At 37.7% G+C, this 57,671-nt stretch carries 49 protein-coding genes, 2 tRNA genes and 1 other annotated feature (2 of these 52 running past the window's edge); of the genes, 39 read left to right on the forward strand and 12 right to left on the reverse strand.

The window, feature by feature from the left end:
* From AC6R0T_RS03390 to AC6R0T_RS03400, 3 genes are all read right to left on the reverse strand, one after another.
* Positions 1 to 1,302, reverse strand: the 5' portion of a protein-coding gene (locus tag AC6R0T_RS03390; RefSeq protein WP_303753376.1) for a C69 family dipeptidase. The gene continues 174 nt to the left of window position 1, outside the view; only the first 1,302 of its 1,476 coding nucleotides appear in the window; its start codon is at positions 1,300 to 1,302; its stop codon lies beyond the left edge, outside the window.
* 304 nt (positions 1,303 to 1,606) lie between these two features.
* A tRNA-Thr gene (locus AC6R0T_RS03395) sits at positions 1,607 to 1,679 on the reverse strand.
* 204 nt (positions 1,680 to 1,883) lie between these two features.
* Positions 1,884 to 3,104, reverse strand: a complete 1,221-nt coding sequence (locus tag AC6R0T_RS03400; RefSeq protein ID WP_303753375.1) for a serine hydrolase domain-containing protein — start codon at positions 3,102 to 3,104, stop codon at positions 1,884 to 1,886.
* A 133-nt stretch (positions 3,105 to 3,237) separates the two neighbouring features.
* Here AC6R0T_RS03400 and AC6R0T_RS03405 point away from each other — a divergent pair.
* The 6 genes from AC6R0T_RS03405 (at position 3,238) to AC6R0T_RS03430 (ending at position 8,922) form a co-directional block, all read left to right on the forward strand.
* Positions 3,238 to 3,311 (forward strand) — tRNA-Asn (locus tag AC6R0T_RS03405).
* Positions 3,312 to 3,541: 230 nt separating this feature from the next.
* On the forward strand, positions 3,542 to 4,534 hold the full coding sequence (locus tag AC6R0T_RS03410; RefSeq protein WP_303753374.1) for an acyltransferase family protein: 993 nt from the start codon (positions 3,542 to 3,544) through the stop codon (positions 4,532 to 4,534).
* 242 nt (positions 4,535 to 4,776) lie between these two features.
* Positions 4,777 to 6,105 (forward strand): C1 family peptidase, encoded by a 1,329-nt coding sequence (locus tag AC6R0T_RS03415; RefSeq protein ID WP_230711390.1) that lies wholly within the window; start codon positions 4,777 to 4,779, stop codon positions 6,103 to 6,105.
* Positions 6,106 to 6,364: 259 nt separating this feature from the next.
* Complete coding sequence (locus tag AC6R0T_RS03420) at positions 6,365 to 7,147, forward strand: tyrosine-protein phosphatase (RefSeq protein ID WP_230711388.1); 783 nt, start codon at positions 6,365 to 6,367, stop codon at positions 7,145 to 7,147.
* 16 nt (positions 7,148 to 7,163) lie between these two features.
* On the forward strand, positions 7,164 to 7,997 hold the full coding sequence (locus AC6R0T_RS03425; RefSeq protein WP_206904329.1) for a fructosamine kinase family protein: 834 nt from the start codon (positions 7,164 to 7,166) through the stop codon (positions 7,995 to 7,997).
* A gap of 190 nt (positions 7,998 to 8,187) precedes the next feature.
* A complete protein-coding gene (locus tag AC6R0T_RS03430; RefSeq protein WP_303753373.1) occupies positions 8,188 to 8,922 on the forward strand; it encodes an acyl-ACP thioesterase domain-containing protein in 735 nt (244 codons plus the stop codon).
* Between the two features lie 128 nt (positions 8,923 to 9,050).
* Here AC6R0T_RS03430 and AC6R0T_RS03435 read toward each other — a convergent pair whose 3' ends face one another.
* Complete coding sequence (locus AC6R0T_RS03435) at positions 9,051 to 10,019, reverse strand: asparaginase (RefSeq protein ID WP_206904325.1); 969 nt, start codon at positions 10,017 to 10,019, stop codon at positions 9,051 to 9,053.
* 168 nt (positions 10,020 to 10,187) lie between these two features.
* On the opposite strand from AC6R0T_RS03435, the gene AC6R0T_RS03440 reads away from it, so the two are divergent.
* Together AC6R0T_RS03440 and AC6R0T_RS03445 are read left to right on the forward strand one after the other, a co-directional pair.
* Entirely contained in the window at positions 10,188 to 11,027 is an 840-nt protein-coding gene (locus AC6R0T_RS03440) for a Cof-type HAD-IIB family hydrolase (RefSeq protein WP_230711386.1), read from the forward strand.
* A gap of 40 nt (positions 11,028 to 11,067) precedes the next feature.
* Entirely contained in the window at positions 11,068 to 11,598 is a 531-nt protein-coding gene (locus tag AC6R0T_RS03445) for a pyrophosphohydrolase domain-containing protein (RefSeq protein ID WP_303753372.1), read from the forward strand.
* A 28-nt stretch (positions 11,599 to 11,626) separates the two neighbouring features.
* Here the strand turns inward: AC6R0T_RS03445 and AC6R0T_RS03450 are convergent, their stop codons facing one another.
* The gene (locus tag AC6R0T_RS03450) at positions 11,627 to 12,976 is read right to left on the reverse strand and encodes an aspartate kinase (protein ID WP_303753371.1); all 1,350 of its coding nucleotides are present in this window, start codon (positions 12,974 to 12,976) and stop codon (positions 11,627 to 11,629) included.
* Positions 12,977 to 13,374: 398 nt separating this feature from the next.
* Here AC6R0T_RS03450 and ezrA point away from each other — a divergent pair, with 398 nt between their 5' ends.
* Complete coding sequence (ezrA, locus tag AC6R0T_RS03455) at positions 13,375 to 15,099, forward strand: septation ring formation regulator EzrA (protein ID WP_206904317.1); 1,725 nt, start codon at positions 13,375 to 13,377, stop codon at positions 15,097 to 15,099.
* Between the two features lie 194 nt (positions 15,100 to 15,293).
* Here ezrA and AC6R0T_RS03460 read toward each other — a convergent pair whose 3' ends face one another.
* Positions 15,294 to 17,090: a glycoside hydrolase family 2 protein gene (locus AC6R0T_RS03460; protein WP_303753370.1), complete on the reverse strand. Its 1,797-nt coding sequence runs from the start codon at positions 17,088 to 17,090 to the stop codon at positions 15,294 to 15,296.
* A gap of 101 nt (positions 17,091 to 17,191) precedes the next feature.
* On the opposite strand from AC6R0T_RS03460, the gene AC6R0T_RS03465 reads away from it, so the two are divergent.
* The 11 genes from AC6R0T_RS03465 to AC6R0T_RS03515 all read left to right on the forward strand — a co-directional run bounded on the left by AC6R0T_RS03465 (position 17,192) and on the right by AC6R0T_RS03515 (position 30,497).
* Positions 17,192 to 18,001: an AraC family transcriptional regulator gene (locus tag AC6R0T_RS03465; RefSeq protein WP_303753369.1), complete on the forward strand. Its 810-nt coding sequence runs from the start codon at positions 17,192 to 17,194 to the stop codon at positions 17,999 to 18,001.
* Between the two features lie 151 nt (positions 18,002 to 18,152).
* Positions 18,153 to 19,295, forward strand: coding sequence for a cysteine desulfurase family protein (locus AC6R0T_RS03470; RefSeq protein ID WP_303753368.1), 1,143 nt, complete (start codon positions 18,153 to 18,155; stop codon positions 19,293 to 19,295).
* A gap of 18 nt (positions 19,296 to 19,313) precedes the next feature.
* Complete coding sequence (gene thiI, locus AC6R0T_RS03475) at positions 19,314 to 20,525, forward strand: tRNA uracil 4-sulfurtransferase ThiI (RefSeq protein WP_303753367.1); 1,212 nt, start codon at positions 19,314 to 19,316, stop codon at positions 20,523 to 20,525.
* A 343-nt stretch (positions 20,526 to 20,868) separates the two neighbouring features.
* Positions 20,869 to 22,461 (forward strand): SpaH/EbpB family LPXTG-anchored major pilin, encoded by a 1,593-nt coding sequence (locus AC6R0T_RS03480; protein ID WP_303753366.1) that lies wholly within the window; start codon positions 20,869 to 20,871, stop codon positions 22,459 to 22,461.
* A gap of 250 nt (positions 22,462 to 22,711) precedes the next feature.
* Positions 22,712 to 23,377, forward strand: coding sequence for a redox-sensing transcriptional repressor Rex (locus AC6R0T_RS03485; RefSeq protein ID WP_206904304.1), 666 nt, complete (start codon positions 22,712 to 22,714; stop codon positions 23,375 to 23,377).
* An 84-nt stretch (positions 23,378 to 23,461) separates the two neighbouring features.
* The gene (gene tpx, locus AC6R0T_RS03490) at positions 23,462 to 23,953 is read left to right on the forward strand and encodes a thiol peroxidase (RefSeq protein WP_282461477.1); all 492 of its coding nucleotides are present in this window, start codon (positions 23,462 to 23,464) and stop codon (positions 23,951 to 23,953) included.
* Positions 23,954 to 23,994: 41 nt separating this feature from the next.
* Positions 23,995 to 24,205: a binding site (T-box leader), on the forward strand.
* Positions 24,206 to 24,443: 238 nt separating this feature from the next.
* Complete coding sequence (locus tag AC6R0T_RS03495; protein ID WP_303753365.1) at positions 24,444 to 27,083, forward strand: valine--tRNA ligase; 2,640 nt, start codon at positions 24,444 to 24,446, stop codon at positions 27,081 to 27,083.
* 361 nt (positions 27,084 to 27,444) lie between these two features.
* The gene (locus AC6R0T_RS03500; RefSeq protein ID WP_303753364.1) at positions 27,445 to 28,764 is read left to right on the forward strand and encodes a bifunctional folylpolyglutamate synthase/dihydrofolate synthase; all 1,320 of its coding nucleotides are present in this window, start codon (positions 27,445 to 27,447) and stop codon (positions 28,762 to 28,764) included.
* Entirely contained in the window at positions 28,754 to 29,410 is a 657-nt protein-coding gene (locus tag AC6R0T_RS03505; RefSeq protein WP_303753363.1) for an HAD family hydrolase, read from the forward strand. The genes AC6R0T_RS03500 and AC6R0T_RS03505 overlap by 11 nt, the downstream gene beginning before the upstream one ends.
* A 57-nt stretch (positions 29,411 to 29,467) precedes the next feature.
* Positions 29,468 to 30,145, forward strand: a complete 678-nt coding sequence (gene radC / locus AC6R0T_RS03510) for a RadC family protein (protein WP_206904289.1) — start codon at positions 29,468 to 29,470, stop codon at positions 30,143 to 30,145.
* A gap of 151 nt (positions 30,146 to 30,296) precedes the next feature.
* Entirely contained in the window at positions 30,297 to 30,497 is a 201-nt protein-coding gene (locus AC6R0T_RS03515; RefSeq protein WP_016172708.1) for a cold-shock protein, read from the forward strand.
* 200 nt (positions 30,498 to 30,697) lie between these two features.
* Here the strand turns inward: AC6R0T_RS03515 and rnjA are convergent, their stop codons facing one another.
* The 3 genes from rnjA to AC6R0T_RS03530 are packed head-to-tail and all read right to left on the reverse strand — an operon-like array spanning position 30,698 to position 32,859.
* Positions 30,698 to 32,374, reverse strand: coding sequence for a ribonuclease J1 (rnjA, locus tag AC6R0T_RS03520; protein ID WP_206904288.1), 1,677 nt, complete (start codon positions 32,372 to 32,374; stop codon positions 30,698 to 30,700).
* Between the two features lies 1 nt (position 32,375).
* Positions 32,376 to 32,588: a DNA-directed RNA polymerase subunit epsilon gene (gene rpoY / locus AC6R0T_RS03525; RefSeq protein ID WP_206904283.1), complete on the reverse strand. Its 213-nt coding sequence runs from the start codon at positions 32,586 to 32,588 to the stop codon at positions 32,376 to 32,378.
* Positions 32,589 to 32,607: 19 nt separating this feature from the next.
* Positions 32,608 to 32,859, reverse strand: a complete 252-nt coding sequence (locus tag AC6R0T_RS03530) for a hypothetical protein (protein WP_206904280.1) — start codon at positions 32,857 to 32,859, stop codon at positions 32,608 to 32,610.
* A 268-nt stretch (positions 32,860 to 33,127) separates the two neighbouring features.
* Here AC6R0T_RS03530 and AC6R0T_RS03535 point away from each other — a divergent pair, with 268 nt between their 5' ends.
* The 4 genes from AC6R0T_RS03535 (at position 33,128) to AC6R0T_RS03550 (ending at position 38,436) form a co-directional block, all read left to right on the forward strand.
* Positions 33,128 to 34,861: an ABC transporter ATP-binding protein gene (locus tag AC6R0T_RS03535; protein WP_206904277.1), complete on the forward strand. Its 1,734-nt coding sequence runs from the start codon at positions 33,128 to 33,130 to the stop codon at positions 34,859 to 34,861.
* Positions 34,858 to 36,621: an ABC transporter ATP-binding protein gene (locus tag AC6R0T_RS03540; protein ID WP_230711369.1), complete on the forward strand. Its 1,764-nt coding sequence runs from the start codon at positions 34,858 to 34,860 to the stop codon at positions 36,619 to 36,621. Before AC6R0T_RS03535 ends, AC6R0T_RS03540 begins: the two co-directional genes overlap by 4 nt.
* Before the next feature lie 213 nt (positions 36,622 to 36,834).
* Positions 36,835 to 37,323, forward strand: a complete 489-nt coding sequence (locus AC6R0T_RS03545; RefSeq protein WP_230711367.1) for a gamma carbonic anhydrase family protein — start codon at positions 36,835 to 36,837, stop codon at positions 37,321 to 37,323.
* Between the two features lie 174 nt (positions 37,324 to 37,497).
* Positions 37,498 to 38,436 (forward strand): NADP-dependent oxidoreductase, encoded by a 939-nt coding sequence (locus AC6R0T_RS03550; protein ID WP_206904267.1) that lies wholly within the window; start codon positions 37,498 to 37,500, stop codon positions 38,434 to 38,436.
* Between the two features lie 135 nt (positions 38,437 to 38,571).
* Here the strand turns inward: AC6R0T_RS03550 and clpP are convergent, their stop codons facing one another.
* Positions 38,572 to 39,153 (reverse strand): ATP-dependent Clp endopeptidase proteolytic subunit ClpP, encoded by a 582-nt coding sequence (clpP, locus tag AC6R0T_RS03555; RefSeq protein ID WP_206904265.1) that lies wholly within the window; start codon positions 39,151 to 39,153, stop codon positions 38,572 to 38,574.
* Between the two features lie 266 nt (positions 39,154 to 39,419).
* Here clpP and AC6R0T_RS03560 point away from each other — a divergent pair, with 266 nt between their 5' ends.
* The 13 genes from AC6R0T_RS03560 to pflA all read left to right on the forward strand — a co-directional run bounded on the left by AC6R0T_RS03560 (position 39,420) and on the right by pflA (position 53,352).
* The gene (locus AC6R0T_RS03560) at positions 39,420 to 39,932 is read left to right on the forward strand and encodes a hypothetical protein (protein ID WP_396140065.1); all 513 of its coding nucleotides are present in this window, start codon (positions 39,420 to 39,422) and stop codon (positions 39,930 to 39,932) included.
* Positions 39,933 to 40,082: 150 nt separating this feature from the next.
* Positions 40,083 to 40,829: a glycerophosphodiester phosphodiesterase family protein gene (locus AC6R0T_RS03565; RefSeq protein ID WP_282461471.1), complete on the forward strand. Its 747-nt coding sequence runs from the start codon at positions 40,083 to 40,085 to the stop codon at positions 40,827 to 40,829.
* Positions 40,830 to 40,837: 8 nt separating this feature from the next.
* Positions 40,838 to 41,761, forward strand: coding sequence for a tRNA (adenosine(37)-N6)-dimethylallyltransferase MiaA (miaA, locus tag AC6R0T_RS03570; protein WP_303753362.1), 924 nt, complete (start codon positions 40,838 to 40,840; stop codon positions 41,759 to 41,761).
* A 1-nt stretch (position 41,762) separates the two neighbouring features.
* Positions 41,763 to 43,007 carry a GTPase HflX gene (gene hflX / locus AC6R0T_RS03575; protein ID WP_303753361.1) on the forward strand — a complete coding sequence of 415 codons (1,245 nt, stop codon included), beginning with the start codon at positions 41,763 to 41,765 and terminating at the stop codon, positions 43,005 to 43,007.
* On the forward strand, positions 42,991 to 44,253 hold the full coding sequence (locus AC6R0T_RS03580) for a methionine gamma-lyase family protein (protein ID WP_303753360.1): 1,263 nt from the start codon (positions 42,991 to 42,993) through the stop codon (positions 44,251 to 44,253). The genes hflX and AC6R0T_RS03580 overlap by 17 nt, the downstream gene beginning before the upstream one ends.
* A gap of 169 nt (positions 44,254 to 44,422) precedes the next feature.
* Positions 44,423 to 44,800 carry a MerR family transcriptional regulator gene (locus AC6R0T_RS03585; protein ID WP_016172695.1) on the forward strand — a complete coding sequence of 126 codons (378 nt, stop codon included), beginning with the start codon at positions 44,423 to 44,425 and terminating at the stop codon, positions 44,798 to 44,800.
* Between the two features lie 42 nt (positions 44,801 to 44,842).
* Positions 44,843 to 46,183 (forward strand): type I glutamate--ammonia ligase, encoded by a 1,341-nt coding sequence (glnA, locus tag AC6R0T_RS03590; protein WP_303753359.1) that lies wholly within the window; start codon positions 44,843 to 44,845, stop codon positions 46,181 to 46,183.
* A 164-nt stretch (positions 46,184 to 46,347) separates the two neighbouring features.
* Entirely contained in the window at positions 46,348 to 48,090 is a 1,743-nt protein-coding gene (locus tag AC6R0T_RS03595) for a sensor histidine kinase (protein ID WP_303753358.1), read from the forward strand.
* On the forward strand, positions 48,090 to 48,815 hold the full coding sequence (locus tag AC6R0T_RS03600) for a LytR/AlgR family response regulator transcription factor (protein ID WP_206904235.1): 726 nt from the start codon (positions 48,090 to 48,092) through the stop codon (positions 48,813 to 48,815). The genes AC6R0T_RS03595 and AC6R0T_RS03600 overlap by 1 nt, the downstream gene beginning before the upstream one ends.
* A 200-nt stretch (positions 48,816 to 49,015) precedes the next feature.
* Positions 49,016 to 49,435: an antiholin-like murein hydrolase modulator LrgA gene (gene lrgA, locus AC6R0T_RS03605; protein WP_206904231.1), complete on the forward strand. Its 420-nt coding sequence runs from the start codon at positions 49,016 to 49,018 to the stop codon at positions 49,433 to 49,435.
* 1 nt (position 49,436) lies between these two features.
* On the forward strand, positions 49,437 to 50,123 hold the full coding sequence (gene lrgB, locus AC6R0T_RS03610) for an antiholin-like protein LrgB (RefSeq protein ID WP_282461466.1): 687 nt from the start codon (positions 49,437 to 49,439) through the stop codon (positions 50,121 to 50,123).
* Between the two features lie 20 nt (positions 50,124 to 50,143).
* A complete protein-coding gene (gene pflB / locus AC6R0T_RS03615) occupies positions 50,144 to 52,396 on the forward strand; it encodes a formate C-acetyltransferase (protein ID WP_526159700.1) in 2,253 nt (750 codons plus the stop codon).
* Between the two features lie 185 nt (positions 52,397 to 52,581).
* A complete protein-coding gene (gene pflA, locus AC6R0T_RS03620; RefSeq protein WP_282461464.1) occupies positions 52,582 to 53,352 on the forward strand; it encodes a pyruvate formate-lyase-activating protein in 771 nt (256 codons plus the stop codon).
* A 130-nt stretch (positions 53,353 to 53,482) separates the two neighbouring features.
* Here pflA and AC6R0T_RS03625 read toward each other — a convergent pair whose 3' ends face one another.
* Entirely contained in the window at positions 53,483 to 53,800 is a 318-nt protein-coding gene (locus AC6R0T_RS03625) for a YxeA family protein (protein WP_303754518.1), read from the reverse strand.
* A 328-nt stretch (positions 53,801 to 54,128) separates the two neighbouring features.
* On the opposite strand from AC6R0T_RS03625, the gene pyrG reads away from it, so the two are divergent.
* Positions 54,129 to 55,730 carry a CTP synthase gene (pyrG, locus tag AC6R0T_RS03630; protein ID WP_206903763.1) on the forward strand — a complete coding sequence of 534 codons (1,602 nt, stop codon included), beginning with the start codon at positions 54,129 to 54,131 and terminating at the stop codon, positions 55,728 to 55,730.
* Between the two features lie 403 nt (positions 55,731 to 56,133).
* Positions 56,134 to 57,003, forward strand: a complete 870-nt coding sequence (locus AC6R0T_RS03635) for a class II fructose-bisphosphate aldolase (protein WP_016172687.1) — start codon at positions 56,134 to 56,136, stop codon at positions 57,001 to 57,003.
* 139 nt (positions 57,004 to 57,142) lie between these two features.
* Here AC6R0T_RS03635 and AC6R0T_RS03640 read toward each other — a convergent pair whose 3' ends face one another.
* Positions 57,143 to 57,671, reverse strand: the 3' portion of a protein-coding gene (locus tag AC6R0T_RS03640) for a MerR family DNA-binding transcriptional regulator (protein WP_206903765.1). The gene runs 305 nt beyond the window's last position; only the last 529 of its 834 coding nucleotides appear in the window; the start codon falls outside the window, past its right edge; its stop codon occupies positions 57,143 to 57,145.

The following is a 57,671-nucleotide window of genomic DNA, read 5'->3' on the forward strand; positions in this document are numbered from 1 at the left end:
GGTTTTTGCTACCTGTTTTGCCAAATAGTCACGTACTTCTTGGCGTAGCGGTAATGTTTCTTTTGTTTTAAATTCTTGATAGTTTGTTTTTGTTAAAATATTTGTTACGCGATAAGTCCAGTAAGCAGAATTTCCATCTGGAAGATCAGTCCCTGCTTGATAATAGGCAGGCGTTTTGGTAATACCACTATAAAATGGGACATAATTACTTGTATCTGTCACACCTAATGCCAACCAATGAATACCACTTAATTCTTCAGGAACGTCACTACGAAATTGTAAAATATGAGACTCCATCGTATTCGGTACTGAAATCGGCCGATATTTATCAGCTTTTGAGCCTGTCATGGTGTCGTATTTTGTCCCGTTGAAATGAAGGGTTAGGATATATGCAACTTTAGCAAAAGATATTGGTTCATCTGGTTTCTCAAATAGATTGAAATCTGTATCGGTGATTTTTTTCTTTTTAGATGGCGTCAGCATCCGTTGTCCGTCCCACATTCGTGGTAAATTGTACTGGGCATCTTCTTTTGTATCTGCAAAAATATCCCGGACAGAGAATTTTTCGGAATTTTTTGCGAGTTTATTCGTCTCAACAAAGTTTTTTAAGCCGGTTGAAACTTGAACGTTTCCTTGATCTGTTGTATCGATGTCTCCAATCGTCAGGGTATTGGCAATGACAGCATACTGATTATCTGGTACGCGAACGGCTACCCAATGATGTCCAGAGACAATCTCCATATACCAAATTTCTTCTTTATTTGAAAAAATTACCCCATTTACCTCAGCAGCGCCTTTTTCTTCAACGATTTTTCCTAAGCGTGCAACACCTTCTTTAGGAGAAGTAATATAAGGCAAGACAACGGTTACAATTGAATCTTCTGCAATGCCGTTTTCAACTAACGGATCTAGTTTTAATACTTTTTCTTTTGTGGTAGCAGATTCTGTACCACTCATGGCAACGTTAGCACTGTTAATTCCAGCTTCCTCGTAAAGGCCCTCACTAGTATCCCATTCTGGTGTGGCACTATATTTTAATTGTTTGCTTGGTAGTGTAAGGGCAAATTTATTTCCCTTAGAAACATAATTAGTCGGATTTGTGTTAGCTTGACGAATGACAAAGTGCTTGGCCCAAGCAGTCCCCATATCTTCATTGCGGGCGATCATTGTTGAGCCATCGTTACTGGCATCTTTTCCTACTAGCACCGTTGTACAAGCATTTGCTGTTGAAGAGATGGCTAAGGATGCGGCCGTTATTGCCAAAGTTATTCCCAATTTCTTCAACGATTTTGTTTTGAACATTTTTTTCACTCCTCTTATTCTTTTTTACGAATTGAGCATAACAATAAATGTATACGCTTACAATGGAAATCGAAGCCTTTGTGAAAGAAAAAGCAAATAGATTAGCTGACAATGATTAGGCTTTATAATTGTAATAGTATTGTGAATATAGCGACAATTTAACTTATATAAAAACTAAAAAAATTAAAAAGTTAACAGACTATATTTTTCTGCGGGATAAATTATTATTAGTTTATGTCATTTTATCTAACTTGAAGGAATTGTAAATAAAAAAAGAACCTTGATATATCAAGGTTCTTAGAAGAGCCACCTGCCGGGCTTGAACCGGCGACCCCCACCTTACCATGGTGGTGCTCTACCAGCTGAGCTAAGGCGGCAAAATTGTTATTTCTTTCAAGCACAAGAAATATTATAGCTAAGCAAAATCATAAAGTCAATAATTTTTGATGATAAATTAGTCACGCTACGTGATTGGGTATAATCGATAAAGTTTATTAAGTCATGACATGTTTCAAAATTAGAAAAGCTAACAGCAACTCATGCAGTAGAAGAGTTGCTGTTAGCTATTAAAAATAAGATTTTTAAAACTTAGCCGATACGCCGGTTAAGTCAGTGTAGAGGTTAGCGATCAAGGTTTGATAATTTGTTACATTCCCGTGATTGCTCAAAAGAAAAACGGCATCATTGCCATCTTTACTAATAAGTATCATGCAATGTTGGGAGGCAATCATGCCATTTGCTCGCAGGTACATGCCCTTATCATACTGTCCACCAGTATAAGTTGCTTTGGTTTCTCTCTGCCATGCTGCATTCAAAACATCTGGCGTTACTAAATTTCCGGATAGTAACTGATGATAGTACCAATATAAATCTCCAGCTGTCATGCCCAGATTACCTGTACCTAATTCACGGACAAATTGCCCAGTCTTTTCTGTCACGACTTGATTATAATCAGCTGCATCTTTACCGCCATAAGAAACGGTATGATTAGCATTTTGATACCAATTTGGATAGGTGACTAATTGTCTAAGGCCTAATTGACTCTTAAAAGTATTTTCAACAAGTTGTGCATAACTAGTATGGGTAATTTGGCGTAAAATACCAGCTAATAAGACATAATTGACCGGAGAATAGAAGAAACGGCCACTGTATTTTAACTGTGCATTATTGACAGCAAAATTTACAACTTCAGCTTCATTGGTCACAGTCAAAGGAATTTCTGACAATGTAAGTCCTGACGTCATATGTAGCATTTGACGAATTGTGATATTTTCACTGCCAAAAACCTGCGGGAAAAACTGACTTAAAGGTGTCTCTAGACTTAAGCGGCCCGCTTCAATTTGCTTATAAATCAGAGTAGCGGTAAAACTTTTTTGAACAGAACCAATTTGGTAAAGTGAGTGAATACTATTTCGTTTTTGTTCAGCAAAGTTTTGATAACCATATCCTTGGTGCAAGATAATCTGCCCATTTTTTACAATCAGCGCCGTCCCGACAAAGTTGCCCAGTTTTAAACTATTATCATAGTTATCGCTGCTGGCAAGTAAAACATCTTTATCTAGATTTTGATAATCATTCGCAGCAAGAGGCGTGGTGATAGTCGGATCATTTTCAGCGTCAGGCTGCTCGGTGGTGCTACTTTCAATTGTTGCTTCTTTACTAGCTTCAGTGGTACTAGCCGTAGCAAAAAAGAGATTGTGTCGATTGCCGTACAGCCAGTAGCCTAATAAAGTGAAGATTAACAAAAATAATATAGGATAAATCAATCTTTTTTTCTTATTTTTAAAATGACGTCCGCGCATAATTCAACCTCCAAAATTCAATTCATTTTACTCGTCTTTGAGCGAAAAGAAAAGTATTTAAAAAAAACTGGAGAAATTTTTTAAAATTATCTTGCGCAAATTTAAAAGTATTGCTATCATAATATTACATTATTCCGGCATAGCTCAGTTGGTAGTAGCGCATGACTGTTAATCATGATGTCGTAGGTTCGAGTCCTACTGCCGGAGTTTAACTCTCGATTTTTTAATCGAGAGTTTTTTTGTTCTTCATTGGCTAATTTCTGTCTGTTGGCACAGTTGAAAACATAGGTAAAGTATTTGTCTTTTTCGTAAAAAAGCTGTTAAGTAAATGATATTCAAATTGAAGATAACTTTAAGTTTTCTCTGCTATCCTTTTAATTGCATCACAAATCAAGTTTTGCTTACAATTAAGCTATGAAATAAAAAAGGAGAGCGTTATGAAGCAGCGTATGGCTTTTTTTGATAATGCGAAGTTTATCTTGATGGTTTTGGTGGTATTTAGCCATTTATTGGAACCTTTTATTGAAGATTGGCAAGGTTATCACAATCTGTACTATTTTATTTTTATGTTTCATATGCCTGCCTTTATTTTGATTGCGGGCTATTTTTCGAAAGGATTGCAAAAGGGAAAAGTAGGGAAAGTAATGAAAAAGACGTTACTCCCGTACCTGATTTTTCAATTGGTTTATTCCAGTTATTATGCCTTAATAGGATTAGAAAATCGTTTTTCCTGGGATGTTCTTGTCCCCAATTGGTCATTGTGGTTTTTAGTCAGCCTTTTTTGTTGGCAGTGTTCATTGGGCTTGTTTAATAAAATGCCTCCTTGGTTGGCACTCACCATTGGTACCATGCTCGCTTTAATTGTGGGATATTTACCATTTATTGATCGTAATCTTGCCATGCAGCGCACCTTTGTTTTTTTACCCTTCTTTTTAATTGGCCATTATTTCTCGTGGGAAAAACTAGTTGCAATTCGAAAACACCACCGCTATTCCATAGCTTTAATTGGTTTTGGGAGTATCTTTGCTTTTATCAATCAATTTGAAACCTTTAATAAGTATTTAGTTTTTGGTTCAAAACCTTATGAAGATTTTTTAAGTGCGCCACAACTGGGAGCTTTTGTTCGTTTATTAGTAATGATATTGGGATTTGTTGGGATTTTGTCTTTTCTCTTACTCGTGCCAAGACAAAGGACCTTTTATACGGATTTGGGGAAAAACACGTTAACTGTCTATTTATTACAAGGTTTTATCGTAAAAGGGCTGCGGGCACTAAATATTGCGGATATTAATTTAGGAATTATGGGTTTTATCGGGGTACTTCTTTTTAGTATCCTTTTAACGTTTTTACTTGCAGCTTCTAAATGGCAGCAGTTGTACCTTAAAGTTAAAGTAGGAATTCAAAAGAAGGCGTTAAAAAAATACGGCTAAAAGGTGCGAATAAAAAATAAGACAAAAGTTACCCTTCTACTTTGCAAAATACCAAAGTACTCTATGTACATGACCAAGATTGCGGGATTCAATTTGGTGTTTAATGAAGGGAGGTTGAAACTTTTGTCTTTTTTGTGTCATAAAAGGAAACTGATTTGTCAGAATTTTCACATCAGTTGTAATTTTCAATTGTCAGGGGTAGAATGAAAAAGTATGTTATTTCAATCGAGAGGATGAAGAAAATGTCAGCAATTAAAAAAGAATTGACAGCCAAATTTGCTGCTGCCTTTAAAGAAAATAATAAGCAAAACGCATTACAACGAGGTGTAGTAAAAAATGGGATCAGTGCCTCAGCAGAAAATATGAGCGCGCACGTAAATAACGTGCCAGTCTTTTCTGTTGATCTTGCCACTGGGAAAGTTGCAAATCAAATGCAATCAGGACGTTGCTGGATGTTTGCAGCACTAAACACTTTCCGCCATAAAATGTTGAATGCTTTTAATTTAAAAGATTTTGAATTATCCCAAAACTACACTTTTTTCTGGGATAAGTATGAAAAAGCAAACTATTTTTATGAAAATATTTTAGCGACTGCAACAGAAGAGTTAAATAGCCGTAAAGTGGCCTTTTTATTGCAAACACCACAACAAGATGGTGGGCAATGGGATATGATCGTTTCTATTTTTGAAAAATACGGCGTCGTTCCTAAAACAGCTATGCCTGAAAGTAGCAATTCTTCTAATTCTCGTGATTTGAACAATTATTTAAACAAAAAATTACGTAAAGATGCGGTGACGCTACGCAACTTGGTAGCCCAAGGAAAAGATGCAGCAGAAATTAAAAGTGTTAAAGAAAAAATGTTGGAAGAAGTTTATAACTTTTTGGCGATTTCTTTAGGAAATCCACCAGAAACATTTGATTTTGAATACCGTGATGAAGAAAAAAATTATCATCTGGATCAAAATTTAACGCCCCAAAGTTTTTATGAAAAATATGTTGGGGTTAACTTAAATGACTATGTCAGCATTATCAATGCACCAACTGCAGATAAACCTTACAATCAGTCGTATACGGTGGAAATGTTAGGAAACGTAGTGGCAGGCAAAGAAGTAAAATATTTAAACGTTGATATGGCTACTTTTAAAAAATTGGCAATTGCTCAATTAGAACAAGGAGAGTCTGTCTGGTTTGGCTGTGACGTAGGTCAATCTTCAACAAGAGATTCTGGAATTATGGCACTAGATGCCTATGATATGAATGATCTATTTGATATCGATTTTACTATGACAAAAGCCCAACGCCTAGATTATGGCGAAAGCTTAATGACGCATGCCATGGTTTTAACAGGTGTTGATTTAGTAGCTGGCCAATCAACAAAATGGAAAGTTGAAAATAGCTGGGGTGAAAAAGTTGGAACAAAGGGCTTTTTTGTAATGAGTGATGAATGGATGGACGAATACACGTATCAAATCGTCGTTCGTAAAGATTTATTATCACCAGAACAATTGGCCGCTTATGAAAAAGCACCAACTGTTTTGGCACCATGGGACCCAATGGGCGCTTTGGCATAAGCGTAATTTTCTTGCATAGAAGTGTTAAACAAAGACTAAGCTACGATTAGTGTAAAAGAGGACTTGTGATTGTGGACAATTGTTGGCAATCATAAGTCCTTTTTGTTATGAAAGCTAGAAGAAGGAACCTTTATTGCTTCTTTTATTGCAGAAGTTCTTTTACTGGAAAGGAAAATAAATACGCCACTTTGATTTTTCTGTTATACTTTTTATTAAATAGACGCAAGGGAAATCCCTGTCTTTAGAGGAGGCAGAAAAAATGGAACAGATTATTCAATTAGAAAAAGCAGCCAATGTCCGCGATTTAGGTGGCTATAAGGCTATTAATGGTATTGTCCGAATGAACAAGGTCATCAGAAGTGCAAGTTTATCTGAATTGTCATTCAACGATCAAGAAAAATTGCAACAATACGGCGTAAAAGATGTCGTGGATTTTCGCTCACCGAGTGAAGCCACAGAAGCACCGGATAAAACAATTCCCCAAGCAGCAGAATATTTTTTACCGGTTTTTGGTCATGATGAAACCAAAGTCTCCATTTCACCCAAAGAGTTATTAAAGCAATTGGAACAGGGAATGACCGCCAAAGCGCAAATGATTAAAGTTTATCGTCATTTTATTGAAGATGAGCATGCCCAAGCAGCATACCGCAAGTTTTTGCAAATTCTATTAGAAAACGACACAGAAAATACGAGTGTTTTGTTTCATTGTACTGCCGGTAAAGATCGGACGGGATTTGGTGCGGCATTAGTATTGGATTTATTAGAAGTAGATGCCCAGACAATTATGGCAGATTATTTAGCCACCAATCGCTATTTAAATGAGCGGATATCTGCTATGGTAAAAAAAGCCAAAGAACAAGGGGCGCCAGACTTATTAGTAGCTGGGATTAAAGACTTGATGAAAGCTGATGCTCTTTATTTAAAGGAAAGTTATACAGCTGCCAGAGAACATTACGGTAGTTTAAAAAATTACGTCAAAACAGGACTTGGTTTTACTGAAGGGGAAATAAAAGACTTACAAAAATTGTATTTAATCAAATAAAAAGGAGGCGATGAAGATGCTGCCAAAAGAAATCTTAGATTCCTTGGCTTTAGATGGTAAAGCGATTCCGATTGCCGGTGGGGATGTCAATCAATCATACCGGATTATTACTGCGGAAAATAATTACTTTTTAAAATTTCATCCTGGGGTTGACCAGTCTTTTTTTCAAGCAGAGGTCAATGGCTTAAAAGAACTCACAGACTTCATCCGTGTGCCGCAAGTGTATAATTGGGGACAGACGGCGGAAGGTTCTTATTTGGTCATGGAATGGATTGAACCAGGAGAAGGTACCCAAGAAGAATTAGCGGCCGCTTTAAGCATGATTCATCACCATACGCAAGAATTATTTGGTTTTTACGAAGATAATTATATTGGCGTCTTGCCACAAGTAAATGCCCAGACAAATAACTGGGTTGATTATTTTTTAACTTGTCGGTTAGATGTACAAGTAGAGTTGGCTAAATTGCACAATGTTTGGAATCTCAAACGAGAAGAGCACTACTTACGCTTAAAAGAACATATTTACCAGGCGTGGCAAAAACGCGAGGTTATGCCTAGTTTATTACATGGCGATTTTTGGAGTGGCAATTACTTTTTTGATACCACGGGTAAGCCGGTTTTTATTGATCCGGCAGTCTCTTATGGAGACAGGGAAATGGACATTGCTATGAGCCAGCTTTTTGGTGGTTTTCGTCAGGAGTTTATCGCGACGTATGAAGATTTATTTCCCTTAGAGGAGGGCTGGCAACAGCGGCAGCCGATTTATCAACTATATTATTTACTCGTTCATTTAAATCAGTTTGGTGAAAGTTATGGTGAGCAAGTAGATGAAATTTTACAAGCTTTTTAAAACCGGAGAAAAAGTTAATTTTGACTTAGAAGTTTCAACAATCAGTTACAAGTAATCGCATAATTGCTGAATTTATATTTTTAAAGTTAGCGCTACTTTATAGAGGGGAAAGTTTTACTCCCTTTAGAAGATAATTTGGACTAAAATTTATCGCTTTTAAGGCTAGGTTTCAATTTAGGAGGAATTTTTTGTGGCAGTAAAATATACGCGCACTCATGAAGTCGCTTATTACGAGTGTGATGTAAATCAAACAATGACATTTCCCGCAATGATTGGGGTTGCGATTAAGACATCAGAAGAACAAAGTGATACATTGAATCGTAGTGCAGAATTTGTTCATCAATTTGGACTGACTTGGGTGATTACCAATTATCATTTTAAGATCAATCGGTTACCAAAGGTTGGAGAAGTTATTCAAATTGCGACACAAGCAATGGAGTATAACAAGTATTTTTGTTATCGAAATTTTTGGTTTTACGATGAAAAAGGCAACGAATTGTTAATGATTGAATCGGTATTTGTCTTAATGGATATAAAAAACCGTAAAATGGCTAGCGTGCCAGAGGAAATTATTGCCCCTTTTGAAAGTGAAAAAATTAAACGTATTAAACGATTCCCAGCTATTACAAAAGTAACGAATGGCCAGAGCCTGCCTTATCGAGTCAGATTTTACGACATCGATAGTAATCAACACGTGAATAACGCGATGTATTTTAACTGGATGATTGATGTATTGGGCTTTGATTTTTTGACTACCCATGTCCCACAAGTAGTAAATATCCGCTTTGACAAAGAAGTAGAATACGGCAATGAAGTCATGAGTCATTATGAAATTCTTGCAGAAGACACAATTGAAAGTCGTCACGAAATTAAAATTGGTACACAACTTTATTGTGAAGCCAATATCAGTTGGATAGAAAAATAAAAGTAAAAAAAGACCTGTGGCAATAATTTTGTCACAGGTCTTATGTGTCTGTAAAAGTTAGGATTAGTAAAATTTTATTTAAATGTACTGCTAGAATAAGTTTGACGTATTTTATTGCCTAAAGAGGATTAGTTTTCAATAAAATCTTTTAACTCGGCAGTGGTAAGCTGCCGGTTTTTGGCAATAAGTAATTTTAAGCGGGCTTTTTGCGAGTTGATACTATTAGCAAAAATAATGCCCATTTTTTGCAACTGAACGCCACCACCTTCATAATCATAAACTGCTTCGGCGATACCATTAAAGCAGCGGGAGACTAAAATAATTGGGATTGATTGCGCCAATAATTTTTTGAGGGGGGGAATCGTGTCGGGAGGCAAATTTCCTGCACCAAGAGCTTCAATAACTAAACCATCAATATTACTATGGGCCAATGCTTCAAATAAGTCACCGTGCATGCCGGCGTAAGCTTTAACAATTGGAATCATCCCCGTGACGCTGTCCACATCAATATGGGTGGCAGGTAAAACCTCTTGCATAAAAATAATCCGACTTTTTGTTACTAAACCGACAGGACCTAATGTTGGGGTTCGAAAAGTAGCGACATTGGTTGTATGTGTTTTTGTAACATAGCGAGCAGAATGAATTTCATCGTTCATCACCACTAGGACACCTTTTTCTTTAGCTTCTTTGCATGCGGCTACGCGAATAGCCGAAAAAAAATTATATAGGCCGTCGCTACCAAGTTCGTTACTAGAACGCATGGCACCCGTGATGACAATAGGTAGTAAATTTCCAATTGTGGTATCTAAGAAAAATGCCGTTTCCTCCAATGTATCTGTCCCATGGGTAATAACAACACCATCAAAACCGCTAAGTTTGGCATCTTGGATCCTTTCTTTTAGTTGCAACATCTCATTTGGTGTTACATGAGGGCTAGGTAAATTAAAGATATCTTCTACTACTAACTCTACGTCAGCAGGAATTTCTAAATTAGCATCCATTAAAGGATTCGCCACATCAGGACTAACGCCGCCCGTTAAATGGTCTTCTTTCATGGCAATGGTGCCACCTGTATGCAAAACAAGTAATTTCTTCATGATTTTTCCTTCCTTACTTTAAATAGTAATAAAAGATTTACAGTGTTTATTGTAGCTGATTGTTTTGAGATAAACTAGTCAGAAATTAGATTTTCCTCTTCTAAGAATTGGTGCAATTTTGAAGCAGTATGGTAAACTAAAACATAGTAAAATGAAAAGGAAAAAAAGATGATTAAAGCAATTTTTTTTGATATTGACGGAACACTATTAGCAGATAATGGAAAGGTTTTGGCTAGTAGTAAAGATGCGATAAAAAAAGCGCAAGAAAAAAATATATATGTTGGCGTAGCAACGGGACGTGATCCCGTAAAAGTCAAAGAATTATTAGGTGATGTTGGATTAGACATGTTTGTCACCTATAATGGCCAATTAGTTTATACGCCGAAACAAACCATTTATGCCCAGTCTTTTAAACCAGAAGTTTTAGAACAAGTGACGCGTTTTGCTGACACTCATAATCGTTCGATTAATTTTGGGACCCGCAATGTTGTATCTGGCAGTCGTCTTATGCGCTTGGGGCAGTCAGCTGTTGTTCAGCGCTTGGCGCGTTTTATTCCCAGCAAATTCCCCGTTAAAGCGATGCAAAATGTTATGCAGGTTTTAAGCTTTTATAAAAAAGATGATCACTATGAAAAAATGACAATCTTAAATCAGCCAATCTATCAATGTATGATGTTGAGTCCAGAATCTGAAACCGAACTTTTAAAAACAGAATTACCTGACTGTGGTTTTCACCGTTCCAATTCTTTTTCGGTTGATATTGTACCAAAGGGTGGTTCAAAATTAAAAGGGATTGAAGTTTTCTTGCAGCATAAAGGCATCGCGCTTTCTGAAGCGATGGTTTTTGGTGATCATTACAACGATATTTCTATGATCAAAGGCGCAGGAGTCGGAGTTGCGATGGGCAATGCCAAGCGAATTACTAAAGAAGCTGCTAATTATGTGACTGATACGAATAATCACAATGGCATTGCGCAAGCATTGCGCTATTATCATATTATTTCGTAAGAAGATTTTTAATAGATAGCTAAAGTGAGGCAGACAAATTATGAAAAACCCCTATGAAATGGCAACGGAATTTCACCAAATTTTTGATCCCCGCATACCCGCAAAACCGACGGCATTCACAGCGACGGAAGCAATTTTTCGCTCTGGTTTTAAAATAGAAGAATTAGTTGAATTTCTCTATGAAAGTACAAAGAATAATTCCAGTGACTTTGTAAGTAGTATTGAGAAATTACATGAAGCCATTGATGCGGCACAAGAAAAAGTATTGCAAAAACGAGCTACTAAAACCCAAGCTGATTCAGATCCATTAGTAGGCCAGGTGGATGCATTGGTTGATTTACTTTATTTAACTTACGGCTCATTTGCTTTAATGAAAGTTGACCCGCAACCGATGATGGAAATTGTGCACGACGCCAATATGAATAAACTTTTTCCAGATGGCAAACCCCATTATGATCCCATCACCAACAAGGTATTAAAACCAGCAAGTTGGCAAGAAAATTATGCTCCAGAAGAAAAAATAAAAGCAGAACTGAAACGACAAAAAAACGTAACCCAAAGAGGAAGTTAATTCCTGTTGGGTTACGTTTTTTTATTTACTAATCAAAGAATGTGTAATAAAGGGTACGAATCGCTAATTTTTCTTGTTCTTTATGAATCCCAAACATAATGCTGACCTCAGAAGAACCTTGGTTAATCATTTCCAAGTTGATTTTTTTACGGGCTAAAGCAGCAGTGCTTTCTGCGGTACAACCAACTCGTTGACGCATGCCTTCACCAACTACCATAATCATCGAAAGATCATGGGTGATGCGCAGTTCATCGGGATCAATCTCATAGGCAAGTGTCCGTAAAAGTTCTTCTTCTAATGTTTTGTCTAGCTGATTGGCCCGTAGAACAATTGAAATATCGTCAATTCCAGAAGGCATATGTTCATAACTCAAGCCAAAGTCTTCCAAAATACTCAAGACGCGACGTGTAAAACCTATTTCTCTATTCATAAGGTACTTACTAATGTAAATCATAGTGAAACCTTCATCACTAGCAATTCCCACTACTGGTTCATCAACTGCATCCCGAGTAGTCGTAATTTTTGTTCCTTGGCAGAGAGGATTATTTGTATTTTTAATCACCACCGGAATTTTGGCGCGGTAAGAAGGCATTAAGGCTTCATCATGGAAAACGGTAAAACCAGCATAGGCAAGTTCACGCATTTCACGATAAGTTAGCTCCTTGATAATTTCTGGTTTGTGAATATAACCTGGGTGAGCGGCATAAATACCATCGACGTCGGTGAAGTTTTCATATAACTCAGCTTTCACCCCAGCGGCAACGATGGAACCTGTAATGTCTGAACCGCCACGGGAAAAAGTACAAACTTGACCGCCTTCGGTATAACCAAAGAAACCAGGGATAATTAAAACTTCTTTTGTGTCAGCCCATTTTTTCATTTTTTGATAAGCCTTAAATAAAATTCGGGCATTGCCAGGTTCACTTGAGACAATGATGCCAAAGTCTTTGGGATTTACATAGCGCGCGTTTACACCTTGTGCTTGTAAAATACCAGCGACTAGTCTGGCGTTGTTATCTTCACCACTTGCCAAAATTTCATCTTTTAAAAAGTCGTTGCCCTCAACAGGAAGTACTGCTAGTTTTTGTAAGCGGGCGGTAATGTCTTCAATAATTTTGGCATCCACATTAAAGACTTTGGCAATAGCTGCATAACGTGCCGCAATGGTTGCAATTAACTCGCTGACATCTTGATCTTTTATTTTTGCTTCATAAAATGCAATCAGGTGATCAGTAACCTTTGTATCTTCTTTATCCCGTTTACCTGGGGCAGATACTACCACGAATTTTCTTTTCGGATCATCGGTAATGATATCGATGACTTTTTGAACTTGGGTTGCTGAAGCAAGAGAGCTTCCGCCAAACTTCACTACTTTCATAATAGTATCTCCTTTTTGCAATTTTCAGGCTGAAAAACCTACTTTTATTTTGTTACGCCGAGATTATTTCCTATAAGGGTACAAAAAACTGTAAAAAAAAGCAAGGGTTATTATTAAAAAAATCACAAAGTCAAAGCTGGTAAAAAGCTTTTTAAGAGTTTATAAAGAGTTTTTTTGATAGAGGCTTGTGAAAATAAGCTTCTGAAAAAAATTGTAAAGATTTTGCTATTCTTTAGTGCCAGTCTTTTTTCTTTGTGTTATAATCTAGCGTAGACGTCTTGTGGACCGATGGATAAATTTTTAAATACTATAGAAGAAAAATAGTATTCAATGGATAAAAAAAGCTGCTAGACAGCATATTATACGGATATTTATTTTTGAAAGTGGAGGAACCATCAATGGGAAGTAGTAATGTAATCATTGGAATAGTCATCGCCATCATCGTTGTGGCAGCGATCTTGTATCTGATTAGTTATTTCATGAGAAAGAAAAATCAGGAAAGATTGCAAGCACTGGAAGACCGCAGGGAGCACTTGTTTGATTTGCCGGTCTTAGAAGAAGTTGATGATGTTAAGAAGATGCATTTGGTTGGTCAAAGCCAAAATACTTTCCGTGAGTGGAGCCAGAAATGGAATGACATCTCTACTTCTTCATTTGCCGAACTTGAAAGTCAAATTTTTGAAGTTGAAAGTTTAAATGAAACTTTCCGCTTTTTCAAAGCAAAAAATGCCATTGTTGATGCAGAACAAACTATGGATACGATGGAAAAAGAAGTTGAAGAAATTCGCGCTGGTCTAAAAGAATTACGTGAAAGTGAAGAACGTAATTCACTCGAAGTTCAAAAGGCTTTAGATATCTATGAAGACTTGAAGAAAAAATTGCGGGAGCAAGGGGAAGAGTTTGGTCCAGCATATTCTGAGTTACAAAAGCAAATTAAAAACATTGAAATTGAATTTACTCAATTTGTTACCTTAAATACATCTGGTGATCCAGTTGAAGCCAGAGAAGTGCTAGAAAGTGCTGAACAACACACGTATGAATTAGATGACCGCATGAAACGTATTCCAGCGGCTTACGAAGAATTAAACAAAACTTTCCCAGATCAGTTAAAAGAAATTCAAGATGGCTATAAAAAACTTTTAGAAGACCATTACGTTTTCCCTGAAGAAAACTTCCAAGCTGAAATTGATCGTGTGAAAAAACGCGTTGAAACTTCAATGGGTGATTTGGAAAAAACAGAAGTGGATACAGTTGAAGTTGCCAATCGCGATACAGCTAGTGGAATTGATTCTTTATATGCAGTAATGGAAAGAGAAATCAATGCCCGTCGTTATGTCGTGAAAAACAAACCAGTGATTGCAGATTATATTACCCATGCTCATCGTAACAATCATCAATTGATGATTGAAATTGATCATACCGCACAAACGTATACTTTAAATCATAATGAATTAGGACGTGTCCGTGGCTTCCAAACTGAAATCGACGAATTGATCCGTCGTAACAAAGATTTGGAACCTAAAATGGAAGCTCATGAAATGCCATTTTCTGAAATTCAAGCCTTCTACAAAGATGCTTATAAAATTTTGGATGATTTGGAAAATCAACAAGTTGAAATTGACCATGAATTACGTGAATTGCGCAAAGGTGAGAAAGTTGCCCAAGAAAAAGTGGAACAATTTGAATTCCAATTACGCAATTTAAAACGCTTCGTGGAAAAACAACGCTTACCAGGTTTACCTAATGATTACTTGGAAGCTTTCTTCATGGCAACTGATCGGGTCGAAGATTTAGGCAAAGCGTTAAATAAAATCCGGGTGAACATGGAAGAAGTTAATAAAATCATGAAAAACTGTGAAGCCGATATTAAAGATTTGGATAGCTACACTCATGATTTAGTGGATGCAGCTGCTTTAACAGAACAAATGATGCAATACGCAAACAGATATCGTCATTCACATGCAGAAATTAAAGCTGCAATTGAAGGTGCCTTGGAATTGTTCAATAAAGAATATCGTTATCAAGATGCTTTAGATGAAATCGGGGCAGCCTTAGAACGAGTTGAGCCTGGTGCTTTTAAACGAATCGAAAACTTCTATTTTAAAAATCGTGATTTAGTCTAATAAAAATGCGAGTCTAAAAGTGACTCGCATTTTTTCTATTTAAAGAGCCAAGGAACTTTTCATTGTTCCTCGGCTCTTTTTGACAAATAAAATTAAATTCAAATCACCTGTCGCTTGTTTTTAGTCACTTTCAAATCTATTAGTAAAGAGTCTTTTAGTAAAATAGGAGAAAGCTACTGGTGTCATATAACAGCTCAGTCTTCAATTCTGGCGTGTTGGGAATTGATTTCTTTGAATTTTTGTACATCAAATTTTGGCTTTCGGTCGTAATAATAAAGTCCGTTACGTTCTTGTTCAACGTCGTAAAGTTGGGTATAACAAAAACCAAATATTTTTTCATGTTGCAACAAAACATCGGTTAATCCGCGATAGCGTGCAAAAAATTCTTCTTCAGTTTGGGGAGCATCGCCATATCCCCAAGCGTTTTCTGGCTTATTATCTGGGTCCCATTTGATACCACCGTATTCACTTACGCAATAAGGTAGACCTTTTTGATAACTTTGACGCAGGTGATGCTCATCCCAAAACTCGCCATTTTCTTGTAGTGAACCAGTGAAATGTTCCTTAAATACTGTCGGGTCTTGGCAATAATCATGAAGGTCATAAATGTCGGTTACAACATGATAATTTCCACTGGTGTCAACGATTGGACGGGTAGAATCAAATTGTTTGGTCGTATAATAAATGAGTTCAACGATCTCGTCCCGTTGTTTGCGCCCATTGACATCCCAAGTCTCATTCATAGGACACCAAGTTACAATAGCTGGATGATTAAAATCGCGCTGGAGTAATTCTTGCCATTCTGGTAAAAAGTGGAAAACAGCTTCAGACTCGGATAAATCTAATCCCCAATTGGCCATCTCACCCCAGACGAGATAACCGGCGCGATCACAATGATATAAAAAGCGCGATTCAAAAGCTTTCTCATGCAGACGTGCGCCGTTGAAACCACAAGCAAGCGAAAGTTCAATGTCCTTTTTTAAATCCTCATCACTAGGAGCAGTATAAATTCCGGCTGGATAAAATCCTTGATCTAAGACAGTCCGCTGGAAAACAGAGCGCCCGTTTAACAAAAAGCGATAACCAGACATAGCAACTTCTCGCAGTCCAAAATAACTTTGTAAAATATCTTCTTCAAAAGTAAAAGTAATGTCATATAACCGACCAGCTCCTAGTTCCCACAAGTGGGTTTTTGCTAAGGAAATTTCAAGCATGGTCTGGTTACCTGTTAAAACGCTAGTAGCTTCTCCCATCTTTTCACCTTGATAAAAAGCAGTTGCGTTTAACTTGCCGCTGCCATTGGTAATGACTTCAATTGCAATTTTACCTTCAGCAATATTAGGAAAGTAGCGCAATGTTTTAATATGTTTTGGTGGCAAAAATTCGAGCCAGACCGTTTGCCAAATGCCAGTTGTACGGGTGTAATCACAGCCGCGGGAGTAAAAAAAGCGACTTTGTTTCCCAACCGGTTGACGATTTTCCTTCATGTTGTCTTCAGCATAAACAATGATAGTATTTTTCCCAGCGTGCATCACTTTTGAAATATCAAAATAAAAAGAAGCGTAGCCGCCTTGATGGGTTCCAACTGAGTGTCCGTTAACGAATACTTCGCAAAAATAATCGACAGCACCAAAATGTAAATGACAGCATTTTGTGACTTCTTCTTTCGTTAAAATAATTTCTCGTTGGTACCAGCAAGCAGGAATAAAATCTTGGTAGCCAATGCCAGAAAGGCTACTTTCAGGGCAAAATGGAACGGTAATCTGCTGCGTAAAAGGATTTTCATTTGGCGCACTTTGCCAATTCTCAAAAATATTTTCATTTGTATTTAAGACGGTATTTTTCGTATCATTAGTGACTTTATGCCAATTACGATCGCGGCCACTGCGGCCAAAATCAAAGGCAAAATTCCAAGTCCCGTTTAGATTGCGCCAATTTCCCCGCATTTTTTGTGGATTGGGATGTTCTGGTCTAGGGATTGTTGTAGTCATTTTTTTCCTCCATTGACGATTTATTGTGTTATGTATAGTATACAATCATAAGGATTTAAAAAAATGCAGAATAGAGCTAATTAAGTGAGGAATACACGCAAATGAAAGAATATATTTTGAGCTTTTTACCCAGTCAGTTTTCCAACCCTGATCAATTTCGAGTTGAACTGGCTGGCATTACTTTTCCTTTTAAAGGCTATTTTGTGAATCGCGTTGATTCAAAACTCTATAGCTTGGAATATGTTATCGCCGGCAAGGGAATGATCGAAGTAGATGGGCTTTTACACGAAGTCAAAGCCGGGGATAGCTTTTTATTACCACTGGGGCACCAACATCGCTATTGGTCTGATGATAAGGAACCTTTTCATAAAATCTGGGTGAATGTTTCTGGAGCGTTGTGCCAGCAATTGATGCAAACCTATCAATTACAAAGACAATATGTTTTCTTTCAAACGGATACTTTTAATGTTTTGCAAAGAATGCTCACTGCCTGCGAAAAAAAAGGCACGACACAAGAACGCAGTGCTACATGCGCACTACTATTTCATGAAATTCTACTTATTTTAGCTGAAGGGCAACCACACCAACACCATTTGGTACCAAGCAACATACAAGCAGTCAAAGAATATTTAGATAATCATCTGCAAGAAAATGTTACCTTAGACAAGTTAGCAAATGTAGCCAGTTTATCGCCATCACAGCTTACACGACAATTTAAGCGCTACTTTCAGCAGACGCCGTATGCCTATTATCTAAGTAAAAAAATTGAGTCTGCGCAATTATTGCTAAAAGAAACACTATTAAGTGTCCAAGAAATTGCTGCGCGGTTAAATTTTTCTGATGAGCATTATTTTTCCAATGTATTCCGACAAAAAACGGGCATGACACCAACGGCTTGGCGCAAAAAGTAAGTTTTATCAGATATTTATAAAAAAGTAACGATTAAAAATGGCAACATGCACAGCGAAACTACTTTATTAGGAAAAGATAAAGTACGTTACCTTGAAACCAGACGAATGTCCGTTTATAATAGGAAAGAATTTGAGAAGGGAAGTTTTTTTCATGATATATTTTGACAACAGTGCGACGACAGCCATCGCACCACTTGCGCTGGATGCCTATCTGAAGACGAGTCAACGGATTATTGGAAATCCTTCTAGTCTTCACGATTTAGGCAATCAGGCAAATCGTTTACTGCAACAAGCTCGTAAGCAAATCGCTGAGCTACTAGCAGTGCAGGCTAATGAAATATATTTCACTTCTGGGGGAACAGAAGGAGATAACTGGGTTTTAAAAGGTACCGCTTTGGATAAAAAGGACTTTGGCCGCCACATTATTATTTCCAGTGTTGAACATCCGGCTGTTAGTGAAACGGCCGCTCAATTAGCAGAAAATGGGTTTGAAGTTAGTGTAGCTCCTGTAGGAAAAGATGGACTAGTCGATGTTACAAAATTAAAAGATTTAATCCGCAAAGATACAATTTTAGTTTCTGTTATGGCGGTTAATAATGAAGTTGGTGCCATACAGCCAATTCAAGCAATTAGTGAAGTTTTAAAAGATTATCCGAAAATTCACTTTCATGTAGATGCCGTGCAGGCTATTGGAAAAGTTTCTCAAGAAGAGTGGTTAACACCAAGAGTAGATTTCGCCACTTTTTCGGCACATAAATTTCACGGTCCTCGTGGCGTAGGCTTTATCTTTTGGCGCAAAGGTCGCAGAATCGCTCCGCTATTAACAGGAGGCGGCCAAGAAAATAATCAACGGAGTGGTACAGAAAACGTGCCAGGAATTGTTGCGGCTTCAAAAGCATTGCGCTTAACATTGGAGCAAAAAGCTAAGCGGCCTGATCATGTGCCAACATTACGTAAATACTTATATGAAGCTTTAGTAAAATATGAGAAGGTAACGATTTTTAGTGGGGAAGAAAATTACGCACCGCATATCTTATGTTTTGGAATTAAAGACATTCGTGGCGAAGTTTTAGTTCATGCTTTAGAAGAAAAACAAATTTTTGTTTCTACTACAAGTGCCTGCTCAAGTCGTAAACATGTTGAAAGCAGTACCTTACACGCGATGAATGTACCTGCTAATTTGGCAACTACTGCGATTCGCGTTAGTCTAGATGAAAGCAACACAATGGCTGAAGTGGAACAATTTTTAATTGTTTTCCATCAGCTTTATCAAAAATTCAGTAAAATCAATTAATAGAACAGGAGTTTTAAGGTGAACTACACAGAAATCATGGTGCGGTACGGGGAACTTTCCACAAAAGGAAAAAACCGCCGCAGCTTTATTCGGCAATTAGCAGACAATGTAAAAAGCGCACTGGCTGCTTATCCCAATTTAAAAATTGATGCCCAACGAGACCGGATGCACATTTTATTAAATGGCGAAGATAGTCAACCTGTAATTGAGCGGTTGCAAAAAGTTTTTGGCATTCAAAATTTTTCACCGAGCTTGCGGGTTGAAAAAAATATCGCTGCAATTAAAGCAGGTATCGCGCAAATTATGGCTTATGCTTACACTGGCAGTGAAACTTTTAAAATTAACGCCAAACGTTCAGACCATGATTTTGAATTGACAAGTAATGAGTTAAATCAAACATTAGGTAGCTATGTTTTTTCATTATATCCGGATATTAAAGTCCAAATGAAAATGCCAGATATTAATTTGCGGGTGGAAATTCGCTTAGATGGTGTCTACTTGTCTTATGAAACCATTAAAGGTGCTGGCGGCTTACCGGTTGGAACCAGTGGCAAAGGAATGTTGATGCTTTCTGGCGGAATTGATTCACCAGTGGCGGGTTATCTAGCTATGAAACGCGGCGTTGAAATCGAAGCAGTACATTTTGCTAGTCCGCCTTATACAAGTGAGCAGGCATTACAAAAAGCCAAAGACTTAACCGAAAAATTGACACCTTATGTCGGCAATATTCAATTTATCGAAGTACCATTTACTGAAATTCAAGAAGAAATCAAGAAAAAAGTGCCACAAGGCTACTGGATGACTTTAACGCGGCGAATGATGTTACGCCTAACCGATGCAATTCGTGAGGCGCGTAAAGGGTTAGTCATTATAAATGGTGAATCACTGGGACAAGTTGCTTCTCAAACATTACAAAGTATGGTGGCTATTAATGAAGTCTCCACAACGCCGATTATTCGTCCAGTTGTTACAATGGATAAATTAGAGATCATTGAAATCGCACAAGCAATCGACACCTTTGAATTGGCGATTCAACCTTTTGAAGACTGCTGTACAATTTTTGCCCCACCCCAACCGAAAACACGCCCGAATTTAGATAAAGTTCATCATTATGAGAAAGCATTAGATATTGATGGTATGATTCTACGCGCATTAAACGGTCTTAAAATTGAAGAAATCACCCCTAATGCCACCAGTGAAAAAGAAGCAGAATTTGCTGATCTATTATAGGTAAAAAGTACGAAAAAGTGCGTTAGTGCGTGATTTTTATTTAAACAATAAAAAAATATGTCAGCCAAAATGACGTTGTTTTCAATCAAAGTTAGAAATATTTTTCCTTGATTTTGCTTGAAATGATATTTATCTAAAATTAAATAACAATTAGAAAATGATGAAAGAGGCGCCCCGCCTCTTTTTTTCTTTGTAAAAAAACACGCAAGCGCTTAAAACAGTTGATGAATCACCATTTGGCTAAACTTTGCCCCCTATAAAATCCTCTGATATGATTAATTTAGGTTAGAAATCCAAAAAAAAATGATGAAGTCTAGCTAAAAGAAAGAGGGAGGGAAACAAAATGAAACACAAATCGAAGTTGTTTGGACTGTTGGCAATTATTACGATGTTAGTACCATTGTTTGTTGGCGGAATTGTTGGAGGGGCTGCAGAGGCGACCGGGACTGCTGATAATGAACCTGGTACAATTAATATGGTTCTCCACAAAAAAGAATTTGATACAATGCCAGATTCAAAGGCAAATACTGGTGAATTAATGAATAATTTTGGCGGTAAGGGTTTAAATGGCGCTGGTTTTACGGCATTTAATATCACCGATTTTGTTTATGGCTTAATTAAAGATGGTGAAGTTTCTGATGCAGCTGCAGCTATCGCAAAAGCACAAGCAGTTGCTGCAGGAATCGAAAAAGGTTCTAGCACAACAATTGGTGCAAAAGACTATAAAAAATATACTGACATGGGAGCGGAAGCTAAGGCTGAAGTTACTACTGCCGAAGTCGACGGTGAAGATGGAATTGCGAAATTTAATGACTTAGCATACAAAACTAATGACAAGCATAGCGTGTATATGTTTATTGAAACAACAATTCCAGATAATGTGGGCACACATGCAGCTCCATTAATTGTTTCACTACCATTGACAAATAGTGCTGGTAAATATTTAACAACTGCACATTTGTATCCAAAAGATGTAACATTTACAGATGGCAAGCACTTAGATACAGATGGATTGACTGAAGTTGATCTTACAGATGCTGACAAAACAAACCATATCTATGGGACTGAAGTAGGAAAAGTTCACGACTTTACTATTAACTTCACTATTCCAGCTAAAATCAAAGATAAAACTTCATATGGTTTTACTGATACACCAAGTAAAGGGTTAGAATTAGTTGTACCAGAGGGTGACAGCGACATTAATGGCGCAGTGACGATTACCCCGTCAGAAGGTGGTCCTGGACTAGTTGCAGGCACTCACTATACAATTACTGCAAATACTAACGATGGTGGCTTTACCGTTGACTTTAAAGTTGATCAAGCTGTTGTACAAGCATTAGCAGGCAAATCCTTTACTGCTTCTTACCAAATGGTAGTAACAGACGAAGCAGAAGAATATCAAAAGTTTGGAAATAAAGCAACTGTGACAGTTGGGGACAAAAATTATTCTTATGAGACACCAAAATTAATTTATGGTGGCCATACATTTGTTAAGCAAGATAAAAACACAAAAGCAAAATTAGCTGGTGCTAAATTTGTTATTACTAAACATGGAGAGGATACAACTAAAGCTTTAAAATTCACAAAAAAAGATGGCAAATATGTATTAGCTGCAAATGGCGCTACTGAATTAGAAACAGATGCAAATGGTGTGATTAATGTAGAAGGTTTAGATTATGGCGAGTATGACTTGCACGAAACAGCTGCGCCTAATGAGTATATTAAATTAGATGCTCCTGTACAATTTACAATCGCTCCTAATACAGCTGAAGGTGCAACAACGTTAATTCCATCAAAAACTGTAGATAACGTTAAAAAAGGTCTTTTACCTTCAACTGGTGGCACTGGTATCATCGCATTCCTAGCAGTAGGTGTGGCATTGATGGCAGGTGCATTCATCTGGTACCGCAAATCTAAAGTGAACGAAGAAGTATAAAATTTAATACTTGAAAAAGGAAAGCTGCGGCTTTCCTTTTTTTTCGTAAAAAGCCTTGCTGCGAGATTCTGGCAAAAATATGAGGCAAATTGAATTGATATTTTTTTTTAATTTTGTGACTAACAGATAGATCTATCATTTTTTGTTATTAAAAAAACTTTGTGAATTTGTTTTGCTATCAAAATAACTTGCGAGGATGTCTGTGGCATGATACACTGACTATGTGAAAAAACGAACAAAGGAGCCAATCATGGTCGAAGATAGTAAGTTAAAACAGATTCCTAAGGCAACAGCGAAACGTTTGCCTTTATATTTACGCTATTTAAATATGTTACAAGACTCCGGTATTAAACGAATTAAATCAAAAGAATTTGCAGAGATCACACAAGTTCCTTCTGCTACTATTCGACGCGATTTTTCCCATTTAGGGGAATTGGGTCGAAGTGGTTATGGCTATGATGTTAGTTATTTGATTGAGGTTTTTAATAGTATTTTAGATACCAATGAAGAAAAAAGAATTGCTTTAGTTGGCTTTGGGAATCTAGGGAAAGCATTAGCAAACAACAATTTTCGGCGTAATAGTAATTTGAATATTGTTGCCGTTTTTGATAATAATCCAGATTTAGTCGGAAAAGTGATTGATGGTCATGAAATTTACAGTATGGCCGAATTTGATACAATTGCAAAGGAAAAGTGTGTGACGGTTGCAATTTCGACTGTGCCAAGTCAGTTCTCGCAAGAAGCAGTAAATGTGATTGTAAAAGCGGGGATTACGGCGATTTTAAATTTTGCACCAGACCGCGTGGACGTACCAGGAAATGTGCATGTGCAATACATCGACTTAACGACAGAATTACAGACGTTGATTTTCTTTGACCAAACGTATCAAGATAAAACAGCGGTGGCAAATAGTTAAGCAGTATCTTTGGTTTTTTACCGATCCTTATCTATACTGAATGTAGCAAGATATTTAACAACATCAGTAAAAGGAGAAGATAAAATGGAATTAACAAAAAAAGGCCAACCCGTAACATTACCCGGTGAACAACCAGCCGTTGGTGAAAAAGCGCCAGCTTTTACTTTAGCAGACTTGCAAGATGTTAAACATACGGTTACCGATTTTTTAGATAAACCAACAATTTTAAGTGTTGTGCCAGATATTGATACCCGTGTTTGCGCTATTCAAACCAAACGTTTTAATATGGAAGCAAGCCAAATAAAAGAGCTTAATTTTGCCACTATTTCAAATAATACCAAAGTAGAACAAGCTGCTTGGTGTGGGCAAGAAGGTGTAGATATGTTAATGCTTCATGATCCGGATAATACGATGGATGAAAACTATCATTTATTAATTCCAGCAACCAATCACTATGCCCGCGTTATTTTTGTTTTGGATAAAGAAGGCGTGATTCAATATCGGGAAATTGTACCAGAAATTAGTCAAGAGCCAGATTATGAAAAAGCGCTAGCAGCGGCGAAAAGTTTAATTTAAAAATTCTGATTTGACACTTGGTATGCTTCATTGTAGAATAAGCCCAGACGTTGAACAAGAGGAGTAGTAGAAGACTGCGTTTGAGAGAGGAAATCACAGCTGAGAGATTTCCACGTAAGTTTTGCGAAGGTAGCTTGGGAGTCTTTGATTGGAAATTTTAGTAAAATCAAACGTTTCGTGACCGTTAACTCACGCTTAAGAGGTAGAGTGATCTACAAATTAGGTGGTACCGCGTAAATTTACGTCCTAAGATGCTTGGCATCTTAGGACTTTTTTTATTGTTAAACAGATTTAAGTTTTAAGAATAATTTTTATTGGTTTATTAAAGTAGCAAGGATTCATTTTATAGCGAAGATGTTTTAGCATGAAAAATTATTTTTCATGCGAGAAATCAAGCGCGGAATTTTTATTGTTTAGTTTACAGGCGGTTGAGATTAAAGTTTTGATTTGCAAAGGCTAGTTAATTTTTAAAATTTAAGGGGGCAAAAAAATGTCTGATAATTTATCAACAAAGTATAATCCACAAGAAGTGGAAGCAGGCCGTTATCAAAAATGGTTGGACGAAGATTTATTTAAACCAAGTGGGGATAAAAAAGCAAAACCTTATTCTATTGTGATCCCACCACCAAATGTTACCGGAAAATTACACTTAGGTCATGCTTGGGATACAACCTTGCAAGATATGATTATTCGCCAAAAACGGATGCAAGGTTTTGATACGTTATGGCTACCAGGAATGGATCATGCCGGTATTGCAACGCAGGCCAAAGTAGAAGAAAAATTGCGGGAACAAGGAATCTCTCGTTATGATTTAGGTCGGGAAAAATTTATTGATAACGTTTGGGAATGGAAAGATGAATATGCCGATCATATTCGTGAGCAATGGGCTAAAATGGGTCTTTCTTTAGATTATTCTCGGGAACGTTTTACTTTAGATGAAGGGTTGTCAGAAGCAGTCCGCAAAGTTTTTGTTACCTTATACGAAAAAGATCTGATTTATCGTGGTGAATATATTATCAACTGGGACCCGCAAGCCCGCACTGCCTTATCAGATATTGAAGTGATTCATAAAGATATTGAAGGTGCTTTTTATCATATGACGTATCCTTTAAGTGATGGAACAGGTGAATTGGAAATTGCGACAACCCGTCCTGAAACTATGTTAGGAGACACTGCGGTTGCGGTTCACCCAGAAGATGAGCGGTACCAACAATATATTGGCAAAACCGTTATTTTGCCATTAGTGAATAAAGAAATTCCAATTATCGCCGATGAATATGTTGACCGTGAATTTGGAACTGGGGTTGTAAAAATTACGCCAGCTCATGATCCCAATGACTTTGAAGTAGGAAATCGTCACGACTTGCCACGGGTAAATGTCATGAACGATGACGGGACGATGAATGATTTAGCAGGAAAATATGCTGGTATGGATCGTTTTGCTGCTCGAAAATTAATCGTTTCAGATTTAGAAGAAATCGGTCGCTTGGTTAAAATTGAAAAAATGAACCATAATGTTGGGCATTCAGAACGGACCGGCGTAGTGGTGGAACCCCGCTTATCAACACAATGGTTTGTGAAGATGGCACCTCTTGCCAAAGAAGCAATTGAAAACCAAACAACAGAAGATGCCGTTGAATTTTACCCACCACGCTTTAATCAAACATTCTTGCGTTGGATGGATAATGTTCATGACTGGGTAATTTCGCGCCAATTGTGGTGGGGACATCAAATCCCAGCCTGGTATCACAAAGAAACCGGAGAAATGTATGTCGGTATGCAAGAACCTAGCGATAGTGAAAACTGGGTTCAAGATCCAGATGTATTGGACACGTGGTTCTCTTCTGCTTTGTGGCCATTTTCAACTATGGGTTGGCCTAATACAGATAGTGAAGATTACAAGCGCTATTTCCCAACCAATACATTAGTTACCGGATATGATATTATCTTTTTCTGGGTTAGCCGGATGATTTTCCAAAGTTTGGAATTTACTGGTGAACGTCCATTTAACAACGTTTTAATTCATGGGCTAATTCGGGATGAACAAGGGCGGAAGATGAGTAAGTCGCTTGGTAACGGGATTGATCCAATGGATGTCATTGACAAATATGGGGCAGATGCCTTGCGTTGGTTCTTATCCAATGGTTCTGCTCCTGGTCAAGATGTGCGTTTTAGTTATGAAAAAATGGATGCTGCCTGGAATTTTATCAATAAAATTTGGAATGCTGCTCGTTTTGTTTTGATGAATGTCGAAGGTATGACCGCTGCAGATATTAATCTAAATGGGGAAAAAACAGTGGCAGACCGCTGGATTTTAACCCGTTTAAATGAGACAGTTGAAAAAGTAACCGACTTGTTTGATCGCTTTGAATTTGGTGAAGCTGGTCGTCAATTATACAATTTCATTTGGGATGATTTCTGTGATTGGTATATTGAAATGAGTAAAGAAGTTTTATACGGAGAAGATGAAAGTTCTAAACAAATGAACAAGAGTATTTTGGTCTACACACTAGATCAAATCTTGCGTTTGTTGCACCCAATCATGCCATTTGTAACAGAAGAGATTTGGAGCAAATTGCCTCATGAAGGAACGTCACTAGTAACAGCAGCTTATCCAGTTGTTCAACCAGAATTTAACGATGCAGCAGCTGTAAAAGGCATGGAATTCTTAATTGAATTGATTCGTGCGGTACGAAATATTCGTGCCGAGGTGAATACACCATTATCTAAACCAATTACTTTGTTAATTCATACCACAGATGCTGAAATTGATGAATTTCTAGTTGCTAATAAAAACTATATTGAACGCTTCTGCAACCCAGAAGAGTTGGTGATCTCAGGAGAAGTTGACGCACCAGAACTTGCGATGTCTGCTGTTTTAACGGGTGCAAAAATCTACTTGCCACTAACAGGTCTAATCAATATTGATGAAGAATTGCAACGTTTAGAAAAAGAATTGTCAAAATGGAACAATGAAGTAAAACGCGTCCAAGGTAAACTTGCTAACGAACGTTTTGTTTCAAATGCTCCTGAGGCTGTCGTAGCAGAAGAGCGGGCCAAAGAAGCCGATTATTTAGATAAACAAAAGGCAGTTAGTGAACGAATTGAACAATTGCGGACGATTAAGTAAAGCACTTGGTATTATCAAGCTAAATTAGAAATGAGTGTTTTGTTTTAGCAATAAAAAAGCTAAGGTGATTTTTATACCTATTTGAATAAATCGCTTATTTTTAAAAGAACGAAAAATATGGCGTCAAATAAATAAGAGAGTAAGGGCACAGGTCCTTACTCTCTTTTTATCGAGATTAAAAAAGGAATAGCACTATGGTTAATGAAAGTTCAGTGATGAAATTAGACAAAATAAGTGTCTGGTGATGCAATGGTTTAGTTGTAAAAATGTGAGATGAAACTAAGCTGTATTTTCTAATGGCAACGATTTGTTTTTTTCTTTACCTAGGAGTTTGTTATAATGAAGCGGTGAGGTGGGAAAAATGGTAGAAACGGGAAGTAAAGCAATTGAATGGATTCACAGTCGCAGACCCTTTGGCCAAAGACCAGGGTTAGAGCGCGTTAAAGCATTATTAGCTTTAGTTGATCATCCTGAAAAAAAAGTACCAACAATTCATATTGCCGGTACCAATGGGAAAGGTTCAACTGTTAGCTATTTAAAAGAAATGTTACAAGAAGCAGGGATTGTCGTTGGCACTTTCACGTCACCTTATATTGAAAGTTTCCACGAAAGAATTGCCATTAATGGCAAATTTATCACGGATGAAGAATTGGTCACATTGGTAAATAAGTACCAACCATTAGTTGAAAAATTAGATCAGCAAGAAGCGGTTAGCGGCATTACGGAATTTGAAGTATTAACAGCGCTGGCTTTGGATTACTTTGTCGGTAAAGTCGATGTTGCAATTATTGAAGTAGGTCTAGGCGGATTGTTAGATTCTACCAATATCGTGGAGCCGATGTTGACTGGGATAACGACGATTGGTTATGACCATACCGAAATTCTAGGAGACACCTTAGAGGAGATTGCAGCGCAAAAAGCCGGGATTATTAAACCAAACATTCCAGTTGTAACGGGGAATATTGCAGATAATGCATTAGGTGTCATTATAGATACCGCCACAAAAAATAATGCCGAAATTTATCGCTTTGGTAAAGAATACGAGGTCACTTATTTGCATCCAGATGATAATTGGGGCGAATGGTTTGATTTTCGTAATCAAAACGGAAAATTAAAAAATTTAAAAACAGCGCTAATTGGACGTCATCAGCCGGAAAATGCGGGGGTTGCAATTCAGTTATTTGAATTGTATTGTGCATTAAACAAGATTAATTGGCAGGAAAAAGAAATTAAAAAAGCTTTGCAACAGACGTTTTGGCCAGCTCGCATGGAGCGACTTAGCTCAGAACCATTAATTATTTTAGATGGTGCACATAATACCCATGCTATGAAGCGCTTAGTTGAATCCATGCAAGATGAATTCAAAGGTCGCAAATTGCATATTTTGTTTTCAGCTTTAGAGACAAAAAATGTCACTGAAATGCTACAAGAATTACTAAAACTAAAAAATGGTCATATTTATTTAACGACATTTGATTACCCCAGAGCAATCAAATTAGATGATGATTTTGTCAATATTGATGATAAGCGGGTGTCGATTGTTTCTTTATGGCAATTTGGTTTGGCCGAGATTTTAGAAAAAATGGATGATGAATCGTTGTTACTTGTAACTGGCTCATTGTATTTTGTTTCAGAGGTAAGAAGCTTATTGCTAGAAATGGGAGGCGCACATGCAAGTTAAAGGTGTTATCTTTGATATGGACGGATTAATTTTTGATACGGAGCAACTTTATTATGCCGGTGCCCAAAAAGCGGCAGATAAATTTGGCATTCCCTATGATAAAGACTTGTATCTAGATTTACTCGGCATTTCAGATGAAGAGGTAATAAAACGTTATCACGAAATGTTTGATCACAAATTCGGTAAAACACAAGTGTCAGATTTTATTGCAGCTTCCTATGAGAATACGAAAATGATGTTTGCTAGTGGTCAGGCGGTTTTAAAACCGGGGGTCATGGAGCTGTTAGCTTATCTGCAAGCGGCAAAAATAGACTGGATCATCGCTTCTAGTAATCAACGTAAAGTAATCGATGAATTATTGTTTCGAGCCGATTTAAGCAAGCATTTTCCTAAGATTGTCTCGTGTGAAGATGTACTGCGGGCTAAACCTGATCCGGCAATTTTTTTAGCAGCACAAGCTATTCTAGGGACCAAAAAGGCAGAAACGCTAGTTTTAGAAGATTCACAAAATGGCGTTTTAGCCGCATTTCAAGCGAATATTCCGGTAATTATGATCCCGGATTTACTTCCTCCAGATGAAGTGTTAGCAGCAAAGACACGCGCTGTTTTACCTTCTTTACATGAAGTAAAAAACTATCTAAGTTAAAAATGAATGACAACTCCTTTGCGTATCTTATTTAAAAGAGTGCAAAGGAGTTTTTTGATGGGGAAAAAAGTATTACCACTTAGTATGCGTCCACGAGAACGTTTAAAGGAAAAAGGAGCAAAAGTGCTTTCAGAACAAGAATTATTAGCTATTATTTTGCGAACAGGTTATAAAGGAGCTACTGCAGGTGAGCTCGCTGCAGAAATATTGCATTACTTTGGTGATTTATATCAATTTAAAAGAGCAGAACTACAGGAATTAACTAAAATTTCAGGAATTGGAGAAGCAAAGGCAGCAGAATTACTGGCTGCAATTGAATTGGGACAGCGAATAGGAAAAGCGTCATGTCCTAAAATCGGACATGTTTCTTCAAGTTATGAATTGGGTTGTATGTTAGCCGAGGAGATGAAAGATTACGAGCAGGAACATTTATTGTGTATTTATTTAAATACAAAAAATCAAATTTTACAAAAAAAGACAATTTTTATTGGCTCGTTAAATCAATCGATTGCCCATCCCCGTGAGATTTTTAAAATAGCAGTGAAAATTGCTGCTGCCCGGATAGTGATTTGCCACAATCATCCTTCTGGTAGTCCAACCCCTTCTCATAATGATATCGTTTTTACTAAAAGACTAAAGGAATGTGGTGAAATGATGGGAATTGAATTATTGGATCATTTGGTGATTGGTGGTAGCGAATACATTAGCTTGCGGGAAGAAGGTTTATGGAATTAGCAGGCTTGCAAAAAAAATCGGGCAAGTGTAAAATATTAGTGTAATTTTGTTTAGCGGTTTAGCGATAGAAGTTGAAACATTTGGGTCACCTCTATTCTTTGCCAACAACGTTACACATCAATTCGTGCAAAGCACAAGGAGGTTTTCACCCATGGAACATGGTACAGTAAAATGGTTTAACGCAGAAAAAGGTTTTGGCTTCATTTCACGTGAAGATGGCAGCGATGTATTCGTACATTTCTCTGCAATCCAAGGCGACGGTTTCAAAACTTTAGAAGAAGGTCAAGCAGTGACTTTCGACGTTGAAGAATCAGACCGCGGTCCTCAAGCTACTAACGTAGAAAAAGCCTAAACTATTTTTAAATAGGCATTTTATCCTCAGAATTTATTCTGAGGATTTTTTTATTTAATAATGGTGAGTTGGAGCGCTTATTTTAAGGCTAAATAAAAATACCCCAGTACTAAAAGAAGAATAAGCTGTGTTAAGCTTTGCTCTTTCTTTTGTACTGGGATATTTTAAATATTAAACTGTGCCGTAGTCGTTACTTTAAATTAATTTTCCGGTGTCATAATCATGGATAAAATCATCGGATGACGCTCGGTTTTTTCAAATAAATAAGGTTGCAAAGCATTCGACATTGCTTCTCTTAATTTGAACTCATTACAATCAGGCTGATTCATGGCTTCTCTTAAGGCTTTGAAAAGCAGTGTTTGACCTTCGTTAATCATTTCACCGGATTCCCGCATATAAACAAAACCGCGGGATAAAATATCTGGACCAGCTAAAATTTCTTTTTTAGCAAGATCAACCGTTGCAACGGCTAAAACTAATCCTTCTTCTGATAAGATATGGCGATCGCGCAAGACAACATTTCCGATATCACCGATACCACTACCGTCAACATAGACATCTCCAGCGTTGAAATGACCACAAATTCGGGCACTGTCTGCAGTTAAAGCTAGCATATCACCATTTTCCATTAAGAAACAATTTTCTTTTGGTACGCCAGTATCTTGAGCCAATTGCGTATGGATTTTTAACATCCGATATTCCCCATGAATAGGCATGAAGTATTTTGGCTTCATTAAACGTAACATTAATTTTTGTTCTTCTTGGCCGCCATGACCAGAAGTATGAATGTTGTTGATTTTACCATGAATTACTTCTGCGCCAGCTTCCATCAACAAGTTGATTAAGTGGTTAACACTCGTTGTATTTCCTGGAATTGGTGAACTTGAAAAAATCACGGTATCCTCTGGCTGAATTTGAATTTGTCGGTGAGTACCATTGGCAATGCGACTTAAAGCTGCCATGGGTTCACCTTGGGAGCCGGTACATAAAATTAAAACTTCATTTGCTGGCAAGCGATTAACTTCATGGGCATCAATAAAAGTGCCATCGGGAACTTTTATATAGCCTAATTTCTGACCGTTAATCATGGCATTTTCCATACTCCGACCAAAGACTGCAATTTTGCGTCCGGTTGCAACGGCAGCATCAGCAGCTTGTTGCAGTCGAAAAATGTTGGAAGCAAAAGAGGCAAAAATGATTCGTCCTTCAATTTTTTCAAAGATTTTTAAAATTGACGTACCAATAATTTTCTCTGATTTGGTAAAAGTTGGAATTTCCGCATTGGTACTATCAGATAAAAGGCATAAAACGCCTTCTTCCCCAATTCGTGCCATTTTGTGCAAGTTTGCAGGTTCTCCTACGGGTGTAAAGTCAAACTTAAAATCACCCGTTTGAACGATATTACCAGATGGTGTTTTCACCACAATCCCTAAAGCATCTGGAATGCTATGTGTCGTGCGGAAAAAACTAACGGAAGTTTTACGGAAACGAATGATCGTATCTTCATTAATTTCATGAAGTTTGGCATCACGCAGTAGTCCGTGTTCATCCAATTTGTTGGTAATTAAAGCTAAAGCAAGTGGGCCAGCGTATATTGGAATATTGGCTTGGCGCAATAAGTAGGGGATTCCCCCAATATGGTCTTCGTGACCGTGAGTAATTACAAGGGCTTTAACTTTTGGCAAGTTTTGCACGATGTAACTATAATCGGAAATGACATAGTCAATTCCAAGTAATTCATCTTCTGGAAATTTGATCCCAGCGTCAATGATGATGATTTCATCTTGGAATTGTACCCCATAACAGTTTTTTCCAATCTCACCGAGACCACCGATTCCGAAGACGCCGGTTTCGTTGTTCTTCAAAGAGACTTTCATTTTAAAACTCCGTCAATTTGAAGTCGGCATTTTCTTTTTCATAAGCTAAATGATTTTCGTCTAGCCCTTGAATAAATTCGATGTTGTATGGGGTATGTTCTTCAACTAATGCGCGGGCAGTGACTTCATCGGCTGCCTCTACGTAAATCGATAGGGTTTGTTCTCTTTTTGGATTGCGTACTTTTGTTTCTTGATAATAAATTTTGTAGATCATCTGTTTGACTCCTTTATTATTAATTAAACGGTATAAAAATGGCATCTAAATGATGGCAAATACGAGAATTATGGCAATCAAAAAATAAGGGAGCAACTTTTGAAAAAAATTTTTGCATAGATAAAGCAAATAACTTTTTATTGTCAGCAAATTCTCCGCTAAATTTTGGATGCTTTTTGAAAATCAGCTGATTTTCAAAAAGAGAAAGTCTCGTCTTTACTTTCCGCTTATTTTTTAATTCAACCGTTCCTTTGGCGTTTTTTGCGCCCAATTACTGATATTTTAGCATAGATTTTTCAATAAGTATAGAAAAGGCAAAGGGCATAAAGGGGTTACATTCAGTAAATTTCTGCTGATTTTATCTACAATTAAAAATTTCACTGTGGTATAGTGAAGGTAATGCGAAAATTTATTCATGCTCAGGTACACCCTTTGAGGTTTTTAAAAGGGGTGTCCATTTTTCTTTCATTAGCTATCTGTTTTAATTTTACGCGTTTACAGGCAGTGCCTGTCTTCATTTTAATAAAGGGGGAAAAGAAATGAAATTGATGTGGCATTATACAATGCGCTACAAAAAACTATTACTTTTTGATTTCATCTGTGTCTTTGGTTTTATTATCATTGAGCTGGGTTTACCAACTATTTTAGCGCGGATGATTGATGCAGCTATTCCAGCCAAAAGTTTTAGTCAAGTACAGCAGTTGGGGCTGTTAATGGTTATTATTACTGTGTTGGGAGTGGTGATGAATATTCTCTTGGGCTACTTCACGACCCGTATTACAACCAACATTACGGCGGATATTCGCGATGATCTATTTGAAAAAACACAAGGATATTCCCATTATGAATACGAACAAATCGGGGTGTCTTCTTTAATTACCAGAGTGACTAATGACGCTTATCAAATTATGTTATTCATGCAAAATATTTTGCGAACTGGTTTTATGACCCCTATGATGTTTATTGTCAGTTTATATATGATTTTTCGAACGAGCCCATCTTTAAGCTGGTACGTGTTAGCGGCCTTACCGATTTTACTTTTAGCGGTGATTGCAATTGCCAAATTCTCTGATCCCTTATCGACAAAACAACAAGGGAATTTGGATAAAATCAACGCTATTTTACGAGAAAATTTGTCTGGTTTGCGGGTAATTCGTGCTTTTGTTAATGAAAAATTTGAAGAAAATCGATTTGAAAAAGTAAATAAGGCTTATGCATCTAGCTCAAAAAGTTTGTTTCGCTTAATGGCAGTAGCACAACCAGGATTTTTCTTCTTATTTAATATCGTGATGGTTTTAATTATTTGGAATGGGACAATCAAAATTGACCAAGGCAGTCTGCAAATTGGGGACTTAATTGCTTTTATCGAATATATTTTCCATGCCTTATTTTCTTTCATGCTGTTTGCTTCTGTCTTTATGATGTATCCAAGAGCAGCTGTCTCTGCTCGCCGTATTCAAGAAGCGTTAGATGCAACTTCTGAAATTGTTGAAAAAGAAGATGGCGTTACTACAACAGCAACAAAGGGTTATGTCGAATTTAAAAATGTTACCTTTGCTTATCCGGGTCATGCCCAAAGCCCAGTGATTCGTAATGTGAGTTTTACCGCACAACCCGGTGAAACAGTCGCCTTTATCGGCAGTACTGGTTCTGGTAAATCCACTTTAATTCAATTAATTCCGCGCTTTTACGATGTAAGTGAAGGAGAAGTGGTCATTGATGGGGTCAATGTAAAAGATTACCGCTTAAAAAGTTTACGGCAAAAAATTGGTTACATTCCCCAAAAGGCGCTCTTATTTACTGGAACGATTGCTGAAAACTTACGTTATGGAAAATTAGACGCTACCCAAGCTGATATGCAGCGGGCAGTTGATATTGCGCAAGCTGCCGATTTTATTAGCCAAACACCAAAGGGCTTTGATGCCGAATTGTCAGAAGGCGGCACTAATTTTTCCGGTGGTCAAAAGCAACGTTTAGCGATTGCCCGTGCGATTATTCGCGATCCAGAAATTTATATTTTTGACGATAGTTTCTCGGCACTGGACTATCAAACAGATGCCAAATTACGGGCTCGTTTGAAAAAAGAAACGACCCACGCGACAGTTCTAATTGTTGCGCAACGAGTTGGGACAATTATGCATGCTGACAAAATCATTGTTTTAGATGAAGGCAATGTTGTTGGAATGGGAACGCACCAAGAACTTCTGAAAAATTGCAGTATTTATTATGATATTGCAGCTTCTCAGCTATCAGAGGAGGAATTGGCACAATGAAATCATTCTCTTCTTTAAAACGTTTGGCTCGTTACTTGAGCCCTTATAAAATTACGGCTCTTTTAGTTTTATTTTTTGTCGTCTTGACGGTGGCCTTAAATGCAGCAATGCCCTATGTTGCAGGTTTGCCCACAACAGAAGTTGCTAAAAATATTGCAGAGGGACAAAAGATTAACTTTGATTATGTCTTTAAATGTTTGATTTGGATTACTGCAGTGGGGGTGGGCTATTGTATCGCCCAATTGCTGTCAGGATTGCTGATAACCAATGTGGTCCAAAGTGCAATGTATGACCTGCGGCAAGATATTGATGAAAAAATTAATCGTCTGCCAGTTTCATACTTTGATAAAAATCAACAAGGAAATATTTTATCCCGTGTAACCAATGACGTCGATGCGGTTAGTGGTGCGATGCAACAAGCCTTAATCGGAATTGTCAACGCAGTTTTGGGAATTATTATGGCACTTGCAATGATGTTTTACATCAACGTTCCAATGGCCTTGATATCGATTATTATGATTCCGGCTTCAATGTTGATTTCACGAGGAATTATTAAAATGTCCCAAAAATATTTCCAAGGAATGCAAAATGCTTTGGGAGATTTAAATGGTTACGTCCAAGAAAATATGACCGGTTTTAGTGTGCTAAAAGTCTACGGTCGGGAAAAAGAAACCTTAGACGGATTTAAAACGGTCAATCACCGATTAAAACATTTTGGGTTTAAAGCGTCCTTTATTTCGGGGCTTATGATGCCGCTTGTTTCGCTGACTGCGTATATCACGTATATTGTAATGGCGGTCTTAGGGAGCTATTACGTTATTGGCGGTGTAATTGTTGTTGGACAACTGCAAGCCTTTATTCAATATATTTGGCAAATCAGTCAGCCTTTAGGTAATATCACACAGCTTTCTTCTGTTTTACAAAGCGCATCAGCTGCTTCAACCCGCGTTTTTGAAATTTTAGATGAAGCAGAAGAAGTATTAAATGATGCTGATATTCCTTTACCAGCAGTGGTAAAAGGTGATGTGGAATTTGACCATGTTTCATTTAGTTACGCTTTAGATAAACCGTTGATTAAAGATTTGAATTTTACTGTAAAAGCAGGGCAAACGGTGGCAATTGTTGGGCCAACCGGAGCTGGGAAAACAACGCTAATTAATTTATTGATGCGTTTTTATGATGTAAATGCTGGTGCCATCAAAATTGACGGTGTCGATACGCAAAAAATGAAGCGTAGCGATGTCCGTTCGGTTTTTGGGATGGTATTGCAAGATGCTTGGCTTTATGAAGGAACTATCGGTGAAAACATTCGTTTTGGGAAATTAGATGCAACGGATTATGAAATAGTGGATGCCGCTAAGACGGCCAACGTGGATCATTTTATCCGCACGATGCCAGACGGTTATGAAATGATGATTAATGCAGAAGGAAATAATGTTTCCTTGGGGCAAAAACAATTGTTAACCATCGCGCGGGCAGTTATTTCAGATCCGAAGATTTTAATTTTGGATGAAGCGACAAGTTCTGTCGATACCCGTTTGGAAGCTTTAATTCAAAAGGCAATGGACAAAGTCATGGAAGGGCGCACAAGTTTTGTTATTGCCCACCGTCTATCTACTATTCGTGATGCTGATTTAATTTTAGTGATGAACCAAGGTTCAATTATTGAAAAAGGCACCCATGAAAGCTTATTAGCTGAAGGTGGCTTTTATAGCAAGCTCTATCAAAGTCAGTTTGCTGAAGATGGAGATTACGATTAATTAAAAAAACGAGACAAAGGTATCTAACTTTTGTCTCGTTTTTTCTTGCCTGACGGAAAGTATAAAACTTTCATCAGACAATTTGAAAAGTAAAAAAAGGTATCTGCAGGTATTTTTAGCTAAATAACCCTTTAATTATCTGTGGACTTAACAGCGTTTGTTGTTGATCCTGTGATATAATGTAGAAAAATTTTTGGAGATGACAAGAAAATTATGAAAAACTTTATCGCAAAAAATGCTGTTGTCATTGGGGATGTAACCTTGGGCAAAGACGTCACTGTTTGGTTTAACAGTGTGATTCGTGGGGATAGTAATTTTATCAAGATTGGTGATCGCACCAATATTCAAGACGGTACGATTATTCATGTTGACCATGACGCACCGACAGAAATTGCAAAGGATGTTACAGTGGGACATCAATGCATGCTTCATGGCTGCAAAATTGAGCAAGGCGCACTAATTGGCATGAGTTCGATTGTATTAAATCACGCCGTTATCGGTGAAAATAGTTTAATCGGCGCAGGTTCTTTGGTAACGCAAGGAACGGTTATCCCACCAAATGTTTTGGCTTTTGGACGACCAGCCAAAGTTATCCGCCCTTTAACACAAGCTGAAATTGCTAAAAATAAAGCCAATATCACCCACTATTGTCAATTGGGCCAAGAATTTCAAGCAGGAAAATATTCAGAGGTAAGTCAGTAAAGATAAGAGCTCTTTTAACAAAGTTTCGATATTTAAACGAAAACTGAGATCTTATTGCAAGTTTGGAGATCAAATTTGACTCATCGGTTTGTGAAAGCAGTTAAAGCGCAAATCGTTGCGCTTTTTTTCTTTCCTCGCTACACTTTAGACAAAGGTAAAAAGGAGGAATTTTTGATGAAACGTTTTGCTATAACTGGTTATGGAAAGCCCCATGATGTATTTGAGACAATTACAGACCAACCAAGAGAAATTACCCCAGGCCATATCCGGGTAGCAGTGCAGGCTTTTGCCGTTAATCCTTATGATATTTCTTTGCGAAGTGGGGCGCAGCAAGAATTTCGCAGTTTGAAATTTCCTTATGTAATGGGCAATGATGCGGCTGGAATCGTGACAGAAATTTTTCCTGGTGAAACAGATTTTGCTGTTGGCGATCGTGTAGTGATTCACCCAATTAGCGGAACCTATGGGCAAGAGGTCGTTTTGCCAAATAAAAAAGCGGCAAAAATCCCTGAGACAATGAGTTTTCCCAAAGCAGCAAGCATAGTTACAACCGGAATCACAGCGTACAATTTACTTTTTGAACTCCTACAGGTTGACAGTAGTCAAACCGTGATGGTGTTAGGTGCTTCTGGTGGAGTGGGGTCTTTACTTGTACAAATGTTGCATCAAAATAAAAATCATATTCTAGCAAGTGCGGCCCAAAAAAATGAAGCGAAAATTAAAAACTGGGGAGCAGATGAGTTTGTTGCCTATGATACAGCGAGTCCGGCAAAAACATTTTTTGAACAGGCGGATATTGTAATTGACGCGACAAAAGGGAGTAAAAGTGCAGATCTTGGTCTGAAAATTTTAAAACCTGGCGGAACATACGTTGCTTTAAATGAGCTGCCAAATCCAGCAGATCGTAAAGATGGGACGTATTTAAGTTTTGCCCCTAAAAAAGAATACCAGGACCAAACTGCTTTTGAATATTTGCTAAATGCTTATGGGGATGGCAAATTGGTTGTTAATATTGCAGAAGTTTTGCCTTTTGAATTGCGCAGCGTCATTTTGGCTCACGAAAAAATTGCGGGTCATCCAGCTGCTGGCAAAATTGTTATCGCCCAATCCTAAATGATAAAAGGGAACTCTTTTAATTAAAAAAAGAAAGCAGCACAAGTAATCTAACAAATTGAATTTTTGGTGACTATAATAAAAGGTAAACAAAAAAAGAATTGAGACAAAAGTCTCAATTCTTTTTTTTATCAATTATTTTGTCACCATAATTTCGTCAATCAAACCGTATTCTTTCGCTTGTTCAGCGGTCATAAAGTTATCACGATCAGTATCTTTTTCAATGACTTCTAGTGGTTGACCTGTGCGTTCGGCTAAGATATGGTTCAAACGATCACGGGTTTGTAAGATGTGACGCGCTGCAATTTCGATTTCAGTTGCTTGGCCTTGTGCACCACCTAATGGTTGGTGAATCATGATTTCGGCATTTGGCAAAGCAAAACGTTTGCCTTTTTCGCCAGCTGTTAATAAAAATGAGCCCATTGAAGCAGCCATGCCCATTACAATTGTTTGCACATCGGCTTTAACAAAGTTCATTGTATCGTAAATTGCCATCCCAGCTGTTACGCTACCACCGGGTGAGTTGATGTATACATAGATATCTTTTTCAGAATCTTGTGCGTCCAAGAAAAGTAATTGGGCGATGATTGAGTTTGCTAAGTCGTCAGTAACTTGACCGCTTAGCATAATAATGCGGTCTTTTAATAAACGTGAGTAGATGTCATACGCTCTTTCGCCGCGGGATGATTGTTCAATGACTGTTGGAATTAAATTCATAATGTAAAGTCCTCCTTTAATCAAATCGACGTTAATTATTGTACGTCTCAAGTTTAGCACATTTAAGCGATAACCTCTAAAAAGAAGTATAACCAATAGGTCAAAATAGGTCAAATGAAAAACTCGGAGAATGAATATTTTTTTGCTAACAAAAATAGCAGATCAAAATAGATAACAAAAGGGTGGCTAAAAACAGTTAAAAAATGCGAATCCCACAGAAGTTATGCTAAAATAAAAGACAAGAGAATTTAAGGAGGAAAAATATGATAGCAGTAGCAGCAGCCGGTTTTTTTGGTGTTTTGGTGGGTGCTTTAATCGTTACCATTGCTTTTAATTTACGTATTCGTTATGACGAGAAAAAAGAGCAAAAACGACGAACTTTGGAACACAAAGTAAAAGAAATTGAAACCTTAAACCAATTAAATAAAAAAATCAATGAAATTTTACAAAAGCGTAGCGTCTTAATGGAAGAATATGTCAGCTTTGATGCCTTTGATGATTGTTATATCACAATTGATGACTATGCTTACTTGCAATCATTTGCAGCTCAAAATAATTTTTATTTACCAAACTATATTTTAGAAGAGTTTTTCAAAAATATTGCGCAACGAAAAGTTATTTTGTCACCAGATGAAACGATTAAAGTTGGAGGTTACGCTTATAAGGGTGGTCGTGTGATTATGGAGCATTTTTCCGACGATTTAACAGAATTGATCAATGAAAGAAAAACAGAGTTAAAGCGACTTTCAGATAGTACGTTGACCTATTTTAGCGCGTAATAATTTTAAAAAAAGATGAGAAGCTGATGCAAGGTGTCTTCTCATCTTTTTTGCGGTATTTATTTCATGTTAGAGTAGCTGTCTGGTACATAAAATACAGATAGAAGTGGTACAATTACTAATGAAGAAAAAGATAAGGAGGCAACGGTGATGACACAAATCGTAGCCCATCGCGGTGCCAGTGGTAGCCGACCGGAAAATACACTACCTTCTTTTGCCGAAGCAGTGCGGGCAGATAGTGACGTGATTGAGTTAGATGTTCATTTGTCAAAAGACGGTCACCTAATTGTGATGCATGATGAAGACGTTGAGCGAACGACAAATGGAAAAGGCTTGATTCGAGAAAAAAACCTGGCTGAAATAAAAAAATTAAATGCCGGTAGTTGGTTTTCTGAAAGCTATCAAAATACTAAAGTACCAACCTTAAAAGAAGTGTTGGATTTATTAGTCATGCGCAATTTCCGAGGAGTATTGTTAATTGAACTAAAAACCGATCACTACCATTATCCTGAAATCGAAATGAAAACAGCTACTTTAATGACAAGTCGTCTTTGGCCTTTTAAACATTGGTATTGTAGTTTTAATATTGATTCCTTAGATATTATTCATAAATTAGAACCTGACACACAACTAGATTTGATTTTAAGCACCAGTGATAAAAAGGTACTTCAAGCACTGGACCGGCCATATATTGAAGGTATCCATCCTAAAATCGACTGGGTTTTGAAAAATAAAGCAACGTTACCTGATTTACCATTAGCCGTGCGTCCTTGGACGATTGATGATGAAACCCTAGTGAAAGAATGTGTTGCGTTAAATACGGCAGGAATTATTACCAATTTCCCAGAAAAAGTACAGCAATATGTAAAAAATGCACGAAATAAGCCAAATAAATGAGGATAAAAATGAAAGTATTAGTGATTGCAGGGCCAACTGGTGTGGGAAAAACAGCACTAAGTATTAAGCTAGCCCAAAAATTCAATGGTGAGATTATTAGCGGGGATTCATTACAAGTTTATCGTCAATTGGATATTGGGACAGCCAAAGTAACCAAAAAAGAAGCCGCGGACATTCCCCATCACCTGATTGATATTTGTGATTTTACAGCAGCGTATTCAGCTGCTGATTTTCAAAAACAAGCGCGAGCAAAAATTGCGGCAATCTCAGCCAAAGGTAAACTGCCCATTGTTGTTGGCGGAACAGGTCTTTATATCCAGGCACTGCTTTATGATTATAAATTAGGCGCGCCAGAAGATTTCGGGCAACAAGGGGAGCATTTGCGACAAAAATATCAGGCTTACGCCCAAAAAGAGGGGAGAGTGGCTTTGTGGCAGCTGCTTTTAAAAAAAGATCCACTAGCCGCTGAAAAAATTCATTTTAATAATGAGCGAAAAGTCATCCGTGCATTAGAAGTCTTTGATTTAACCGGTCATAGCATTACAAAACCTAAAGATGAACCGCAAAAGCTTTACGATGATTTTTTAATCGCTTTAACCACAGAGCGAAAGGTGCTTTATGAGCGTATTAATCAGCGGGTAGAGTTGATGTTTGCTGCTGGATTAGCAAAAGAAGCAACCCTTTTAGAAGATTATGAAGATGTCCAAGCGGCAAAAGGGATTGGTTACCGCGAATTTTTCCCTTATTTTAAAAGTGAAATTAGTCTTGATGAGGTGAAAGAGGCAATTAAATTAGATTCAAGACGTTACGCAAAACGACAATTAACGTGGTTTCGTAACCGAATGGAAGTGACAACTTGGGTCGATTTGATTACGCAACCAGAAGCAATTGAAGCTTTGCAGCAGAAAATACAAGCGTGGTTGGAGGAGTAGCATGGAACAAGAAAAAGTTATTTTAGTCGGGGTAGAAACCGAAGAGACTTGGAAAAATTTTGGTGAATCTATGCAAGAATTAAAAGGTTTGACCAAAACGGCTAAAGGAGAAGTTTGTTTTTCGTTAATTCAAAAACGGCCCCAAGTGGATCGTCAAACAATTATCGGAAAAGGAAAATTGACGGAATTAAAAAATTTAGTCGGAAGTTATGAAGCAGATTTGGTAATTTTCAACCATGAACTGACACCACGTCAAAGCCAAACTATTGCCGATTTTGTGGCAGTGCCAGTTATTGATCGCGTGCAGTTAATTTTAGATATTTTTGCTTTGCGGGCACGATCTAAGGCGGGGAAACTGCAAGTAGAATTAGCGCAATTAGAATATTTATTGCCCCGTTTAGTGGGCCAAGGTAAATATTTATCTCGCTTAGGTGGAGGGATTGGTACAAGAGGGCCTGGTGAAACCAAGTTAGAAACAGATCGACGCCATATTCGTAATAAGATAACAGCGATTAAGCGAGAATTAAAAGACGTGGCGGCCCATCGGGAACGTACGCGTCAAAGAAGAAAAAACAATCGCTTTCAAATTGGTTTAATTGGTTATACCAACGCTGGCAAGTCCACGATTATGAATGTATTAACAGAAGCAAAAACTTATGAACAAGATGAACTTTTTGCAACATTAGATCCTTTGACAAAACGCTGGAAATTGCCGGAAGGTTTTGAGGTTACGTTAACGGATACGGTTGGTTTTATTCAAGATTTACCAACGCAGTTGATTGATGCTTTTCACTCTACGTTAGAGGAAAGTCGCGATATGGACTTGTTGTTGCATGTTGTTGATGCCAGTTCACCTGATCGTACCCAACAAGAGCAGACGGTTTTAGAGCTGATGAAAGAATTGGATTTTGATAAAACCCCGATTTTAACGGTCTACAATAAGGCTGACAAAATTGATAAAGCACAATTTGTGCCAACCCTATTTCCCAACGTATTAATTTCAGCTAAGAGTAGCCGCAGTAAAGCTGAATTGACTTCGGCTGTGCGCTTGCAACTGATGGAAAACTTAGAACCTTACAATGTTTATTTAAAACAAAATGAAGGGAAATTACTGGCACAACTGAAAAGTGAAACGTTACTGGTGCATGAAGAGTTTTTGCCAGAATCAGAAAAATACTTGGTCAAAGGTTTTGCATTACCTGAAGCCAGTGTGATAAGGAGAATGGAAGATGAATTGGACAGATGAATTTGATCCGTCTTTGGTAGCCGCAATTGAGCGAGTTGAGCAAAAAATTGCGCCACGACAAGAAGAGTTACGGCAAATTGCTTTGAGCAATCAAAATAAAGTTTTACGCGCATTTTCAAATCAGCATATTTCAGAAACGCATTTTTTACCTTCAACAGGATATGGAAATGATGATATGGGACGGGATGCTTTAGAAGCCGTTTATGCAGAAACGTTTGGTACACAGGCAGCATTAGTACGCCCACAAATTGTTTCGGGAACCCACGCAATTGCTACGGCTTTATTTGGGGTGTTACGTCCTGGGGATGAACTACTTTATATTACGGGGACACCTTATGATACCTTGCTTGAGGTAATCGGTTTAGCCGGAAATGGAATTGGTTCAATGAAAGAGTATGACATTTCATACCGTCAAGCTGATTTGACAGACTCAGGGGAAGTCGACTTTGATGCTGTAAAAGCAAAAATTAATCAAAAAACCAAAGTGGTTGCTATTCAGCGTTCCCGTGGCTATGCTGCCAGACCTTCATTTACCATTGCAAAAATTAAGGAAATGTGTGATTTTGTTAAAACAATTGCGCCAGATGTCACTATCTTTGTTGATAATTGTTATGGCGAATTTGCTGAATTATTAGAACCAACACAAGTAGGAGCTGATTTAATGGCAGGCTCTTTGATTAAAAATCCTGGCGGTGGTATTGCCAAAACGGGTGGCTACTTAGTTGGGAAAAAAGATTTAATTGAAAAGTGTGCTTATCGTTTAACTACACCAGGTGTAGGGGCAGAAGGCGGCGCCATGTTAGGCAATGTATACGATATGCTCCAAGGGTTTTTCTTAGCCCCTCATGTCGTTAGCCAGGCTATTCAAGGTGCAGTTTTCACATCAGCGTTATTAGCAGAATATGCTATTGCGTCAACCCCTAAGTGGGACGATCCTAGAACAGATTTGATTCAATTAGTCGAACTTAAAGAAAAAGATGCGATGATTACCTTCGCACAAGCTATTCAACGTTTTTCACCAGTAGATGCCTTTGTTGCCCCGGTACCTTCTTATATGCCTGGTTATGAAGACGATATTATTATGGCAGCAGGAACTTTTGTTCAAGGTGCGAGTATTGAGTTAAGTGCAGATGGTCCTTTGCGGGAACCGTTTTCATTGTACGTTCAAGGTGGTCTAACTTATGAACATGTTAAAATTGCAGTCGCTAACGCAGTAAATGCTGTTTTTCATCAAAATAAAAAATAATTTTAGTTTTTTTAATTTCAACTGAACCTTGTTAATTCAAGGTTCTTTTTATTTGTCAGAAAAATTTTTATTATTTATGTCAGAAAAGCTAACATATAGCCTTGACTTTCAAAAATGGGATTGGTATAGTTATCCCAAGTTAAAAAACCAACCGGAAAGGAGTAGTTTCATGCGAGAAAAAGAGTTGCGCCGATCAATGTCAGTTTTTCCGATTGGGACGGTGATGAAGCTAACAGATCTTACTGCGCGACAAATTCGTTATTACGAAGAGCAAGATTTAATTCATCCCGAAAGAAGTGAAGGCAATCGTCGTATGTATTCTTTGAATGATATTGATATTTTACTTGAAATCAAGGATTACTTGTCTGAAGGTTTAAATATGGCAGGGATCAAACATGCCTATGAAATGCAAAAGCAGCAGGAAAAAATTGCAAAAAATAAAAAACCGCTGACTGACCAAGATGTTCGACAAATTTTTTATGATGAACTACTAAGCCAAGGTGGTTTAACACAACAAAATCCATTTAAGCAGGGTCCACGAATGTAGGCGTTGTTTGAAAATAAAAAAACTAATTAAGGGTGGGATTATATGCCTCGCGTAAATTACACAGCAACAGATATCAAACGTATTGTCGAAGAAGAAAATGTTCGTTTCTTACGTCTAATGTTCACAGACATTATGGGAACAATCAAAAATGTTGAAGTTCCAGTAAGTCAATTGGAAAAAGTTTTGGATAACAAAATGATGTTTGATGGTTCTTCGATTGAAGGTTTTGTCCGCATCGAAGAAAGCGATATGTATTTGTATCCAGATTTATCTACTTGGATGATCTTCCCTTGGGAAAGTGAACATGGTAAAGTCGCACGTTTGATTTGTGATATTTATAATCCTGATGGCACACCGTTTGCTGGCGATCCCCGTGGTAACTTGAAGCGCGCTATGGAAAACATGAGACAATTAGGTTTCACTTCGTTTAATTTAGGGCCAGAGCCAGAATTCTTTTTATTCAAACTAGATGAAGATGGTGAAATTACAACGGAATTAAATGATGCTGGTGGTTATTTTGATTTTGCCCCGACAGACTTAGGTGAAAATTGCCGCCGGGATATTGTGTTGGAATTAGAAAGTCTAGGCTTTGAAGTGGAAGCGTCTCACCATGAAGTGGCTCCTGGACAACATGAAATCGACTTTAAATATGCCGACGTTGTCGATGCCTGTGATAATATCCAAACCTTTAAATTAGTAGTAAAAACAATTGCCCGCAAACACGGTCTACACGCGACCTTCATGCCAAAACCATTATTTGGGATTAATGGTTCAGGGATGCACTGTAATATGTCCTTATTTAAAGGCAAAGAAAATGCTTTTTATGATGAAGCAGGAGAAATGGGCTTGAGCCAAACTGCATATCATTTCTTAGGCGGATTAATTGAACATGCCCGGGCCTATACAGCTGTCTGCAATCCAATCGTCAATTCATACAAACGCCTTGTTCCCGGCTATGAAGCTCCGGTTTACGTAGCTTGGTCTGGTCGCAATCGTTCACCGTTAATTCGTGTGCCAGAATCTCGTGGTCTATCAACACGTTTGGAGTTACGTTCAGTTGATCCTTCAGCTAATCCATATTTAGCAATGGCAGTATTATTAGAAGCCGGTCTTGACGGTATTCGTCGTGAATTGACGCCGCCACCAGCAGTTGATCGCAATATTTATGTCATGAATGAAATAGAAAGAGAAGAAGCGCAAATTAAAGATTTACCTTCAACATTACACAATGCGATTAAAGCGTTACGCAAAGATGAAGTAATGGTTGATGCTTTAGGGAATCATATCTACCAAAATTTTGTGGAAGCAAAACGTTTGGAATGGGCATCGTTCCGTCAAACTGTTTCTGAATGGGAAAGAGAACAATATTTAGAGTTGTATTAAAAACAGGAAAACAAACCGCTTTGAGCTACGGCTTAGGGCGGTTTGTTTTGTGTTTTTCTGAAATTGATGCGAGCTAATGGGCTATTTTTATTTTGTTGAAAATTGACAATCAGGGTCCTTCACCACTACTATTAGGAAAATGGAAAATAAAAGAGGGCATACATATGTTGGATTTATTTATTTTGATGATGGAGCGAGTAGGCTTAATTATTTTATTAGCCTTTTTATTAGTAAATGTCTCCTATTTTAAGCGCGTACTAGAAAATCGGGAACAGTTTTCTTCTAAAGTCATTTTGATTGTTGTTTTCGGGCTGTTTGCCATTTTAACGAATTTTACCGGAATTGAAATTGCGGGTAATAAGATTGTACCAAGCAATTTTTTAACCCATATTTCAGAGAACACCTCCATCGCCAACGCCCGTACGCTAGTGATCAGTGTTGCCGGTTTAGTGGGCGGCCCGAGTGTTGGCGCAACCGTGGGTGGGATTGCAGGGATTCATCGCTTTTTCCAAGGTAGCGGGCAAGGTAGCTTTTATATCTTTTCTTCTTTTTTGATTGGTCTTGTTTCAGGCTTAATCCGATTACTACTAATTAAAAAGCAGTGGCAAAATAAAGCTTGGGTCTATGCGCTGGTGGGTATTTTGATGGAATCCATTCAAATGGTCTTCGTGGCTTTTTTTAGCGGACCAGCATTAGCGCAAATGATTGCTGGACCAATGATTATGATTAATGGCATTGGGACGTTTATTTTCATGTCCATTATTAATATCACCCTAAAACAAGAAGAACAAGCCAAAGCGGTTCAAACGCATGATGTATTAAATTTAGCAGCTCAAACTTTACCGTATTTTCGGGCAGGGTTAAAGCGGGAGTCCAGCCAAGCAGCAGCAGAAATTATTCAACGCTATACCAAATTAGCCGCAATCAGTATTACCGATAAACATCAAATTCTAGCCCACGTGGGGGCAGGCAGCGATCACCATATTCCAGAAATTGAAGTGATTACTGAACTTTCTAAAAAAGTTTTGCAATCTGGAAGTATGCTAATTGCCCATAGTAAAGAACAAATTGGGTGTAAAAATCCTAATTGTCCTTTGGCTGCTGCGATTGTTATTCCACTTTTTGCTCATGAAAAAGTTGTGGGCACTCTGAAAATGTACTTTACCGATGAAACAAAATTGACTTATGTGGAAGAAGAGCTGGCAGAGGGTCTAGCAACGATTTTTTCTTCTCAAATCGAGCTAGGGGAAGCAGAAGAAAGAAGTCAACTGTTAAAGGATGCCGAAATTAAATCGCTGCAAGCTCAAGTAAATCCCCACTTTTTCTTTAACGCCATTAATACAATTTCCGCTTTAATGCGCCGTGATACCAATCAGGCTCGCAGTTTATTATTACAGTTAAGTACGTATTTTCGGGGGAATTTGACTGGTGCACGCCAAACAAAGCTACTTTTAAGCCAAGAATTGCAACATTTAGCAGCCTATTTACAATTAGAACAAGCTCGATTTCCTAATCGTTACCAAATCGATGTGAAAATAAAAGACGAGCTTCAATCAGCTTTGATTCCGTCATATGCTGTCCAGATTTTGGTTGAAAATGCGATTAAACATGCTTTTTCTAATCGTAAAGAAAATAATCATGTTCACGTAACCATTACCAGTAAAAAAGATGTTTTAATTTTACAAGTGGAAGACAATGGTGTGGGAATAAAAGCTGCGTTATTGTCGCAATTAGGCAAACAAGCTGTTGTTTCTGAAAAAGGAACGGGGACAGCGTTGGAAAATTTGAATCGACGTTTACACAGCTTATATGGCGATGCCGGTCAGTTAGAAGCGGAAAATAAAGCAGCTGGTGGTGCGGTCTTTACCATTAGCCTACCATTGGAGCTTGAAGGAGGAAATGAATAATGCATGTGCTTTTAGTTGATGATGAGCCCTTAGCAAGAGAAGAGTTAAATTATTTGGTCAGTCAACATCCTGCTGTGACCAGTGTGGCGCAGGCAGAAAGTGTGTTAGAGGCGATGACTAAAATGATGGAACAAAAACCAGATATTCTATTTTTAGATATTCATTTAACTGACGAAAGTGGTTTTGAATTAGCAGAAAAACTCGTCACCCTCAGTGATCCACCTTACTTGGTTTTTGCCACAGCCTATGATGATTACGCATTGCAGGCGTTTCAAGTCAACGCGAGTGACTATTTATTAAAGCCCTTTGAAGAAAAAAGAGTGATGGAAATTATTGATAAAGCAAAAAAACAGGTGAATAAAAACCAAAGAACAACAACCAAAAGCGTAGAACAATTTTCAACGTTTCCCATTCATAGCGACGATCGTATTTTTTTAATTAATCCTGAAACGGTTCAAATGGTTTCAGTGGATGAACGCAGTCTTAGCATTTTTACCGATGAAAAACAGTACGTGACAACAGGAACCTTAAGTGGGATTGAACAAAAATTACCGCCAGCCCTTTTTATTAAAACGCAGCGTAGTTTTATTATTAATGTGACAAAGGTAAAGGAAATCCAGCCTTGGTTTAATCATACACTGCAAGTTACGATGGAAAATGGGGAAAAAGTTCCCGTTAGCCGCTCCTATTTAAAAGCGTTTAAAGAGCGGTTAAATTTAGAATAAATAGGTGTGAAAAATCGCGATAAAAGGTTGTAGAAACTGATGAAACGCGGTGCATTTGTAAAGAGGACACATGACGGTGTAAGTCATGTGCCTTTTTTTGCATTTCATGATTCAAATGACGCAACTTATGAAGAAAGCGGTAACAAAGTTGGGAATTCTCGTATACTAAGCATGTAAACAAAACAAAGGAGCGAAAAAACATGGAAAAAAAAGTTTATTCATTCTTACAACAGGCTTTCGTATTTGCACTAATTATGCTCATTTCAAATGGTATTGCTAAAGTATTACCTCTTGCAATTCCACCTTCATTAATCGGGATGCTACTTTTATTTGGTGCTTTATGTACGGGCATTGTTAAATTGGAGCAAATTGAAGGATTAGCTAACAGCTTATCAAGTGTGATTACTTTCTTATTTGTGCCATCAGGTATTTCGCTTGTTAATTCATTAGGGATTATGAAAAGCTCTGGCATCCAAATTCTAGTGGTTATTCTCATTGCAACTTTAGCTTTAATGGCAGCGACAGGTTGGGGCTCAAGTTTATTATTGGGTATTAAAGATCGCCATGCACAAGCAGATGAAGAAAAATCACTTAACAAAGGTTTAAAGGAGGTTTCTTAATATGACACCATATGTTGGTATTATCATTTCTCTAGTCGTTTTTGGTATCGGTACATTTTTATTTAAAAAAAGCAAAGGCTTCTTCTTATTTACTCCGTTGTTTGTCGCGATGATATTAGGTGTTATAGTTCTAGAAATCACAGGTATCAGCTATGACGACTACAATGAAGGTGGCAAAATTATCATGTTCTTTTTAGAACCTGCCACAATCGCCTTTGCCATTCCCTTATATAAAAAACGCGATATCTTAAAAAAATACTTTATGGAAATTATGGTAGCCATTACAATTGGGTCGGTCGTTTCAGCCGGTTCTGTGGTTTTAGCTGGTTACATAATTAAGATGCATCCCCAACTCATTGCCTCTTTACTTCCCCAAGCGGCAACAACAGCAATTGCGGTTCCTGTTGCTACTTCAGTTGGTGGTATCGCTTCTATCGCAGCTTTTTCGGTTATCTTTAATGGTGTTTTAGTTTATGCATTAGGTGCTATTGCTTTGAAATGGTTTAAAGTTAAAAATCCAATCGCTAAAGGCTTAGCACTCGGCGCGGCGGGTCATGCTTTAGGGGTTGCCGTTAGTATGGAGATGGGGGAAACGGAAACAGCGATGGCAAGTATTTCCGTTGTCGTTGTCGGAATTACAACAGCCGTGGTAGTTCCAATTGTCGCAAGTGTAATGGGAATTATTTAAAAATAAAGGAGTATTGACAAATGCAAAAGACAGTAGATTTACAGACAAACGCTTGGCAAGGATTTAAAGGAAAACAATGGCAAGGAGAAATTAACGTACGTGATTTTATCCAAGCAAACTACACACAATTTGACGGCACAGATGAATTTCTAGCTGGCCCAACAGAAGCTACCACAAAACTTTGGGATCAAGTAATGGAATTAAACAAACAAGAACGCGACAACGGTGGCGTTTTAGACATTGACACAAAAGTAGTTTCAACGATTACTTCTCATGGTCCTGGTTATTTAAATAAAGATTTAGAAACAGTGGTTGGTTTCCAAACAGACAAACCTTTCAAACGTGGTTTACAACCATTTGGTGGAATCCGTATGTCTGAACAAGCCGCTGAAGAATACGGTTTTGAAATCGATCCTGAAATTTCACATATTTTCCGCGACTACCGCAAAACCCATAACCAAGGGGTCTTTGATGCGTATACACCAGAAATGCGCGCAGCACGTCGCTCAGGTGTCATTACTGGTTTACCAGATGCCTATGGCCGTGGCCGTATTATCGGCGACTACCGTCGGATTGCATTATACGGGGTAGACTTTTTAATTAAAGAAAAACAAAAAGATTTAGCCAACTGTGGGAACGGTACAATGTCAGAAGACATCATCCGTCAACGTGAAGAATTAAGCGAACAAATTCGTGCGTTAGCTGAATTAAAAGAATTAGGTAACATTTACGGTTTTGATATTTCACAACCTGCGACAAACGCAAAAGAAGCTTTCCAATGGTTATACTTAGGCTACTTAGCTGCAATCAAAGAACAAAATGGTGCAGCAATGTCATTGGGTCGGACATCGACTTTCTTAGACATTTATGTGGAACGCGACTTAGAAAACGGCGTGATTACAGAAGAAGAAGCACAAGAAATCGTGGATCATTTCGTTATGAAATTACGTCTTGTAAAATTCGCTCGGACACCTGAATACAATGCCCTATTTTCTGGGGATCCAACATGGGTAACAGAATCAATCGGTGGTGTGGGTGAAGACGGACGTCACATGGTAACAAAAAACAGCTTCCGTTTCTTACACACATTAGCAAACTTAGGTCCTGCGCCAGAACCAAACTTGACAGTTTTATGGTCAACACGTTTACCACATAACTTCAAAACTTTCTGTGCGAAAATGAGTATCCAAACATCTGCGATTCAATATGAAAACGATGATGTGATGCGTCCTCATTGGGGCGATGACTACGGAATCGCTTGTTGTGTATCGGCAATGCGTATTGGGAAACAAATGCAATTTTTCGGTGCTCGTGCAAACTTAGCGAAAACCTTGTTATACGCAATTAACGGCGGGGTTGATGAAAAATCAAAAGCACAAGTAGGACCAAAATATCAACCAATCACTTCTGAATATCTAGAATACGATGAAGTTTTAGCCAAATATGATGCCATGATGGACTGGATTACAGAATTGTACTTGAATACATTAAACATCATTCACTACATGCACGATAAATATTCTTACGAACGGATTGAAATGGCATTACAAGATACAGATATCCTACGCACAATGGCAACTGGTATTGCTGGTTTCTCTGTTGCAGTTGACTCATTATCTGCCATTAAATATGCCAAAGTGAAAACAGTTCGTGATGAAAATGGAATCGTAGAAGACTACGTAATTGAAGGCGACTATCCTAAATACGGCAATAACGATGATCGCGTGGATGAAATCGCGGTGAACTTACTGAAAACCTTCATGACGAAAGTAAAACGTAACAAAACTTACCGTGATGCAAAACACACCACATCTATTCTTACAATCACATCCAATGTGGTTTATGGGAAGAAAACAGGGAATACACCAGACGGACGTCGTGCGGGCCAACCATTTGCGCCAGGGGCTAACCCAATGCATGGACGCGACACACACGGTGCGTTAGCAAGCTTGTCTTCAGTTGCGAAAATTCCTTACGACTATTCATTAGATGGTATTTCAAATACGTTTTCTATCGTACCAAAAGCCTTAGGTCGTGACGAAGCAACCCAAGAAGAAAACTTAGCAACCATGTTAGACGGATATGCAACAAAAGGTGGTCACCACTTGAACATTAACGTCTTCAACCGGGATACCTTGTTAGATGCGCAAGCACACCCAGAAAAATACCCACAATTAACAATTCGGGTATCTGGTTATGCCGTAAACTTCATTAAGTTAACGAAAGAACAACAAGATGACGTTATTGCACGGACAATGCACGAATCTATGTAATTTCAATTTTAAACGTACTACAAGGTGGCGGATGGGAAACTATCCGTCACTTTTTATTTTTGCTTGTCCTCTTCTTCACAAAAAACGTAGTGAAAAAGAGGCTGGAATTGCGGCATAAAAAATTTCTAGCCTCTTTTTTGAGACGTTTGTTTCAAGTATTTCATATACGAAAGGAAGTCATAAGCATGACTGTGACAGGTCGTATTCATTCAACCGAAAGTTTTGGTTCCGTTGATGGACCAGGCATTCGCTTTATCGTTTTTACCCAAGGCTGTCGGATGCGGTGTGAGTTTTGCCATAATCCGGATACTTGGAAAATTGGCAGTGGTAAAGAGCGTACAGCAGATGATGTTTTAGAAGAAGCCTTAAAATATAAAGAATTTTGGGGAGAAAAAGGCGGGATCACAGTAAGTGGTGGAGAACCGTTGTTACAACTTGATTTTTTAATTGATTTGTTCAAAAAAGCCAAAGCGGCTGGGGTTCATACGACCATTGATACCTGTGGGCAACCTTTTACCAGAGAAGAACCTTTCTTTTCAAAATTCAATACTTTAATGGAGTATACGGATTTATTGTTGTTTGATATTAAACATATCGACAATGACGCCCATAAAAAACTGACCAAACAAGCCAATACCCCTATTTTGGAAATGGCCAAATATTTATCTGAAATAAATAAACCAGTCTGGATTCGTCACGTATTGGTTCCTTATCGCAGTGATTATGATGCGTATTTGATTCGCTTAGATAGCTTTATTAAGACGTTGCAAAATGTCGATAAGGTTGAGATTTTACCCTACCACACGATGGGCAAGTACAAGTGGCAAGAATTGGGTTTAAAATATCCATTAGAAGGAATTGAACCACCGACGCGCCAAAGAGTGGAAAATGCTCAAGCATTATTACATGTTGCAGATTACAGTGGCTATAAAAAAGAAACACTGCTGGTGGTTTAATGTAAAACCTCACGCTAGCACCAATTTAAAAAGTACGGTTTATTTACCAAACAAGCGTCTGTGATAAAAAATTATCACAGCCGCGTATTTAAGACGTGTATGTTTTTAGTTTAAGTGATTTTCAGCTTTTTTAGGTCGCGATTTCTTCCCAACCCATAACACCTTTTTTATGATTTACATGAACAATCAGGTAAGCATCTTTTTTCATGGGATGGTCTTTTCTCGAGTTGAAATCAATGTCTAATTCTTCGCCACAAGCATTAAAACTGGCTAATTTGTAACGATATTTATAGACCTTATGTCCAGCTCCTTCACCGATATACGTACGTGTTCCAGCTTGGTTAATTTTTGTGTAATAATCATGGGTTCCGTAGTTATCATGGTACCAATAAAATATCCCGCCACTAGCTAACAAAAATGGGAGGACAGTAAAAATAATTTTTTTCATACTGATTCTTCCTTCTTTCTAACAGCCTAATTTTAGCTGAGAAGAAATTTAAAAAAAACAGGCACAAGTCGGAAATGAATTTGCGACTTTAGTCGTAAAAAATGAATTAAAATTAAGTTTTAAGGTTTCAGACTTTCTTAAATTGAAACCCCTTTACAAAAATCGATAGTTGACAAAAGAAAGGAGAGATTGTAATATCCTACTTGGGCACCCTAATTACTTAGGGTCAAAGTTCTGGAAAATATGCTCCCTATTCATTTTGGATAGGGAGCATATTTATTTTACAGAAGCTTTTCCTGCGAAAAAATATAGAGGGAGTTTTTAATTAATGACAAAATATATTTTTGTAACCGGCGGCGTTGTGTCGTCGATTGGTAAAGGTATTGTGGCAGCATCGCTAGGACGCTTATTGAAAAATCGTGGATTAAAGGTAACGATTCAAAAATTTGATCCTTATATCAATGTCGATCCTGGTACGATGAGTCCTTACCAACATGGAGAAGTTTTTGTAACAGATGACGGGGCAGAAACGGATTTAGACCTTGGTCACTATGAACGTTTTATCGATATTAACTTAAATAAGTATTCCAATGTAACAACCGGTAAAATTTATTCTGAAGTTTTGCGTAAAGAACGCAAAGGAGAATATTTGGGCGCAACTGTTCAAGTAATTCCACACATCACGAATGAAATTAAAGAAAAAATCATGCGGGCTGCAAAATTAACCGATTCTGATGTCATTATCACAGAAGTCGGCGGAACAGTTGGTGATATTGAATCATTACCATTTTTAGAAGCATTGCGCCAAATGAAAGCTGACGTGGGTTCAGATAATGTGATGTACATTCACACGACGTTGATTCCATACTTAAAAGCAGCTGGGGAAATGAAAACTAAACCAACACAACATAGCGTAAAAGAATTACGTGGTTTAGGTATTCAACCAAATATCTTAGTAGTTCGGACAGAACAGCCTGTTTCACAAAGCACGAAAAATAAATTAGCGCAATTTTGTGACGTGGCACCAGAAGCGGTCATCGAATCTCGGGACGTGGAAACATTGTATTCCATTCCATTAGCATTGCAAGCACAAAAAATGGATCAAATTGTTTGTGAGCACTTGAAATTAGATGTACCAGAAGCAGATATGACTGAATGGCAAGCGTTGGAAGAAAAAGTACTCAACTTGAAGAAAACCACCCGAATTGCCTTAGTTGGTAAATATGTTGAATTACCAGATGCATACATTTCAGTAGTAGAAGCATTAAAACACGCTGGTTTTGCATTTGATTCTGATATTGCTATTGATTGGATTCAATCAGCTGATGTGAATAAAGACAATGTAGCAGAAGTGTTAAAAGATGCTGATGGTATTTTGGTTCCTGGTGGTTTTGGCGATCGTGGAGTAGAAGGTAAAATTGAAGCGATTCGTTATGCCAGAGAAAATGATGTCCCATTTTTAGGTATTTGTTTAGGTATGCAAATGGCTTGTGTGGAGTTTGCCAGAAATGTAGTGGGCTTAAAAGATGCTAATTCAGCTGAAACAAATCCTGATACACCAAACAATATTATTGACCTAATGGCAGATCAAGAAAATATTGAAAACATGGGGGGAACATTGCGCCTTGGTTTGTATCCATGTAAGTTGAAAAAAGGAACAAAAACAGCAGCTGCTTATAACGATGCCGAAGTTGTACAAGAACGTCACCGTCATCGCTATGAATTTAACAATAAATACCGGGAAATGTTTGAAGCAGAAGGTTTAGTCTTCTCAGGTGTTTCGCCAGATAATCGACTAGTAGAAATCGTGGAACTACCAGACAAGAAGTTCTTTGTTGGTTGCCAATTCCATCCAGAATTAATTTCTCGACCAACACGCCCACAACAACTAATTAAAGCCTTTGTTGGTGCTGCGTTAGAAAACCAATAGGCGTGTCTTTCCTGAGTAACATTTAAATAAAAGCCAAATACCTGAAACAAAAAATACCTGCGTCTTGATGTAAAAGTTGCAGAAGTATATTTTTGTTTCAGGTTTTTTGTTAGTTGTTCAAGCTAATTTTCAAAAATTAAGAAAAAGTCTGTGAAATAATTTGCAGAGCAAAATAATTGCTGCTGTTATCTTTTGAATTAGAAAAGCAATGGCAAAGGGGAATGTACCAAAGTTTTTCAGAAAAATATTTGAAAACAGCCGCTATTTAAATTTGTGCAATCTTTTTATGAAAGAATTAATCTGCCATTTTAGTGGTAATAGCAGGAAATATTTGCTAAAATAGTAGCGTTGGTTAGGATATGCCTAACAAATAAAGTTTATTAAAACTTAGGAGGAATTTTTTATGCCAGTAGTATCAGCAGCAGAATTTCTAAAAGCAGCCCGTAAAGGTGGTTACGCTGTCGGCGGTTACAACACAAATAACTTAGAATGGACTCAAGCGATTTTGGAAGCAGCAGAAGCTAAAAAAGCCCCTGTTCTAATCCAAACTTCAATGGGTGCAGCAAAATACATGGGTGGTTACAAATTAGCTGTTAACATGATCAACGACTTAGTTGAATCAATGAATATTACAGTTCCAGTTGCAATCCACTTAGACCATGGTGACTACGAAGCAGCTTTAGCATGTATCGAAGCTGGCTACACTTCAGTTATGTTCGATGGTTCTCATTTACCATTTGAAGAAAACTTGAAATTAGCTAAAGACGTTGTTGCAAAAGCACACGCTAAAGGTATCTCAGTTGAATGTGAAGTTGGTTCAATTGGTGGGGAAGAAGACGGTATCATCGGTGCTGGCGAATTAGCTGACATTGAAGAATGTAAACAAATGGTTGCTACAGGTATCGACTACTTAGCATGTGGTATTGGTAACATCCACGGTGTTTACCCAGAAAACTGGCAAGGTCTTGCATTTGACCACTTACAAGAAATCGCAGATGCTGTTGGTCATGATGTACCATTAGTATTACACGGCGGTTCAGGTATTCCAAAAGAACAAATCCAAAAAGCTATCTCAATGGGTGTTTCTAAAGTTAACGTTAATACTGAATTCCAATTATCATTTGCTAAAGCAACTCGTGAATACATCGAAGCTGGCAAAGATCAAGAAGGTAAAGGCTTTGACCCTCGTAAATTATTAGCACCAGGTAAAGCTGCTATCGTTAAAGATGCTGAAGAACACATTGACTGGTTCGGTTCAGCTAACAAAGCTTAATTACATTAAACTTTTAAACTTCAGATCAATTTGGTCTGAAGTTTTTTCTTTTTAAATGACCCAAAACCTCGTTAGAATCAGCTGATTTTAACGAGGTTTTATTTTGGCAGTGAATATCGGTTTATTTGTTTGGATATGCTTAATTAGCTGGTCTAACGGGAATTAAGACTTCAAAAATTTGATCTTCAGGATTTTCTGAGGCCGCTTCATCTTGCCAAAGCAATTCCCAAATATCGCCATTTAAAACCAAATTATTATCTTTTAAGTAATTACGAAAACGATTGTTAAAAATATTAATATAATGAATTTCATCTTTCATAAAACCAGAAACATAATAACCGGCTGGTCGTTGTATGATACGTTGTTTCTCGTAATGGGCTAAGCGTTCAGGTGGAATTTTAACTAAGGCACGATAAGGCGCTGCATGAAAATTTTCTTCATAAAACGCCGCACCATCTACTAAAAAACCAATCGGATAGCCACTAAAAAGATCGCTGCTGTCAACAGAATTATAAAAACGCCCATAGACTTGCAGAGCATCAATGTCATCAAAGTTTTCGATAATATCTGAGATTACAAAATACTCAGCTTCTCTGTAAGTATATGTGATTGATTTTAAATCGAAATTTTCTAAGGTAGTGTAGCGTGTAATATAACTATCAAGGGAA

The organism is Enterococcus sp. S86.2 (genome assembly GCF_059834485.2).

Coding starts and splice junctions, on each gene's coding strand:
- AC6R0T_RS03625 (WP_303754518.1), bottom strand. CDS start 53,800: ATGAAAAAAATTATTTTTACTGTCCTCCCATTTTTGTTAGCTAGTGGC.
- AC6R0T_RS03565 (WP_282461471.1), top strand. CDS start 40,083: ATGACACAAATCGTAGCCCATCGCGGTGCCAGTGGTAGCCGACCGGAA.
- AC6R0T_RS03485 (WP_206904304.1), top strand. CDS start 22,712: ATGGTCGAAGATAGTAAGTTAAAACAGATTCCTAAGGCAACAGCGAAA.
- AC6R0T_RS03470 (WP_303753368.1), top strand. CDS start 18,153: ATGATATATTTTGACAACAGTGCGACGACAGCCATCGCACCACTTGCG.
- tpx (WP_282461477.1), top strand. CDS start 23,462: ATGGAATTAACAAAAAAAGGCCAACCCGTAACATTACCCGGTGAACAA.
- AC6R0T_RS03410 (WP_303753374.1), top strand. CDS start 3,542: ATGAAGCAGCGTATGGCTTTTTTTGATAATGCGAAGTTTATCTTGATG.
- pflA (WP_282461464.1), top strand. CDS start 52,582: ATGACTGTGACAGGTCGTATTCATTCAACCGAAAGTTTTGGTTCCGTT.
- AC6R0T_RS03585 (WP_016172695.1), top strand. CDS start 44,423: ATGCGAGAAAAAGAGTTGCGCCGATCAATGTCAGTTTTTCCGATTGGG.
- clpP (WP_206904265.1), bottom strand. CDS start 39,153: ATGAATTTAATTCCAACAGTCATTGAACAATCATCCCGCGGCGAAAGA.
- AC6R0T_RS03435 (WP_206904325.1), bottom strand. CDS start 10,019: ATGAAGAAATTACTTGTTTTGCATACAGGTGGCACCATTGCCATGAAA.
- AC6R0T_RS03535 (WP_206904277.1), top strand. CDS start 33,128: ATGAAATTGATGTGGCATTATACAATGCGCTACAAAAAACTATTACTT.
- AC6R0T_RS03515 (WP_016172708.1), top strand. CDS start 30,297: ATGGAACATGGTACAGTAAAATGGTTTAACGCAGAAAAAGGTTTTGGC.
- AC6R0T_RS03480 (WP_303753366.1), top strand. CDS start 20,869: ATGAAACACAAATCGAAGTTGTTTGGACTGTTGGCAATTATTACGATG.
- miaA (WP_303753362.1), top strand. CDS start 40,838: ATGAAAGTATTAGTGATTGCAGGGCCAACTGGTGTGGGAAAAACAGCA.
- pyrG (WP_206903763.1), top strand. CDS start 54,129: ATGACAAAATATATTTTTGTAACCGGCGGCGTTGTGTCGTCGATTGGT.
- AC6R0T_RS03540 (WP_230711369.1), top strand. CDS start 34,858: ATGAAATCATTCTCTTCTTTAAAACGTTTGGCTCGTTACTTGAGCCCT.
- AC6R0T_RS03425 (WP_206904329.1), top strand. CDS start 7,164: ATGCTGCCAAAAGAAATCTTAGATTCCTTGGCTTTAGATGGTAAAGCG.
- AC6R0T_RS03505 (WP_303753363.1), top strand. CDS start 28,754: ATGCAAGTTAAAGGTGTTATCTTTGATATGGACGGATTAATTTTTGAT.
- rpoY (WP_206904283.1), bottom strand. CDS start 32,588: ATGATCTACAAAATTTATTATCAAGAAACAAAAGTACGCAATCCAAAA.
- AC6R0T_RS03545 (WP_230711367.1), top strand. CDS start 36,835: ATGAAAAACTTTATCGCAAAAAATGCTGTTGTCATTGGGGATGTAACC.
- rnjA (WP_206904288.1), bottom strand. CDS start 32,374: ATGAAAGTCTCTTTGAAGAACAACGAAACCGGCGTCTTCGGAATCGGT.
- AC6R0T_RS03580 (WP_303753360.1), top strand. CDS start 42,991: ATGAATTGGACAGATGAATTTGATCCGTCTTTGGTAGCCGCAATTGAG.
- AC6R0T_RS03415 (WP_230711390.1), top strand. CDS start 4,777: ATGTCAGCAATTAAAAAAGAATTGACAGCCAAATTTGCTGCTGCCTTT.
- AC6R0T_RS03635 (WP_016172687.1), top strand. CDS start 56,134: ATGCCAGTAGTATCAGCAGCAGAATTTCTAAAAGCAGCCCGTAAAGGT.
- AC6R0T_RS03495 (WP_303753365.1), top strand. CDS start 24,444: ATGTCTGATAATTTATCAACAAAGTATAATCCACAAGAAGTGGAAGCA.
- AC6R0T_RS03450 (WP_303753371.1), bottom strand. CDS start 12,976: ATGAAAGTAGTGAAGTTTGGCGGAAGCTCTCTTGCTTCAGCAACCCAA.
- AC6R0T_RS03445 (WP_303753372.1), top strand. CDS start 11,068: ATGAAAAACCCCTATGAAATGGCAACGGAATTTCACCAAATTTTTGAT.
- AC6R0T_RS03400 (WP_303753375.1), bottom strand. CDS start 3,104: ATGCGCGGACGTCATTTTAAAAATAAGAAAAAAAGATTGATTTATCCT.
- AC6R0T_RS03460 (WP_303753370.1), bottom strand. CDS start 17,090: ATGACTACAACAATCCCTAGACCAGAACATCCCAATCCACAAAAAATG.
- AC6R0T_RS03465 (WP_303753369.1), top strand. CDS start 17,192: ATGAAAGAATATATTTTGAGCTTTTTACCCAGTCAGTTTTCCAACCCT.
- lrgB (WP_282461466.1), top strand. CDS start 49,437: ATGACACCATATGTTGGTATTATCATTTCTCTAGTCGTTTTTGGTATC.
- radC (WP_206904289.1), top strand. CDS start 29,468: ATGGGGAAAAAAGTATTACCACTTAGTATGCGTCCACGAGAACGTTTA.
- AC6R0T_RS03595 (WP_303753358.1), top strand. CDS start 46,348: ATGTTGGATTTATTTATTTTGATGATGGAGCGAGTAGGCTTAATTATT.
- pflB (WP_526159700.1), top strand. CDS start 50,144: ATGCAAAAGACAGTAGATTTACAGACAAACGCTTGGCAAGGATTTAAA.
- AC6R0T_RS03500 (WP_303753364.1), top strand. CDS start 27,445: ATGGTAGAAACGGGAAGTAAAGCAATTGAATGGATTCACAGTCGCAGA.
- ezrA (WP_206904317.1), top strand. CDS start 13,375: ATGGGAAGTAGTAATGTAATCATTGGAATAGTCATCGCCATCATCGTT.
- hflX (WP_303753361.1), top strand. CDS start 41,763: ATGGAACAAGAAAAAGTTATTTTAGTCGGGGTAGAAACCGAAGAGACT.
- AC6R0T_RS03600 (WP_206904235.1), top strand. CDS start 48,090: ATGCATGTGCTTTTAGTTGATGATGAGCCCTTAGCAAGAGAAGAGTTA.
- AC6R0T_RS03420 (WP_230711388.1), top strand. CDS start 6,365: ATGGAACAGATTATTCAATTAGAAAAAGCAGCCAATGTCCGCGATTTA.
- lrgA (WP_206904231.1), top strand. CDS start 49,016: ATGGAAAAAAAAGTTTATTCATTCTTACAACAGGCTTTCGTATTTGCA.
- glnA (WP_303753359.1), top strand. CDS start 44,843: ATGCCTCGCGTAAATTACACAGCAACAGATATCAAACGTATTGTCGAA.
- AC6R0T_RS03440 (WP_230711386.1), top strand. CDS start 10,188: ATGATTAAAGCAATTTTTTTTGATATTGACGGAACACTATTAGCAGAT.
- AC6R0T_RS03550 (WP_206904267.1), top strand. CDS start 37,498: ATGAAACGTTTTGCTATAACTGGTTATGGAAAGCCCCATGATGTATTT.